General features: G+C 71.0%; 33 protein-coding genes and 1 pseudogene. 16 read left to right on the top strand and 18 right to left on the bottom strand.

Features of this window, described 5'->3' with window-relative positions; translation table 11 throughout:
- Positions 1-142: 142 nt before the first annotated feature.
- From ACFWRO_RS33855 to thyX, 3 genes are all read right to left on the bottom strand, one after another.
- Positions 143-1,828, bottom strand: coding sequence for a ribonuclease J (locus ACFWRO_RS33855; RefSeq protein WP_384517452.1), 1,686 nt, complete (start codon positions 1,826-1,828; stop codon positions 143-145).
- Between the two features lie 120 nt (positions 1,829-1,948).
- Positions 1,949-2,848 carry a 4-hydroxy-tetrahydrodipicolinate synthase gene (gene dapA, locus ACFWRO_RS33850; protein ID WP_384517449.1) on the bottom strand — a complete coding sequence of 300 codons (900 nt, stop codon included), beginning with the start codon at positions 2,846-2,848 and terminating at the stop codon, positions 1,949-1,951.
- Between the two features lie 177 nt (positions 2,849-3,025).
- The gene (gene thyX / locus ACFWRO_RS33845; RefSeq protein ID WP_384517446.1) at positions 3,026-3,766 is read right to left on the bottom strand and encodes an FAD-dependent thymidylate synthase; all 741 of its coding nucleotides are present in this window, start codon (positions 3,764-3,766) and stop codon (positions 3,026-3,028) included.
- A gap of 197 nt (positions 3,767-3,963) precedes the next feature.
- Here thyX and ACFWRO_RS33840 point away from each other — a divergent pair, with 197 nt between their 5' ends.
- Both ACFWRO_RS33840 and ACFWRO_RS33835 read left to right on the top strand, forming a co-directional pair.
- Positions 3,964-4,203, top strand: coding sequence for a hypothetical protein (locus ACFWRO_RS33840; protein WP_384517443.1), 240 nt, complete (start codon positions 3,964-3,966; stop codon positions 4,201-4,203).
- Positions 4,204-4,298: 95 nt separating this feature from the next.
- Positions 4,299-4,862, top strand: coding sequence for a hypothetical protein (locus tag ACFWRO_RS33835; protein ID WP_384517441.1), 564 nt, complete (start codon positions 4,299-4,301; stop codon positions 4,860-4,862).
- Here the strand turns inward: ACFWRO_RS33835 and ACFWRO_RS33830 are convergent.
- From ACFWRO_RS33830 to eccD, 6 genes are all read right to left on the bottom strand, one after another.
- Positions 4,852-5,304 (bottom strand): hypothetical protein, encoded by a 453-nt coding sequence (locus ACFWRO_RS33830; protein WP_384517438.1) that lies wholly within the window; start codon positions 5,302-5,304, stop codon positions 4,852-4,854. The genes ACFWRO_RS33835 and ACFWRO_RS33830 overlap by 11 nt on opposite strands.
- Positions 5,305-5,309: 5 nt before the next feature.
- On the bottom strand, positions 5,310-6,062 hold the full coding sequence (gene dapB, locus ACFWRO_RS33825; RefSeq protein ID WP_384517435.1) for a 4-hydroxy-tetrahydrodipicolinate reductase: 753 nt from the start codon (positions 6,060-6,062) through the stop codon (positions 5,310-5,312).
- A 17-nt stretch (positions 6,063-6,079) separates the two neighbouring features.
- Positions 6,080-7,459, bottom strand: coding sequence for a M16 family metallopeptidase (locus ACFWRO_RS33820; RefSeq protein ID WP_384517432.1), 1,380 nt, complete (start codon positions 7,457-7,459; stop codon positions 6,080-6,082).
- On the bottom strand, positions 7,456-9,678 hold the full coding sequence (locus ACFWRO_RS33815; RefSeq protein WP_384517430.1) for a polyribonucleotide nucleotidyltransferase: 2,223 nt from the start codon (positions 9,676-9,678) through the stop codon (positions 7,456-7,458). Before ACFWRO_RS33815 ends, ACFWRO_RS33820 begins: the two co-directional genes overlap by 4 nt.
- A gap of 281 nt (positions 9,679-9,959) precedes the next feature.
- Positions 9,960-10,250 (bottom strand): 30S ribosomal protein S15, encoded by a 291-nt coding sequence (gene rpsO, locus ACFWRO_RS33810; RefSeq protein WP_147979976.1) that lies wholly within the window; start codon positions 10,248-10,250, stop codon positions 9,960-9,962.
- 242 nt (positions 10,251-10,492) lie between these two features.
- Positions 10,493-11,968 (bottom strand): type VII secretion integral membrane protein EccD, encoded by a 1,476-nt coding sequence (eccD, locus tag ACFWRO_RS33805; RefSeq protein WP_384517426.1) that lies wholly within the window; start codon positions 11,966-11,968, stop codon positions 10,493-10,495.
- A gap of 172 nt (positions 11,969-12,140) precedes the next feature.
- Between eccD and eccCa the strand changes: the two genes are divergently transcribed.
- The 6 genes from eccCa (at position 12,141) to ACFWRO_RS33775 (ending at position 20,550) form a co-directional block, all read left to right on the top strand.
- Positions 12,141-16,094: a type VII secretion protein EccCa gene (eccCa, locus tag ACFWRO_RS33800; protein ID WP_384517423.1), complete on the top strand. Its 3,954-nt coding sequence runs from the start codon at positions 12,141-12,143 to the stop codon at positions 16,092-16,094.
- A 212-nt stretch (positions 16,095-16,306) separates the two neighbouring features.
- On the top strand, positions 16,307-16,732 hold the full coding sequence (locus ACFWRO_RS33795; RefSeq protein ID WP_384517420.1) for a hypothetical protein: 426 nt from the start codon (positions 16,307-16,309) through the stop codon (positions 16,730-16,732).
- A 10-nt stretch (positions 16,733-16,742) separates the two neighbouring features.
- Positions 16,743-18,899, top strand: coding sequence for a hypothetical protein (locus ACFWRO_RS33790; protein ID WP_384517417.1), 2,157 nt, complete (start codon positions 16,743-16,745; stop codon positions 18,897-18,899).
- Entirely contained in the window at positions 18,847-19,572 is a 726-nt protein-coding gene (locus ACFWRO_RS33785; protein WP_384517415.1) for a hypothetical protein, read from the top strand. Before ACFWRO_RS33790 ends, ACFWRO_RS33785 begins: the two co-directional genes overlap by 53 nt.
- A 113-nt stretch (positions 19,573-19,685) precedes the next feature.
- A complete protein-coding gene (locus ACFWRO_RS33780; protein ID WP_384517412.1) occupies positions 19,686-20,228 on the top strand; it encodes a hypothetical protein in 543 nt (180 codons plus the stop codon).
- 88 nt (positions 20,229-20,316) lie between these two features.
- A complete protein-coding gene (locus ACFWRO_RS33775) occupies positions 20,317-20,550 on the top strand; it encodes a DUF397 domain-containing protein (RefSeq protein WP_384517410.1) in 234 nt (77 codons plus the stop codon).
- An 82-nt stretch (positions 20,551-20,632) separates the two neighbouring features.
- Here the strand turns inward: ACFWRO_RS33775 and ACFWRO_RS33770 are convergent, their stop codons facing one another.
- The 7 genes from ACFWRO_RS33770 to eccB form a co-directional block, all read right to left on the bottom strand.
- Positions 20,633-20,941, bottom strand: coding sequence for a WXG100 family type VII secretion target (locus ACFWRO_RS33770; RefSeq protein ID WP_384517407.1), 309 nt, complete (start codon positions 20,939-20,941; stop codon positions 20,633-20,635).
- A gap of 16 nt (positions 20,942-20,957) precedes the next feature.
- The gene (locus ACFWRO_RS33765) at positions 20,958-21,284 is read right to left on the bottom strand and encodes a WXG100 family type VII secretion target (RefSeq protein ID WP_384517404.1); all 327 of its coding nucleotides are present in this window, start codon (positions 21,282-21,284) and stop codon (positions 20,958-20,960) included.
- A gap of 57 nt (positions 21,285-21,341) precedes the next feature.
- Positions 21,342-22,586 (bottom strand): S8 family serine peptidase, encoded by a 1,245-nt coding sequence (locus ACFWRO_RS33760; RefSeq protein WP_384517402.1) that lies wholly within the window; start codon positions 22,584-22,586, stop codon positions 21,342-21,344.
- 13 nt (positions 22,587-22,599) lie between these two features.
- On the bottom strand, positions 22,600-23,922 hold the full coding sequence (locus ACFWRO_RS33755) for a hypothetical protein (RefSeq protein ID WP_384517399.1): 1,323 nt from the start codon (positions 23,920-23,922) through the stop codon (positions 22,600-22,602).
- Positions 23,923-23,939: 17 nt separating this feature from the next.
- On the bottom strand, positions 23,940-24,350 hold the full coding sequence (locus tag ACFWRO_RS33750) for a hypothetical protein (RefSeq protein ID WP_384517397.1): 411 nt from the start codon (positions 24,348-24,350) through the stop codon (positions 23,940-23,942).
- 141 nt (positions 24,351-24,491) lie between these two features.
- On the bottom strand, positions 24,492-25,745 hold the full coding sequence (gene mycP, locus ACFWRO_RS33745) for a type VII secretion-associated serine protease mycosin (protein WP_384517395.1): 1,254 nt from the start codon (positions 25,743-25,745) through the stop codon (positions 24,492-24,494).
- A gap of 12 nt (positions 25,746-25,757) precedes the next feature.
- On the bottom strand, positions 25,758-27,314 hold the full coding sequence (gene eccB, locus ACFWRO_RS33740; protein WP_384517392.1) for a type VII secretion protein EccB: 1,557 nt from the start codon (positions 27,312-27,314) through the stop codon (positions 25,758-25,760).
- A gap of 192 nt (positions 27,315-27,506) precedes the next feature.
- On the opposite strand from eccB, the gene eccE reads away from it, so the two are divergent.
- From eccE to ACFWRO_RS33700, 8 genes are all read left to right on the top strand, one after another.
- The gene (eccE, locus tag ACFWRO_RS33735; RefSeq protein WP_384517457.1) at positions 27,507-28,826 is read left to right on the top strand and encodes a type VII secretion protein EccE; all 1,320 of its coding nucleotides are present in this window, start codon (positions 27,507-27,509) and stop codon (positions 28,824-28,826) included.
- On the top strand, positions 28,826-29,647 hold the full coding sequence (locus ACFWRO_RS33730; protein WP_384517389.1) for a hypothetical protein: 822 nt from the start codon (positions 28,826-28,828) through the stop codon (positions 29,645-29,647). Before eccE ends, ACFWRO_RS33730 begins: the two co-directional genes overlap by 1 nt.
- 226 nt (positions 29,648-29,873) lie before the next feature.
- Positions 29,874-33,392, top strand: coding sequence for an SCO5717 family growth-regulating ATPase (locus ACFWRO_RS33725; protein WP_384517387.1), 3,519 nt, complete (start codon positions 29,874-29,876; stop codon positions 33,390-33,392).
- Positions 33,393-33,569: 177 nt separating this feature from the next.
- Positions 33,570-35,447, top strand: coding sequence for an ABC transporter substrate-binding protein (locus ACFWRO_RS33720; protein WP_384517384.1), 1,878 nt, complete (start codon positions 33,570-33,572; stop codon positions 35,445-35,447).
- Positions 35,448-35,459: 12 nt separating this feature from the next.
- Entirely contained in the window at positions 35,460-36,524 is a 1,065-nt protein-coding gene (locus ACFWRO_RS33715; RefSeq protein ID WP_384517381.1) for an ABC transporter permease, read from the top strand.
- Entirely contained in the window at positions 36,521-37,405 is an 885-nt protein-coding gene (locus tag ACFWRO_RS33710; protein WP_384517378.1) for an ABC transporter permease, read from the top strand. Before ACFWRO_RS33715 ends, ACFWRO_RS33710 begins: the two co-directional genes overlap by 4 nt.
- Positions 37,402-38,370, top strand: coding sequence for an ABC transporter ATP-binding protein (locus tag ACFWRO_RS33705; RefSeq protein ID WP_384517375.1), 969 nt, complete (start codon positions 37,402-37,404; stop codon positions 38,368-38,370). Before ACFWRO_RS33710 ends, ACFWRO_RS33705 begins: the two co-directional genes overlap by 4 nt.
- A gap of 89 nt (positions 38,371-38,459) precedes the next feature.
- Positions 38,460-39,455 (top strand): oligopeptide/dipeptide ABC transporter ATP-binding protein, encoded by a 996-nt coding sequence (locus tag ACFWRO_RS33700; protein ID WP_384517455.1) that lies wholly within the window; start codon positions 38,460-38,462, stop codon positions 39,453-39,455.
- 28 nt (positions 39,456-39,483) lie between these two features.
- Here the strand turns inward: ACFWRO_RS33700 and ACFWRO_RS33695 are convergent, their stop codons facing one another.
- Complete coding sequence (locus ACFWRO_RS33695) at positions 39,484-40,440, bottom strand: bifunctional riboflavin kinase/FAD synthetase (protein WP_384517372.1); 957 nt, start codon at positions 40,438-40,440, stop codon at positions 39,484-39,486.
- Between the two features lie 31 nt (positions 40,441-40,471).
- Positions 40,472-42,044, bottom strand: a pseudogene (locus tag ACFWRO_RS33690) (serine protease); the annotation flags it as partial.

Here is a 42,044-nt window from a genome sequence, read left to right as displayed (position 1 = left end):
GGGGCCACCCCCCCCCCCGCGTGGGGGGGGCGCGCTGGGGGGGCGGTGTTTAACGCTGCGCGCGGCGGGGGCCCCCCCCCACACCACCCCCCCCCCCCCCGCTCTCAGTTGGCGCTGGTCAGGCCCTTGGGCCTGCCGGTGCTCAGACCTCCACGACCACCGGGAGGATCATCGGGCGCCGGCGGTAGGTGTCGGAGACCCACTTGCCGATCGAGCGGCGGATCAGCTGCTGGAGCTGGTGCGGCTCGACCACGCCGTCCTGGAACGACTTGTTCAGGGCCTGCTCCACCTTCGGGACCACCGCGTCGAACGCCGAGTCCTCGATGCCCGAGCCGCGGGCGTGGATGTTCGGGCCGCCCACGATCTTGCCGGTCGAGGAGTCCACGACCACGAAGACCGAGATGATGCCCTCCTCGCCGAGGATCCGGCGGTCCTTGAGGTGGGACTCGGTGACGTCGCCGACCGAGAGGCCGTCCACGTACACGTATCCCGCCTGGACCTTGCCGGTGATGCGGGCCTTGCCGTCGATCAGGTCGACGACGACGCCGTCCTCGGCGATGACGATGTGGTCCTTGGGGATACCCGTCATCGCGCCGAGCTCGGCGTTGGCGCGCAGGTGGCGCCATTCGCCGTGGACCGGCATCAGGTTCTTCGGGCGGCAGATGTTGTAGAAGTACAGCAGCTCGCCGGCCGAGGCGTGGCCCGAGACGTGGACCTTGGCGTTGCCCTTGTGGACGACGTCGGCGCCCCAGCGGGTCAGGCCGTTGATCACGCGGTAGACCGCGTTCTCGTTGCCCGGGATGAGGGACGACGCCAGGATCACGGTGTCGCCCTGGACGATCCGGATCTGGTGGTCGCGGTTGGCCATCCGGGACAGGGCGGCCATCGGCTCGCCCTGGGAGCCCGTACAGACCAGCACGACCTCGTCGTCCGGGAGGTCGTCGAGGGTCTTCACGTCGACGACCAGGCCGGCCGGGACGCGGAGGTAGCCCAGATCACGGGCGATGCCCATGTTGCGGACCATCGAGCGGCCGACGAAGGCCACGCGGCGGCCGTACTCGTGGGCCGCGTCGAGGATCTGCTGGATGCGGTGCACGTGGCTGGCGAAGCTGGCCACGATGATGCGCTTCTGGGCGTTCGCGAAGACGTTCCGCAGGACGTTCGAGATGTCCTTCTCCGGCGGGACGAAGCCCGGGACCTCGGCGTTCGTCGAGTCGGACAGGAGAAGGTCGATGCCCTCCTCACTGAGCCGCGCGAAGGCGTGCAGGTCGGTGAGCCGACCGTCGAGCGGCAGCTGGTCCATCTTGAAGTCGCCGGTCGCGACGGCCATGCCCGCAGGGGTGCGGATGGCGACCGCGAGAGCGTCCGGGATGGAGTGGTTGACCGCGATGAACTCGCAGTCGAAGGGGCCCAGCGCCTCCCGGTCGCCTTCCTTCACCTCAAGGGTGTAGGGGCGGATCCGGTGCTCCTGGAGCTTCGCCTCGATGAGGGCGAGGGTCAGCTTGGAGCCGATGAGCGGGATGTCCGGCTTCAGCCGGAGCAGGTACGGGACGGCGCCGATGTGGTCCTCGTGGCCGTGCGTGAGCACGATGCCCTCGACCTGGTCGAGCCGGTCCTTGATGATGGTGAAATCGGGCAGGATCAGGTCGACGCCGGGCTGCTCCTCCTCGGGGAAGAGGACGCCGCAGTCGACGATGAGCAGACGGCCGTCGAACTCGAAGACCGTCATATTGCGGCCGATCTCACCGAGCCCGCCGAGCGGAATGACGCGCAGGCCACCCTTGGGCAGCTTCGGCGGGGCGCCGAGTTCAGGATGCGGATGACTCAAAAGACTCTCCTCACCACACACGCCACGTACCGCTTGGGCACGTGGCGCGCATGACATTCGTGCACTTGCTGTTGTCGGTCGATCGTTTGTCGATCGGATATTCAGTTGTGAAGTCTGTATTTACAGCTCTACCCCGCCGGCGGCGAGATCGATCTTGAGCTGGGCGGTCTCCTCCGGGGAGAGCTCGACCAGGGGCAGGCGCAGGGGGCCGGCCGGGAGACCCTGGAGGGCGAGGGCGGCCTTGGTGGTCATGACGCCCTGGGTGCGGAACATGCCGGTGTAGATCGGCAGGAGCCGCTGGTGGATCTCGGTGGCCTTCTGGACCTCGCCGTTCAGGTGAGCGTCCAGGAGGGCCCGGAGCTCCGGGGTCACGACGTGGCCTACGACGGAGACGAAGCCGCAGGCGCCCACGGAGAGCAGCGGCAGGTTGAGCATGTCGTCGCCGGAGTACCAGGCGAGGCCCGAACGGGCGATGGCCCAGCTGGCGCGGCCGAGGTCGCCCTTGGCGTCCTTGTTGGCGACGATCCGGGGGTGCTCGGCCAGCCGGACGATCGTCTCGGTGTCGATCGGGACGCCGCTGCGGCCGGGGATGTCGTAGAGCATCACCGGGAGCTCGGTGGCGTCGGCGATGGCCGAGAAGTGGCGGTACAGGCCCTCCTGCGGGGGCTTGTTGTAGTACGGCGTGACGGCGAGCAGGCCGTGCGCGCCGTCACGTTCGGCCGTGCGGGCGAGCTCGATGGAGTGGTGGGTGTCGTTGGTGCCGATGCCGGCGACGACGTGGGCGCGGTCGCCGACCGCCTCCAGTACCGCCCGTACCAGCTCCGATTTCTCCGCGTCGCTGGTGGTCGGGGACTCGCCGGTGGTGCCGTTGATGACGAGGCCGTCGTTGCCGGCGTCCACCAGATGGGAGGCGAGTCGCTGGGCACCGTCGAGGTCGAGTGCGCCGTCAGCCGTCAGGGGCGTGACCATGGCGGTGAGGACCCGCCCGAAGGGGGTCTGCGGAGTGGAGATCGGAGCCATGGGTAACACGCTACTCGCTGCTCATCGCCCGGTGTCCCCTCGGGGGACGTGTGAAAGGAGCCCGGCACTGCCTGCTCGGGGGTTCAAGCAGTGCCGGGTCCGTTTGATCAGCCTAGATGAACTTCGTGAAACGTCGCAATACGGACACTTCGCGTGACGTGGTCGTACATCTGTGCTTTATGGGGCCACACGGCCGTTCTTGTTGAACGCGGCATGGGTCAGCGGCATGAGCTCGGCCCAGTGCCGCTCCATCTTCTCGCCGACCATCTCGATCTCCCGCTGCGGGAACGACGGCACCTTGGCCAGCTCGTGCTGGGTGCGCAAGCCCAGGAAGTGCATCAGCGAGCGCGCGTTGCACGTGGCGTACATCGAGGAGAAGAGACCGACGGGCAGGACCGCGCGGGCGACCTCGCGGGCGACGCCGGCCGCGAGCATTTCCTGGTACGCCGCGTACGCCTGAACGTACGAATCCTCCATCACGCGACCGGTCAGCTCCTGCTGGGCCTCGGTGCCCTCGACGAAGACGTACTTGCCGGGGCGGCCCTCCTGGACGAGCTTGCGGGAGGCGTCGGGGACGTAGAAGACCGGCTCCAGCTCCCTGTAGCGACCCGATTCCTCGTTGTACGACCATCCGACGCGGTGGCGCATGAACTCGCGGAAGACGAAGATCGGGGCGCTGATGAAGAAGGTCATCGAGTTGTGCTCGAAGGGGCTGCCGTGGCGGTCCCGCATCAGGTAGTTGATGAGCCCCGTGGACCGCTCCGGGTCCTTCTGCAGCTCGTCGAGCGACTGCTCCCCCGCGGTGGAGACGCGGGCCGCCCACAGCACGTCCGAGTCGGCGGCGGTGTGCTTCACCAGCTCGACGGTCACGTCGCTGCGGAAGCTGGGCTTGAGGTCTGCTGCGGGGGTGTCGCTCACCGGCGGGGTCCTTCCAAAGTGCGTCGCTCGGGCGGCGCCCACTCTACGGGGAGCCACTGACAGCGGAGCCCCTCACCTGCTCCCACACCCACCCGGACCACTTTCTTTGGCCAATTCGGGGAAATCGGGCACCGAATGGTGACTTTGCTCGTCTCTCACTGTGACACCGCACACCACAAGCCAAGGAGAGTGGCCCCATGTTTGGCCGGCGAGAGGCTGTCCCGTTCGCGTTCGTCGCAGAGGCCGACCGCTTCCGCAGTAACGTCACTCCGCCGCCGAGGGAGCGCCTCGGTGTCTCCGAGCTCGTGGGCCGTACGCTGGTCGGGCTGACCGTCGTGGCCGGTCTCGTCGGCTCGTTGCTCTTCGGGATGCCGTCCATGCAGTCCGGTGGGGCCGACGGGCACCGGCAGCAGTCCGAGGCCTCCGACGGCCGCTGAGCAGTTCGGCCCCCCTGGAGTGGCCCGGTCGAGACCACCTGGGTAGCCTCACCGGGCACAGCCCCTTCGAGCGTGCTTGTGAGTGAGGATCAGTCGTGCCCCTGCCCTTTCTGACGGCCGACCGCGCTTTTGACGCGACCGACGACGTCGCGCTGCCGTTCGACGACCACGACCAGTGGCGTCGGCCCTACCGTCCCGGCCCCTGGCGCGTGGGCGCCGCGGCGCTCGCGCTGTTGGTCGCGTCCTTCGTGCTGCTGGCCGCGGTCATCATCGCCGCGGCCGGGGCGGTGAGCGGCGCCGCCGTCACGTTCGGCCTGGCCGCCCTCCTCATCGCCTCCGCGCTGCGCATGCTGCGCGTGGGCACGTGGGTGAGCCGGCACGGCGTGCGCCGGGTCGGCTTCTTCGCCACCTCGACCGTGGCCTGGGCCCAGGTGGCGCACGCGCGCACGACGCAGCAGCCGGTGCGCTGGCTGGGGTTGCCCCGCACGGTGCAGGGCCAGGCGCTGGTTCTCGTACGGCGGGACGGTGAGCAGATCGCTCTGCTCACCGACCACAACGCCGACTTCCTCTCCCGCGTCGAGGCGTTCGACCGCGCGACCGACACGATCGAGGCGTGGAACGCCGAGTACGGCGTCGCCCCGGTGGCCGCTACGCGCTGACCGTGCGACCGGCGTGCAGCGCGATCGCGCGCTGCATCGCCTTGCGGGCGCGCGGGGTGTCGCGGGCGTCGTGATACGCGACCGCGAGCCGGAACCAGCAGCGCCAGTCCCCGGGTGAGTCCTCGGTCTCCGCGCGTCGCCTCGCGAACACCTCGTCGGCCGAGTCGCGGTCGATCCGGCCGCCGGCCGTGCGCTTCAACTCGTCCACCGGCAGGCCGCCTTCGGCCTCCAGCTCACGGGCGAGCCGCTGCGCGTTCCGCGCGAAGGCGGTGTTCTTCCAGAGGAACCAGCCGCCCACACAGGGCAGCAGGAACGCCACCGCGCCCATGCCCATCGCGGCCGGTTCGCCGGTCAGGACGAGCAGGACGCCCTCCATCGCCACCACGCCGAAGACGAGGACGAGGACGGTGGCGAGGAAGACGTACGTGATCTTTCCGCCCATGACCGTCAGCCCAGGTCCAGGAAGTGTTCCAGGCCGAAGGTAAGGCCCGGGGCGGTGACGACGCGGCGGGCGCCGAGGAGGATGCCCGGCATGAAGCTGGAGTGGTGCAGCGAGTCGTGACGGACGGTCAGGGTCTCGCCCTCGCCGCCGAGCAGCACCTCCTGGTGGGCCAGCAGGCCCGCGAGGCGCACCGCGTGGACCCGGACGCCGTCGACGTCCGCGCCGCGGGCGCCGTCCAGGGCCGTCTCCGTCGCGTCCGGCTGTGCGCCGAGGCCGGCCTCGCGGCGGGCGGCGGCGATCAGCTGGGCGGTACGGGTGGCGGTGCCGCTGGGGGCGTCGACCTTGTGCGGGTGGTGCAGCTCGACGACCTCGACGGACTCGAAGTACGGGGCCGCGATCTGGGCGAACTTCATGGTCAGCACGGCGCCGATGGAGAAGTTCGGTGCGATCAGGACGCCGGTCTCCGGGGAGGCGGCGAGCCAGGTGTTCAGCTGCGCGAGGCGCTCCTCGTTCCAGCCGGTGGTGCCGACGACCGCGTGCATGCCGTGGCGCACGCAGTAGTCGAGGTTCTCCATCACCGAGGCAGGGGTGGTCAGCTCGACCACGACCTGGGCGCCCGCGTCGGCGAGCGTCTCCAGCTTGTCGCCGCGGCCGAGCGCCGCGACCAGTTCCATGTCCTCGGCGGCCTCGACGGCCTGCACGGCCTCCGAGCCGATGCGGCCCTTGGCTCCGAGGACCGCCACGCGCAGCTTGCTCATGCTCTTGTGAACTCTCTCTAGGAGACGGATTCGTGCAGGCGTGCCGCCTGCTTGTCCTTCAGCGGCCCTATGACGGACAGCGAGGGACGCTGTCCGAGCACATCACGAGCGACCTCGCGGACCTCGTCCGGGGTGACGGACGCGATCCGGGCGAGCATGTCGTCCACCGACATCTGCGTACCCCAGCACAGCTCGCTCTTGCCGATGCGGTTCATCAGCGCGCCGGTGTCCTCAAGGCCGAGGACGGTCGAGCCCGAGAGCTGCCCGACGGCGCGGGCGATCTCGTCGTCGGTGAGCCCGTCGGAGGCCACCTTGTCGAGCTCGTCGCGGCAGAGCTTCAGCACGTCGTGGACCTGGCCCGGGCGGCAGCCCGCGTACACCCCGAAGAGGCCGCAGTCGGCGAAGCCCGAGGTGTACGAGTACACGCTGTAGGCCAGGCCGCGCTTCTCGCGGACCTCCTGGAAGAGCCGGGAGGACATGCCGCCGCCGAGGGCCGTGTTCAGCACGCCGAGCGCCCAGCGGCGCTCGTCGGTGCGGGCGAGGCCCGGCATGCCGAGGACGACGTGGGCCTGCTCGGTCTTGCGGCCGAGGACCTCGACGGCGCCCGCGGTGCGGATCACGCGCCGGCCGTCGCGCGGGGCGACGGGGACCGCGTCCGTACGGGAGAGGGCGCCGGCCTTCTCGAAGGCGCGGCGGACCTGGCGTACGACGGTGGCGTGGTCGATGTTGCCCGCGGCGGCGACGACCAGGTGGGTCGGGTCGTAGTGCTTCTTGTAGAAGCGGGCGATCCGGCCACGGTCGAGGGCGTTGATGGTGTCGACGGTGCCGAGGACCGGGCGGCCCAGCGGGGTGTCGCCGAACATGGTCTGAGCGAACAGGTCGTGCACGACGTCGCCCGGATCGTCCTCGGTCATCGCGATCTCTTCGAGGATGACACCGCGCTCGGCGTCGACGTCCTCTTCGAGGATCAGCGAGCCGGTCAGCATGTCGCAGACCACGTCGATCGCGAGCGGCAGGTCGGTGTCGAGGACCCGCGCGTAGTAGCAGGTGAACTCCTTCGCCGTGAAGGCGTTCATCTCTCCGCCGACCGCGTCGAGCGCGGAGGAGATGTCGAGGGCGCTGCGTCGCTTCGTGCCCTTGAAGAGGAGGTGCTCCAGGTAGTGCGTGGCGCCGTTGAGCGTGGGCGTCTCGTCGCGGGAGCCGACGTGCGCCCAGATGCCGAAGGTGGCGGAGCGCACGGACGGCAGGGTCTCGGTGACGATCCGCAGGCCGCCGGGGAGGGTGGTGCGGCGGACCGTGCCGATGCCGTCCCTGCCCGGGAGAAGCGTTTGGGTACGGGCGACGGCCCGCCCCTCCGAAGAGGGGCGGGCCGTCGTCACGGAACTACGGGACGTCACTGGTCGGTGTCGTCCTTCGCGTCCTCGCCGGCAGCGTCCTCGTCCGCCATGACGGGGACGAGGGAGAGCTTGCCGCGCTGGTCGATCTCGGCGATCTCGACCTGGACCTTGGCGCCGACCGCGAGCACGTCCTCGACGTTCTCCACGCGCTTGCCACCGGCGAGCTTGCGGATCTGCGAGATGTGCAGCAGACCGTCCTTGCCGGGCATCAGGGAGACGAAGGCACCGAAGGTGGTGGTCTTGACGACCGTACCCAGGTAGCGCTCGCCGACCTCCGGCATGGTCGGGTTGGCGATGCCGTTGATCGTGGCGCGGGCGGCCTCGGCCTGCGAGCCCTGGGCGGCACCGATGTAGATGGTGCCGTCGTCCTCGATCGTGATGTCGGCGCCGGTGTCCTCCTGGATCTGGTTGATCATCTTGCCCTTGGGGCCGATGACCTCACCGATCTTGTCCACCGGGATCTTGACGGTGATGATGCGCGGCGCGTTCGGGGACATCTCGTCCGGAACGTCGATCGCCTCGTTCATCACGTCGAGGATGTGCAGACGCGCGTCACGGGCCTGCTTCAGCGCGGCGGCCAGGACCGAGGCTGGGATGCCGTCGAGCTTGGTGTCGAGCTGGAGCGCGGTGACGAAGGTCTTCGTACCGGCGACCTTGAAGTCCATGTCGCCGAAGGCGTCCTCCGCACCGAGGATGTCGGTGAGGGCGACGTAGTGGGTCTTGCCGTCGATCTCCTCGGAGATCAGACCCATGGCGATACCGGCGACGGGGGCCTTCAGCGGCACACCGGCGTTCAGCAGCGACATGGTGGAGGCGCAGACCGAGCCCATGGACGTCGAGCCGTTGGAGCCGAGGGCCTCGGACACCTGACGGATCGCGTACGGGAACTCCTCGCGCGTCGGCAGCACCGGCACGATGGCGCGCTCGGCGAGCGCGCCGTGGCCGATCTCGCGGCGCTTGGGCGAGCCCACGCGGCCGGTCTCACCGACGGAGTACGGCGGGAAGTTGTAGTTGTGCATGTAGCGCTTGCGGGTCACCGGGGAGAGGGTGTCCAGCTGCTGCTCCATGCGGAGCATGTTGAGGGTGGTGACGCCCAGGATCTGGGTCTCGCCACGCTCGAAGAGCGCCGAGCCGTGCACGCGCGGGATGGCCTCGACCTCGGCGGCGAGCGTACGGATGTCCGTGATGCCGCGGCCGTCGATGCGGACCTTGTCCTTGATGATCCGCTCGCGGACCAGCTTCTTGGTCAGCGCGCGGTACGCGCCGGAGATCTCCTTCTCGCGGCCCTCGAAGGCCGGGAGGAGCTTCTCGGCGGCGAGCTCCTTGACGCGGTCGAGCTCGGTCTCGCGCTCCTGCTTGCCGGCGATGGTGAGCGCCTGCGCGAGGTCGTTCTTGACGGCGGCGGTGAGCGCCTCCAGGACGTCGTCCTGGTAGTCGAGGAAGACCGGGAACTCGCCGGTGGGCTTGGCGGCCTTGGCGGCGAGGTCCGACTGGGCCTTGCAGAGGGCCTTGATGAAGGGCTTCGCGGCCTCGAGACCGGCGGCGACGAGCTCCTCGGTCGGCGCCTCGGCGCCGCCCTTGACGAGCTCGATCGTGCGCTCGGTGGCCTCGGCCTCGACCATCATGATCGCGACGTCGCCGTCCTCCAGGACGCGACCGGCGACGACCATGTCGAAGACGGCGTCCTCGAGCTCGGTGTGCGTCGGGAACGCGACCCACTGGCCGTTGATCAGCGCGACACGGGTGCCGCCGATCGGGCCGGAGAAGGGCAGGCCGGCCAGCTGCGTGGAGCAGGAGGCGGCGTTGATGGCGACCACGTCGTAGAGGTGGTCGGGGTTGAGCGCCATGATCGTCTCGACGATCTGGATCTCGTTGCGCAGGCCCTTCTTGAAGGAGGGGCGCAGCGGGCGGTCGATCAGGCGACAGGTGAGGACGGCGTCCTCGGAGGGGCGGCCTTCCCGGCGGAAGAAGGAGCCGGGGATCTTGCCGGCCGCGTACATCCGCTCCTCGACGTCCACCGTGAGGGGGAAGAAGTCGAGCTGGTCCTTGGGCTTCTTCGACGCGGTGGTCGCGGAAAGGACCATCGTGTCGTCGTCCAGGTACGCGACGGCGGAGCCGGCGGCCTGCTTGGCCAGGCGGCCCGTCTCGAAGCGGATGGTGCGGGTGCCGAAGGAGCCGTTGTCGATGACGGCCTCGGCGTAGTGGGTCTCGTTCTCCACTAGCGGTTTCTCCTACGTGTTCGTCTTTTCGTCCGTCGGCCCGTGTGGCCGGGGACGGTGGAGGAGGAGAAGCGCGCCTTCGGATGCGGGCCGGTCTTCGATCGAAGCACCCGGGGATTCAGGGGGTCCGGGGGCCACTACCGAGGACCGGCGGCGTGCCGGCGGCTCCTCGCTCGTTATGTGTCGTTGTGCGACCAGACTAAGTGCCGGTCGGCACATCGCGCACGTACAGCAAAGGGAGCGGCCCCCTAAAAGTGGGAACCGCTCCCTTCACGGCGTACTTACTTCGCACCGCCGGCCGCGCCGCGGCGGATGCCGAGGCGGTCGACCAGGGCACGGAAGCGCTGGATGTCCTTCTTGGCCAGGTACTGCAGCAGGCGGCGACGCTGGCCGACCAGGATCAGCAGACCACGACGGGAGTGGTGGTCGTGCTTGTGCTGCTTGAGGTGCTCGGTGAGGTCCGAGATGCGGCGCGACAGCATCGCGACCTGGACCTCGGGGGAGCCGGTGTCGCCCTCCTTCTGGCCGAACTCGGCGAAAATCTGCTTCTTCGTAGCGGCGTCGAGAGACACTCGGTACTCCTCTTGGTGTTCGTGCGCCCACGAGTGCCCCTGGTCTCGTTCTCAGGGGAGCTTCCGTGACTCGGAGGCGAAGGTCCGATGAGCGCAGCTCCCAGAGAATCCGGGAGCGCGTACACAAACGGCCGTCACACAGCGTACCAGGTGACCGGAGGCGCCCTTACGGGGAGCCCGGCTGCTCTGAGCTGGAGAGCCCGCCCGATCGGAGCCGGGGGGCCGGCCCGCTCGGAGTCCGCTTATTTGCTGGTCAGGGAGCGGGCCGCCATGAAGACGTCCAGGACCGCGAGGCAGAGCGGGACGAGGGAGAGCAGGACGAAGCCCTCGGTCAGGTCGAGGAGGCGGCCCCAGAAGGGCGAGAGGCCCTTCCGCGGGATGATCAGCCCGATGGCGGTGACGAGGGCGGCGCCGGCGGCGACCGCCCCGGTGAGCCAGATCGTACGGATGTCCAGGCCGCCGCGGTCGCCGTGGATCAGCAGGTCCTTGACCAGGTCGGCCGGCGGGTTCAGGGAGAGGCCCAGGATCAGGAGCGCGATCGCGGCGAGTCCTGCCACCAGGACGCAGGCGACCTGCGAGGTGTAGCGGAAGAGCCGGGCGCGCAGCAGCATCGCGAGGCCGGCGGCGAGGGCGAGGAGCTGGCCCCACACGTTGCCGGCGAAGCCGAGGACCGCGGCGGAGCCGACCACGACGGCCGCGCAGCCGCCGACGAGGCCGAGGAGCATCTCGTGGCCGCGGCGGGCCTGGAGCGCGATCCGCTCGCCGTCGACCGCCTGGGCCTCGTCGGCGGCGCGGCCGGTCTCGGCGTGGAAGTCGTCGTCGGCGGCGCTGCGCGGGGAGGCGTAGCCGATGGGCAGCCGGGCGAAGCGGGCCGAGAGGCCGGGCAGGAAGGCGACCAGGCCGACGGCGACGGGGGCGCAGACGGCGGCGGTCCCGGTGGCGGTGGCCTCGGTGACGATCGCCAGGAAGGTGGCGATCGTGCCGACGGTGGCCAGGAAGGTGGCCGCCACGAAGGGGGCGTCGCCGCTGGGGGTGAGGGCGACGAGGGCGACGGAGGCGACCAGGACGGTCACGCAGCCGAACAGGAACTGGAGGCGCCCGGGGCCCTGGCCCGCGTCGGGGGCGGCGATGCCGGAGCCGGCGATGAGCAGCAGGGGCAGGGCGCCGAGGCCGAGGGCGATCGCGGTGGCCCGGTCGGAGTAGACCCGGGCCCGTACGCCCGCGAAGGCGGTGAGCAGGACGCCCACGGCGCCGGCGACGACACCGGGGAGGCTGTGCATGTCGTGGCGGACCGGGTCGGCGAACCAGAGCACGAAGCCCATCAGGACGAGCAGGAGCACGCCGCCGAAGAGTCCGGCGCCGCGCAGCAGGTCGTCGCTCCACAGGTGGCGGTCGCGGGTGACGGCCGAGGCGACGGCGTCGGAGACGTCGTCGAAGACGGCGGGCGGCAGCGACTGGGCGAACGGGCGGAGCGAGAGGACCTCGCCGTCGAGGACCCGCTGGGCGACGAGCGTGCGGGCGCCGTCGAGGACCGTGCCGTCGCGGCGGACCAGGTGGTAGCCGGTGGGGGTGCCGGGCGCCTGGGTCTGGCCGGTGAGCCGCAGGATCTCCGGATAGACGTCGGCGACCGCGATGTCCTCGGGGAGGGCGACGTCGATACGGCTGTCCGGCGCCACGACGGTGACGCGGCAGAAGCCGGTCGCTGCGGTCGTACTCACGTCTCTGAACCCCCTGATTCGCGGTTGCGCACGGTGCGCGCGCCACCCTACCGGGGACGGGCCGGAGTGCCTGCAAGTAGGATCGCGGTCTCGTGGGGGAGGCCGTCGCGCAGGGGCGACCGGTGCGGAACTCCCGCGGGAAGTCCGCCCGTAACGAGGGATTGATGCGCCGGTGAGCCAGATCGTCGTCAAACGCCCGCCGAGGTCCCTTCCTCCTGAAGTACCCAGTGAGGAACTGGTCCTGGAGGCTCCTCCGGAGCTTCCACGCGGGCAGCAGGAGGGCATGCTGATGCAGCTCCTGCCGATGCTCGGCATGGGTTCGTCGGTGGTCTTCTTCTTCATGCCTGGCGCCCATCCGTTCATGCGCATCATGGGCGTCCTGATGCTCGTCTCGACGGTCGGCATGGTCATCGCGCAGCTCGTGCGGTTCCGCAAGGGTACGCAGGGGCAAATGGCGGATGTCCGGCGCGACTACCTCAAATACCTCGCGCAGACCCGGCGTACGGTCCGGCGCACGGCGCGCAAGCAGCGGGACGCGCAGCTCTATCTGCACCCCTCCCCCGAGCAGCTGTGGTCCGTGGTGGCCGAGGGCTCGCGGCTGTGGGAACGCCGGGTGGGCGACAGCGACTTCGCGCAGGTACGGATCGGGCTCGGCGCCCAGCAGCTGGCGACGCCGCTCGCGGCGCCCGACACCGCGCCGGTGGACGAGCTGGAGCCGCTGTGCGCGGGCGCGATGCAGCAGTTCCTGGCCGTGCACGGCTCGTTGGACGGGCTGCCGATGGCGGTCTCGATGCGGGCCTTCTACCACGTGACGGTCTCCGGTGAGCCGGAGGCGGCCCAGGCCGCGGCGCGCGCCCTGGTCTCCCAGCTGGTGACGCTGCACTCCCCCGACGACCTGATGCTCGCGGTGGTGGCGGCCCGGGCCGCGCAGGCGCGCTGGGACTGGACGAAGTGGCTGCCGCACACCCAGGTCCCGGGCCAGGTCGACGGGGCGGGCACGCGGCGGCTGTTCGGCGACGACCTCGGTGAGCTGGAGTCGCTGGTGCGTTCGCGGCTCGAGGGGCGGCCCCGGTTCGGCCGGGACAGCCAGCCGGTCCTGGACCAGCCGCACGTGGTCGTGGTCCTCGACGGCGGGATGGTGCCGCCGGACTCGCTCTTCGCGGCGCCGGAGGGCCTGCAGGGCGTGACCATCGTCGAGGTCGTCCACGGTGAGCTGGACGAGCCGCGCGGCGGCCTGTCGGTGATCGTGCGGCCCGGGCGGCTGCGCCTGGAGTCGGGTGGCGGCTTCGCGTACGAGGGTGCGCCGGACGGGATCTCGCTGCCGGCCGCGGAGGCGCTGGCGCGGCAGCTGGCCCCACTGCGGATGGGCGGCGGCGACAACGACGAACCGCTCCTCGCGAACCTGGACTTCACGGACCTGCTGAACCTGGGCGACGCGGCGTCGGTGGACGTGGCGCGGACCTGGCGGCCGCGGTCGGTGGCCGAGAGGCTGCGGGTGCCGATCGGTGTGGGTGAGGACGGCGGGCCGATCATGCTCGACCTGAAGGAGGCGGCGCAGGAGGGCATGGGGCCGCACGGTCTGTGCGTGGGCGCGACCGGTTCCGGCAAGTCGGAGCTGCTGCGCACCCTCGTGCTCGGTCTCGCGGTGACGCACTCCTCGGAGACGCTGAACTTCGTCCTCGCGGACTTCAAAGGCGGCGCGACGTTCGCGGGCATGTCCCAGATGCCGCACGTGGCGGCCGTGATCACCAACCTGTCCGACGACCTGACGCTCGTCGACCGCATGGGCGACGCGATCCGCGGCGAGCTGCAGCGCCGCCAGGAGCTGCTGCGTTCGGCGGGCAACTACGCCAACATCCACGACTACGAGAAGGCCCGGGCGGCCGGTGCGCCGCTGGAGCCGCTGGCCTCGCTGGTCCTGGTCATCGACGAGTTCTCCGAGCTGCTGACGGCGAAGCCGGACTTCATCGACATGTTCATCCAGATCGGCCGCATCGGCCGTTCGCTGGGTGTGCATCTGCTGCTGGCCTCGCAGCGCCTGGAGGAGGGCAAGCTCCGGGGCCTCGACACGTACCTCTCGTACCGGATCGGCCTGCGGACGTTCTCGGCGGCCGAGTCGCGTACGGCGATCGGTGTGCCGGACGCGTACCACCTGCCGTCCGTGCCGGGTTCGGGCTATCTGAAGTTCGGTACGGACGAGATGACCCGGTTCAAGGCCGCGTACGTCTCGGGGACGTACCGGACGGGCGGGCCGCGCCTGGAGACCGGGCAGCTGCCGATCGAGCGGCGGCCCGCGGTCTTCACCGCGACGCCGGTGCCGGTGGTCTACGCGGCGCCCGACCCGGCGTATCTGGCGGCGCGGCGCGAGGAGGAGGACGACGCGCTCGCGGACACCGTCCTCGACGTGATCGTGCGCCGTCTGGAGGGGCAGGGCGTGCCCGCGCACCAGGTGTGGCTGCCGCCGCTGGACCAGGCGCCCTCGCTGGACCAGCTGCTTCCGGGGCTCGCGCCGACCGCGCACCGCGGTCTGACGGCGACGGAGTACACCCGTCCCGGCGGTCTGACGGTGCCGCTCGGCCTGATCGACAAGCCGTTCGAGCAGCGGCGCGAGGTGCTGTACCGGGACTTCTCCGGCGCGGCGGGCCACATGATGGTGGTCGGCGGTCCGCAGTCCGGCAAGTCGACCCTGATGCGGACGCTGATCTCGTCGTTCGCGCTGACCCACACGCCGGCCGAGGTGCAGTTCTACGCCCTCGACTTCGGTGGTGGCGGTCTGGCGTCGCTGGCCGAACTGCCGCACGTCGGCGGGGTCGCGTCCCGGCTCGACCCCGAGCGGGTCCGCCGTACGGTCGCGGAGGTCCTCGGCATCCTGAACCGTCGCGAGGAGTTCTTCCGCGCGCACTCGATCGACTCGATCGCCACCTACCGGCGCAGGCGCGCCGCGGGTGAACTGCCGGGCGAGCCCTGGGGCGACGTGTTCCTGGTCATCGACGGCTGGGGCGGGTTCCGCAACGAGTACGACATGCTGGAGGGGATCGTCTCCGACCTCGCGGCGCGCGGTCTCGGCTACGGCATCCACGTCGTCATCACCGCCGCCCGGTACATGGAGGTCCGCGCGGCGGTCAAGGACCAGATGCTGAGCCGTCTGGAGCTGCGTCTGGGTGACGTGATGGACTCCGAGTTCGACCGGAAGGTGGCGGCGAACGTCCCCACCGGCGTCCCCGGTCGCGGTCAGGTTCCGGAGAAGCTCCACTTCATGACCGCGCTGCCGCGGATCGACGGCTCCGGCTCGTCGAGCGACCTGTCGGTGGGCACGGAGAACTTCGTCGCGGCCGTACGGGGTTCCTGGACGGGCCCGGTGGCGCCGGCGGTCCGGCTGCTGCCGCACAAGCTGCCGGCCGACCAGCTGCCGAAGGGCTTCGAGTTCCCGCAGCACGGCATCGCGATCGGCATCGACGAGACGCGCCTGGAGCCCGTCTTCGTCAATTTCGAGACCGACCCGTTCTTCCTGATCTTCGGCGAGAGCGAGTCCGGCAAGACGAACCTGCTGCGGCTGATGGCCAAGCAGATCGCGGAGCGGTACTCCCCCGACGAGGCGAAGCTCGTCGTGGGCGACTACCGGCGTGCGCTGCTCGGCAGCCTGCCGGAGGAGCACCTGCTCGAGTACGCGCCGATGGCGAGCTCGATGCAGATGCACATGGAGGCGCTGGCCGGCGTCTTCGCGCGGCGCCAGCCGCCGCAGGACGTGACTCCGCAGCAGCTGCGGGACCGCAGCTGGTGGTCGGGGCCGCAGGTCTTCATCATCGTCGACGACTACGACCTGGTGGCGACGAGCGGCGGCAACCCGCTGGCCGCGCTCGCGGAGTACCTGCCGTTCGCCCGGGACACGGGCATCCGCTTCATCATCGCGCGCAACAGCGCCGGTGCCTCGCGCTCGATGTACGAGGCGTTCATGCAGCGCATCAAGGAGCTGGGCGCGCAGGGCGTGGTCCTGTCGGGCGACCCGCAGGAGGGCGACCTGCTCGGCAGCGCCCGACCGCGGCCGATGCCGCCGGGGCGTGGCTACTTCGTGGCGCGGCGGGGCGGCTCGTCGCTGGTGCAGACGGGGCGGATGCCGGAGCGATGAGAGCGAGAGGGAGCGCGAGAGGGAGCGCGAGAGGGAGCGCGAGAGGGAGCGCGGCGATGGGCTTCGGCTTCGTACGGAGAACCGTGAGGCGGCCGGTGGCGTCGTCGCCGATGGACGTGAGCACTACAACCATGAGCACGACAGCTATTGACGCTACAGCCATGAACACTTCAGCACTGCAAACATCACCCTGATCCAGCGAGGGGGAATCAATGTCGTTCAACGACGAGTGGGCCCAGGCCAAGAACACGGCGGTCGAGAACCAGTCGGCGATGCGCCTCAACCAGCTCCCCGCGGACGGGGGCAGCGGGGGCACCGGCCCCACCGATCTGGCGACCACGCCCGCGAAGAAGAAGCAGGCCGCCAACAGCATCGAGACCAACATCCAGCCGGACCTCAAGACGGCCGCCGACGCGGCCGACGAGTCCACCAGCGGCGCCGTCGCCGCGTTCAAGGGCTGGGAGACGGCCGCCGGCCTGAAGAAGGCGCACGAGCACTGGGACAGCCAGGTGAAGCGGCTGAACGCGCGCCTGGACTCGGAGAAGGGCGCGCTCCGGGGCGCGTCGTCGCTGTTCCAGAGCAACGACATCGTCACGGGGAACGGCCTCGTGACGCAGTCGAAGATCTCGGGACTCTAGGGGGATCGCGATGCCGACGTACGAAGAGATCATGCAGACCGACCTCGGCAAGCTGAGCACCGCCGCCGACGGCTGGAAGACCATGGCGGAGAAGTTCAAGAAGGTCGAGGACCTGTACGAGAAGGACGTCCAGAAGGTCGCGTCGGGCGGCCCGCTGTGGACGGGTCAGGCGCAGCAGATAGGCGCGACCAACTTCGGCATCACGCGGGGTGAGCTCGACGCCGCGCAGAAGGAAGCGAAGGCGATGGAGTCGCTGCTGCGGGACGCCCACAGCACGCTCACGGAGCTCAAGGGCCGGGTGACGACCGCCGTGAAGGAGGCGGTCGACGCGGGCATGAAGGTCTCCGAGTCCGGCTCCGCGAGCTTCGACTTCAGCAAGGTCACCGCGAAGGAGGCCTACACCATCCAGCACGACCCCGACCTGCGGTCGGTGGAGCAGTCGTACACGAAGAAGATCAACGACGCGGTCAACGCGGTCACGGAGTTCGACAAGGACGTCAAGACCGCCCTGCTGAACGCCTCGGGCGCGGACGGCACGGCGCCACTCGGCTTCAACTCCAAGCCTGTGGGCGACGTGGAGGCCGTGGAGGCGCTGGCCCTCTCGGAGAAGGTGCGCAACGGCGACGCCTCGAAGAAGGAGCTGGAGCAGTACCGCGACATCCTGGCGCAGAACGCCAAGGACAAGCACTTCAGCGAGGCGTATCTGCATGCGCTGGGCGCCAAGGACACGCTGAAGATCGCCGACGAGATGAACCTGGCGGCGAACGAGCGGGGCATCTCGGACGCGGACAAGAAGCTGTACAACTCGATCAACGCGAGCCTCGCGGACACGATCGCCTCGGGGACGAAGGACCCGAACAGCTACGCGTACCGGCCGTTCGTCGACGGTCTGAAGGCGATCGGCGACGACAACATCACGGGCAATCTCCGGCCCTCGCACGGGTACCAGCACCTGGTCACGCTCATGTCGCAGGGCAGCGCCGACTACGGCAAGGAGTTCCTGAACGAGATCGGGAACGACATGATCCGGGTCGAGAAGGACAAGGAGAACATCTGGGCGCACCACTTCGACGGCCAGCGCCCGAACCTGATGCACGACCCGGTGGACGGCCTGCTCAAGATCATGAGCAAGGACCCGTCGGACGCCGAGTACTTCCTCGACCCGAAGGCCCCCGGGAACGAGAACGACCACCTCAAGTACCTGCTCACGGACCGCAAGTGGGTCGACCCGTGGATGTCGGCGCCGGGTTACGTCGACGAGATGAAGGACCCGTTCAAGGCGACGGGGCTCGGCGCGGCGATCGAGGCTGCGGCCACGGGACACGCGCCCGGCGAGAAGCCCGGCGACGTGGGCGCGCATACGGAGGGGCAGGCGCGGGTGATGCACCACACCGTCGACTACCTCGAGTCGCAGCTGGACGAGGGCAAGTTCCCGGAGCACCTGACGAACCTCCAGAAGCCGGTGGCGCACGCCCTCGCGGACTACGTCAACGACACCCATGTGATCCTGAACGGCGAGGACGACAGGTACGGCCTCAGCAACGGCAAGGATTCCATCATCGGATCCGGCGACAACGCACACATGGCGGTGTCGCAGGGCGACCTGATCCGCGTCATGCGGGGAGTGGCCGAGGACGGTGACTCCTTCGCCCTCATCTACGAGGCGGAACGCTCGTACTCCGCCAAGCAGCTCGCCGAAGCCCCTGCGTTCAACGGTGACCCGACACACGGTCAGAGTGCCGACTGGGACCACCGGGCGAAGCATGTCGGTGGCGCGCTGGGTGCCCTCAACGGGATCGGCGCCGACGTCTACATCGACAAGAAGGACGACAAGGTCGAGTGGGCCGAGACGACCGCGGAGTACTCGGCCAACGGGGTCAACAGCATTGTCGGTGAGATCCCGTTCGCAGGCTCTGCCGCCGGCGCCATCGTGGACACCGCCAAGTACGAGTGGGTCAAGGACATCACCGACGCGGCTGAGGAACAGGCGAAGAAGGAATCGAGCGAGAACTACTCGTCCGGTAAGGACGGCACGAACGACCTTCTCGCCTCCTGGGGGAAGACGGAAGGAATTCTGAACAATGGCCCGTACAGCTCGGCGAAGGATGCTGCGAATGGCGGTTACGAGGACGGTCGCGCCGCGGCGGCGGGGCATCTGGGGAACTAGGCGCGCCAAGGCCCTCGTACGAGGGGCGGCGACGGCGGCGAGCGCGACGGTGCTGGCTCTGGCCGCGACCGCGTGCTCGTCCGGGGATTCCGGCACGCAGGTCGAGGGATTGTGCGGCCCGTCCGCCGACTCGAGCGCCGGAACGTCGCTGCGTCAGGTGTTGCGGACGGACGACTTCACGGCGCAGGTCCTCAGGTCGGACGACAATTTCGTCCGGGAATTCAAGAAGGACCTGCGGGAATGGCCGGGCGGCGAGAACTCGACGTCTCCCTCCTTCGTGTGCAAGTACGTCCCCGAAGACGGCAAGGGGCACGTCCTCCTCGACTTCGCCTGGTCCCCCGCCAACCAGCCCGGCAAGCAACGCGCTCGGGAGTCCGGTCCGTTCTACGACCTGAACGGCGCGACCGGCGAGGTCGGCGACCAGTCGTCGGGGCTCTACGTGAGCTGCGCGTTGGGCGGCGAGCTGAGTGCCCGGTCACGGAAGGCGGTGCTGCGCGCGGACCTGTCACTCACGGTCAACCGAGGCGAGACCGTGGACAAGGCCCGGGAGGCCGAACAGCTCTCGTTCCTCTACTACATGACCCGCGCGGCCACGGAGGTTCTGGGCTGCGAGAACAAGCCGCTGACGAAGGAACCCGTCGTGAAGCCCCTCACCGAGAGCAGCACCTCATGAGTCGGACGAAGCACAAGTCGCTGGGCCTCGTGTGTGGCCTTCTGCTGGTCCCGTTGGCCGGGTGTAGCAGCGGTGGTGGGGCGGATGCCGGGGCCTCCCTGAGTGTGGACCGGGTGATCGAGCTCGCCGAGGGGGTCGGGAAGGGCGGGGCCGACGCGTGCCCGATCGCCTACGACGCAGGGAAGGCGGCCGAGGCGGCGAAGATCGGCGAGGGGATCGAGACCGGCGCGGCGGGGGCCGAGGCCGGCGAGCCGGTGGCGACCGCCAAGGGCGGGAGGACAACGGATCCGCAAGAGGCGTGGGCGGGGAAGCCAGGTGGGCTCATCTCCTGCTCGTACCACGTGGGCGGTGAGGACCTGACGGTCCACACCGTCGGTACGGAAGCGGGGAGCGCGACCAACTATCTCCTGCCCACAGCACAGTACGCGGGCGGCATGTCCTTCGAGGACGTGAAGGCCTTCGGCACGAAGGCCACCGACGCGAAGCCCGGCGAGCCCGTGGCGAGCAAGGGCGGGAACGTGGTGAGCGTCCGCTTCGACTCCGGTGGCAAGGGTGACGTAGCCCTGCTGGTGACCGTCGGCGAGGACGACAAGAGCGCGCTGAAGCCCGAGCAGGTCCTGGAGCTGGCCCGGACCTTCGCCTCACAGGCGAAGTGAATCTGACGGTTCCGTCTGACAGGGAGCCGTCCGGCCCCCGATCATTGAGCTGCGACGACGTTCCACCCGCACTAAGGAGCAGAGACTGATGGGCACTCAGCAGGAGAAGGACGAGCTGTACGCGCTCGACATCAGCGACGTCGAGTGGCAGGGCGCCCCCGGCACGAGCCCCGACGAGGAGCGCGTGGAGATCGCCCACCTGCCGGGCGGGGCCGTGGCGATGCGTTCCTCCCTCGACCCCGACACCGTCCTGCGCTACACGGAGGCCGAGTGGACGGCGTTCGTCCTGGGCGCGAAGGACGGCGAGTTCGACCTGAAGTAGGTCGTGTACGCGTGTACGCGAAGGGGCCCGTTCCTGAGTGGAACGGGCCCCTTCCGCTGTGCGCGGGATGGGGTGACTGGTGTCAGAAACCCTCGGTGAACAGGCGCGACGCCTTGATGTCCGTACCGCGGTAGCTGTCCTTGCCCTGCTCGATCTGCTTGGCGACGAGCTCGAGCCGGTCCCTCATGTCCGTGGCGCGCTTCTTGTACTTGCCCTGGAGGATCACGTACTCCGCGTGGGCCTCACCGTCCCAGGTGTCGGTGACGACCCGGAGGGCGGCGTTCATCTCTTCGAGGTCCTTGATGATGTTCGAGGAGACGACCCGGAGGCGGTTCGCCATCTCCTGGACGCTCTCGTACCGGACCTTGGTGTTCTGGTCGATGCCGGACATCGTGCTCTCCTCAGGCTCAGATGTTGTTCAGCGCGGAGTTGTTGGCCTTGAGGGTCTGGAACACCTCGTAGTCGTTCGCCGCGCTCAGGTTCTTGGTCTCGTTGACCGCCGTGAGCAGCACGTTGAGCAGGCGACGGATGGTGTCGTGGTCCTCGTTGAGGAGCGACTGCGCCGTCTTGAAGCCGGCCGCACCCGCACCCGTCCAGCCCGCGTGGACCGTTTCGAGAATGTTGGCCATCTCTCGGGCCTGCTTGGAGACCTCTTCACCGGTCTGCATGATCTTGTTCTTGGCCTGGGTTACCGGATCCTCGGCAAGCCCGAACCCACCTGCGGGGCTGGTCATGTGACGCTCCTCGTTGTCGGGAAGTGCTCGTGCTCGTTGCGCGTAGCTCAGCTCTGGCTACGCTCTCCTGTTGCGTCTGCCTGCTGCCACGACGGCGCCGATGACGACGGCGACGACCGCGACGGCACTCACGGCGATGCCCCAGAGCGGGAACCCGCCCTCGTCGGGCCGGGCCGCCGACTCAGGGTTCTTCGGTTCCTGGGTCGGCCCGTTGGTGCCGCTTGCCCCCGTGCTGCCAGGAGAGGGGGAAGTCTGAGGTGCGGGCGACTGCGACGCGGCCTGCTGCTGCTTCTGGGCGGCGAGCAGCGGATTGACGTCGGGATCGCCCGGGTTGCCCTTGCCCTCGAGGAGGACCTGGGCGGGCCGGATGGAGCCGTACCCGATGTACTTGCTCGGCACCTCGCCGACATGACCGGCGGTCTCCATCATGACCCGGAGGACCTGATTGGCGGTCCAGTCGGGGTGCGCGGACCAGATCAGGGCGGCGGTGCCGGAGGCTAGGGCGGTGGCGTGGCTTGTGCCCTCGAAGGCGCAGTACTTCGTCTTGTCGTTCGTGCAGCGGCCCGGCATTTCGACACCGGGGGCGGCGAGGCCCAGGTGGGAGCCGTAGTTGGAGAACTCGGCGACCTTGCCCTTGGTGTCGAGCGCGCCGACGGCAACGACTCCGGGGATCGCTGCGGGGTACACCTGGAGGTCAAGCCCCTCGTTCCCGGACCCGGCGAAGATCAGGGCGCCCTTCTTCTGTGCGTACTCCACGGCAGCCAGCCACCCTCGGTCCTCGGCCTCATCAGCCGGGCCGCCCTGCGAAATGTTGATCACCCGCGCGCCGTTGTCCACGGCGTAGCGGATCCCCTTCAGAATCGCGCCGTTCCCAAAAAACGCAAAGTCGCCAGTCCGGACAGGAAGAATCTTCGCGTCTGGGGCGATCCCTTTGACGCCGCCATTGGCTCCACTCCCCGCAATGGCGATGGCCATGTTGGTGCCGTGGCGATCGTCGTCCCGGTTGTCGATGCGGCCAGGGCCTTCCCCCGCGTCGTAGAAGTTGTGACCGGGCAGCACCTTGCCCCGAAGCTCCGACACCGTCGAGTCCACCCCGCTGTCAAGCACGGCGACGGTGATGCCCTTCCCCGTGGCCACCTTCCACAGCCCGTCGGCCTTCATCGCGTCCAAGTACCACTGGCGCCCACGCATGTCTTCAGCCTGCGCGGTCGGCGCCGCGACGGTCCACGTCGCGACGACGGCGGTCATGGCGCCGAGCAGGCCGATGGCACGGCTGCGAAGGACACGGGCAAGCGGGGGCATGGGTGTACGACTCCTAGTCGATGACGGGCGGGACGATCTGACGCTGGCCAGGGGTCCACGTCTCCTCGTCCTCGGTCAGATAGTCGGGGCGGGAGCGGGTTGTGCGGCGTTCGTCCTCGCCCCGCTCGGACGAGGTCGGACGGACGAGTCCGGTGCCGCCAGGGGTGAACGCCCGCCCGCCGGACCCGGTGGGACTCCCGACGGTTCCACCCGGCTGCATGGCCAGCCGTCGGCCCGCCGCACCGCCCGTGTTTCCGCCCGGCGCGCCATGCATGCCGGCGCCAGGCCCGTGCATACCCGCCCCACCGCGACCGTACTGGCCGGCACGCTCCTCGCCGATGACGGGGCCCATCGGAAGCCGAGGCCCTTGGCCGGGCAGGCCCGTCCGACCGGGTACCTGCCGGCCGCCGGTGATGCCCTCCGCGCGCGGCGGGATGCCAAGGGGGCTGGGGCCCCTCAGGCCGCCGTTCGCAGGACCCGGGAGCCCCGGGTTGGCGCGAGGCGGACCGGCCGTCGGCTGGGGGCCGACCGGCGGAGCGAGGGGCGGCAACGGAGGAGTCGGCGGGCCGACCGTCGTCACCGGCGGGGTGGTGGGCGGCTGCGCAGGGACACGGGGCGGCGCCTCAGGCGTGATGGTCACAGAGTCGAGGTTTGTGTTCACCTCGTTCTCCGGGCGCTTCGTCGCTGCCGGCAGCGTCACGTCAGGGGTCGGGCGGTTCGGGGTCGCCGCATCGGGCGTGCGGGTCGACGACCGATCAGTGTGGGTGGGTCCTGAGCCGGAAGACGCCGAATTACCCGTCCCGCCTCCAGAGTCCCCTACTCCGTACGGAGTTTCGACTGTGTGGTAGTCGCCACTAAGCGGCTTGAACTCCGGCTCCCGCTCCGCCCCCATCCGCTCCCGCGTCGAGTTGTAGTACGACGACAGCCGCTCCAGTTGGTGGATGGCCTCCTGAAGCTTCGGGCCCGTCTCCGACTCGATGCGGGCCTTTTCCTTCTCCGGGTCCGCGAAGCACATGCCCGCCGGCTTCGGGACGGCCGCCTTTGCCTCGGAGAGGGCCTGGCCCGCGCGTTGCATCTCGTCCGCTACGACCTTGGTGAAGTCGCCGAGGACCAGGGTCTCGGAGACCACGCCCGAGCCCCAGGTGCGGAAGGCGTTGCCGCCCTCGCCCTCCCACTGGACGCGGCCGATGTACAGGCGGAGGTCTGTGGCGATCTCCAGGATCTTCGGTACCGCCGCCGCCAGCGCCGAGCCGGTGGTGGTGATTTCCTCCGGCTTGGCGGACGCGATCATCGCGTACAGGGCGTCCAGGGACTTCCCCTCGAACTCTCCTGCCATTGTTGCCACTCCCCCGCTTAGCTGAATCCGCCGGTGTCGCCCGTGTCCTCGCCCGTGCCCTTGCCCTTGGGCTGCTCGGGCTTGTCCTGGCCGCCCTCGCCGTGGCGCTCGCGGTACTCCTGCTGCGTCCGCTTCTGGATCGCCGCGTACCGCTCGCGCTCCTCCTCGTCCACGCCCGTGTAGCCCTTGTCGGCGATCGTGGCCGCGAGGCCCATGCCCTCGATCGTCTCGCCGAACGTCCTGGTGAGCTCTTCGAGGCGGGTGCGTACCTTTTCGTACGCGCTGTGCAGTTCCGTCGCGGCAGTGAACCCCGTGCCGTACGACGCGGCCGTGACCTTCTGCTCGCCGATCTTCGTGTGCTCGGCGGGCGAGCCCTGCAGTTCCTCGACGAGCTTCTGCATACGCGAGTAGAAGCTCTGGAGAGTCACCTCTCCGACTTCCAGACCCTTGTTGCCGCCCCCGGCCGGCCCATCCACCTCAGTGCCCCCTCGTCAGGCTCATGAACTCGTCCACCACTCTAGCCATTTGGTACGACAGTTCCAATTGCAAAGTCATATCGTTGACGCGGCTCATCCGGCCGCCTTCCGGCGCCGTCGCCGGCTGTCGCGGATCACCGTCGCCGTGCCCGCGACCACCGCCACCAGGACGACGCCCACGCCCAGGGCGTACGTGCCGATGCGCTCCGCGCGTTCCTGGGACGTCTCCGTCATCGCCAGGTGCGCCGGCTCCGGTGCCGGTGGCTTCGGTGGGGCCGGGTCGGGGATCGCGGCCGTCGGGGCCGGTTCGGGGGCGTCGGCGAGGGCCCGTACCGGGTCGACCACGCCCCAGCCCACGTGGTTGTCGCGGCCGTTGACGGACCGTACCGCCGTCTGTTCGATACGGGCCACGATCTGGGCCGGGCTCCACTTGGGGTGTTTGGCGCGCAGGAGCGCCGCCACTCCCGAGACGTACGGGGCCGAGAAGCTCGTGCCGTTGTCCACGCACTGACCGCCGCCCGGGACCGTGGAGACCATGTCGACGCCCGGCGCCGCGACGCCCACGAACGTGCCCGACTGCGAGAACTCCGCCCGCTCGTTGTTGCGGTCCGAGGACGCCACCGCGAGGACCCCCGGGAAGGCCGCCGGGTACGTGTTCTTGAGCTTGCCGTCCATGCCGTCGTTGCCCGCAGACGCGACCACCACGACGTCCTGCTCCAGGGCGCGGGCCACCGCCTTCCCCATGGCCGAGTCGGGGCTCAGGGCCTGGGTGGTGTCCTGCGAGATGTTGATGACGTCGGCGCCCTTGTCGACGGCGTGGTCGATCGCCAGGGCCATCGTGTCGGACTTGCCGCTGTTCTTCTCGTCGTTCTGGCGGATCGGGATGATCGTGGCCTCGGGGGCCAACCCGACGAAGCCCGTTCCCGACCGGGGGCGGGCGGCGATGATGCCCGCCACCTTCGTGCCGTGACCGACCTCGTCGACCGTGCCGTCCGTCTTGCCGCGCTTGTCGTCGCCCCCGCCGGGGTTGTCCTTGTCCGGCTTGAGGTAGTCCTTGCCCGCCTTGGCGTCCACCGCCGTCTTCAACTGCGGGTTGACGTCGTCGACGCCCGTGTCGATGACCGCGACCCGGACCCCCTTGCCCTTCGTGTCCTGCCAGAGCTCGTCCAGGAGCACCCGCTGGAGCGACCAGGGGATGCCCTCGATCTGCTTCTTCATCGGGAACGTGCACTCGCCGCTGCCGTCCAGGTTCACGGAGGAGGCCTGGGCGGTCGGTGTCGTCAGCAGCGTCGTCAGGGTCACCGCCGCCAGTAGGACCGCCGTCTTCCCGTACGTCTTGGTCGACATCGTCATCCGCCCCTACGAACCCTGCGGCTGGCGCGCGCTGTTGGTGTCCAGCCTCGGGCCCTTCGACAGGAACTCCGACCACGCGATCGGCACGAGGACCGGGGTCACCTTCTCGTAGCCGAGACGGGTCTGCGCCTCGCTCGGTTCCGGGCGGCCGTCCGTCGGCTGTTTGGTTCCGTCGCCGCTGCCGATGTCGGAGCGGGCGGCGTCGCTGTCCCCGTTCGCCTGGACCGCGTACCGCAGTCCGGTGTCCGTGACGAGGAAGAGCGAGCCGTCGGGCTTGGTCTGGTTGCCCTGGACCTGGGTGTAGAGCAGGCCGCTGCCGGGGGTGACGTACGTGCTGGTGCCGCCGGCCGTGATCTCGGCCGGGTACTTCGTACCGGCCCAAGTGGTGAGGGTGGTGGCGCCCTTGTCGTCGACGCTGTTGAGGACGCTGCAGATCGTGTCCCGGGCACCGGTCCCCGTCGTGGCGTTGACCTGCTGCGACTTGCGGGTCGGCCAGCGGTACTGGGTGCCGAAGGTGGTGGCGTCCGGGGTGAAGGAGGCCGCGTCGACGGTGGTCACCCGGCCGTCCATGTCGAGGGGGTCGGTCTCCGGGGCGTTGATGAGCAGCCAGGCCGTGAACTCGGAGACCGGCTGGACCTTGCCCGGCAGGACGACGTAGTGCTGCGGGCCTGAACCGGTCTGGGCGAGCAGGACCATGCCGACCCGGTCCTCGGTCTGGCTGAGGCCGCCGCCGACCCCGGCGTCCGTGCCGACGTCGCCCGGGATCTCCGGGAACGCGATGGGGCTGCCGGTGTGCAGGGTGGCCAGCCAGTCGTCGGTTACCTGCTGCGGCTCCTTGTTGAGGCCGACGAGGGCGGTGGTGAGTCCGGCGGACTCGTCGGGCGCGCCCGGGATCAGGTACTTCGTACCCCGGTGGTCGACGAGGTAGCGGGCGCTGCCCTTCTGCCCCTTGACGTACATGACCTGTCCGTCCTTGAGCTGCCCCGTGCCCTCGGTGCGGTGGAAGTCCCGCTGCGCGAAGACGAACGTGGCCTTCTGGACGCTGCTGCCCTTGCCGCCGCCCGGCTGTTCGCACACCGCCCACCGCTTCGCGGTGCCGGCGTCGCCCGGCGAGGGGAGCCGGTCCGGCGCGTACGGGATGCCGAGGATCGGGCCGCGGGGCGGCTTGCCGCCGTCAAGGACCTCGTCGGCGACCTGGATGACCGAAAAGGACTGGGGGGTGAGGAGGAGGCGCGCGGAGGCGAGGTTCAGGACCGGGTGGAGCAGGGTCTTGCTGTCCTTGCCCTTGCCGGTGGTGAGGACCACGTACCGGGTCGTCGACTGCTTGCCGACGATCACCTTGGTGCCCGGCTTGTCCCAGCCCTTGGGGGCCTTGGGGCTGAACATGCCCCAGGCGCCGAAACCGGCCAGGACGAGGGCGCCGATGATGAGCCCGGGCACGACCGCGCGCAACGGCCTCGGCGCCCCTTCCTCCGTACCGGAGGGAGAAGGTTGGAGGAATGCGGCCACCGTGCGCTTCTTCGCAAAGGTGTACGCGTTGAGCTCATCCCGCCGTGATGCCATGAGTCCCCATATTTCGTCAGGCGCAGTCTTCACCGGTGCCTTCGGGGGGCTTCACACCCGGGCTCCGGCTGTCGGACCGGCCCCCTACTATGCCTGCTGTCCCCCGGCGTCCGGGGGGCGGGTAGGGTGATCCGGCCGCCAAAGCACTGGCGTGCCAGGGTGATCGGGACGAATTTGGGGGGATTCTCCATGATGGCATCCGCGACGCGGACGCGACCGCGGTCCGCGGCGCCCGCGCCCTCCTCCCGTTCCGCCACGCCGCCCGCCGCCGGTGCGCCGTCCGCCGTCTCGCCCCGCCTTCAGGCGCGCCCGGGACACTTCGGATCATTCCGATTGCAACAACTCGTACTGATCGAGGGCGCGGCCGCCCTGCTGCTCGTGGCGTGGGTCGTCGAACCGATGCTCCTGGTCCCGGCCGGACTCCTCGCCGCGGTGCTGGTCCTGCTCGCGGTGGTGCGCCGGCACCGGCGCTCGATGCCGGAGTGGCTCGGTACGTTCCTGACGCTGCGCGCGCGTACGCGCCGGGCGGCCTCCTTCGTCGTCCCGGAGGGTACGGAGCCGGGGCTCGCCCCGGTCGTGGAGTGCGATCCGGCGCTGCGCACCTACGCGTACAGCGACCGGGACCGCCGTCCGGTCGGGATGATCGGCGACGGTACGTTCCTCACGGTCGTCGTACGGGTCGACGCGGGGGCCACGGCGCTCCGCCCGGACCGCTCGGCGCGGCCGCTGCCGGTCGCGCTCGTCCGTGACGTCCTCGACGTGGACGGGATCCGGCTCGAGTCCGCGCAGATCGTGCAGCACACCCAGCCCGCGCCCGCCCCGCATCTGCCCGCGCAGTCGATGGCGGCGCGCAACTACGGCCCGCTGCAGGCGCAGACGGGTTCTCCGGCGGTACGGGTGACCTGGGTCGCCCTGAAGCTGGACCCTGAGCTGTGCCCGGAGGCCGTCGCCGCGCGCGGTGGCGGCCTGGAGGGCGCGCAGAAGTGCGTGGTCCGGTCGGCGGACCAGCTGGCGAGCCGGCTCGCGGGCGCCGGGTTCCGGGCGACCGTGCTCACGGAGCAGGAGCTGACCGCCGCGCTCGCCACCTCGACCTGCGCGAGCCCCGCGGCGATAGCGCAGGCAGGGCGCGGCCAGGCGCAGGCGCGGCGGAGCCAGGAGACCGCGCGGACCTGGCGGGTCGACGACCGTCGGCACACGACGTACTGGGTGGGGCGCTGGCCGTCCCTCGGCGGCGCGGGCGGCCCTGGCGCGTCGATGCCGCAGCTGATCGCGCTGCTGACCTCTCTGCCCGCGCTCGCGACGACGTTCAGCCTGACGCTGAGCGGCGGCGACCGCCAGGAGGTGACGGTGACCGGGCACGTACGGATCACCGGGCGCAGCGACGAGGAGCTGGTGGCGGCGCGGCACGAACTGGAGCGTGCGGCGCGCGGGGTGAAGACGGGTCTGGTGCGGCTCGACCGCGAACAGGTGCCGGCCATGCTGGCCTCGCTGCCGCTCGGGGGTGCGCGCTGATGTCCTCTTCTTCCCAAGTGCCTGTCGGTGGTGTTGGTGACGGCGGTGGTGACGGCGGTGGTGGCGGTGCGCGTGAGCGGTCCGCCGGGAGGTCCCGTCGCGGTACGGGGCGGGGCGGACGGCCCCGGTTCGGCTTCGGGCTCATCGGGCCGCGCCGCGACCGGCACTCCGTACCGCTGGAGCAACTCGGCGCGCTGAGCGTGCCCGTCGGCGACGACGGCATGGTCATCGGCGTGGACGCCGAGGGCAGGCCCGCCGTCCTGGGCATCAACCGGCCCACTCCGTACGACGTGACGCTCATCGGCGGTCTGTGGACGGCCCAGGTGATCGCGCTGCGGGCGGCCGCGACGGGTGCGCGGGTCGCCGTGGAGACCGGCCGGGCCCAGGTCTGGACGACGCTCGCGCAGGCCGCGGGCGGGGGTCAGCCGTGCATCACGCTGCACGACGTCGGCCGCGTCCCGCCGCAGGGCGCGTCGGCCGGCAGCCCGGTGGTCGTGGTGCGGGACTGCGGTATGCGTCCGCCGCGCGGCCGGGTCGTGTCGGGGCCCTGGCAGTCGGTGGTGACGCTGCTGCCGTACCTGAGCCCCGTGGCGCCCCGCCTGCTGGAGAAATCCGCCCTTGTGGGGATCCAGCGGGTCTCGCCTGACGAGGCCACGCAGATCGGCCGGATCATGGGCCTGCCGGGCACCGAGTCGGAGGCGTTGTCCACGCTTGCCGACGGGGTGACACTGTGGTGTACGCCGGGTGACCGCCAGTTCGTCATGACCCAGGCGACAGAGGCCGAGACCGGATTGTTGGGCAGCGCGCGCCGGATGGACTGACCGGCGGGAGCCCTCAATTCCATCCGTTTTTGTATGTATTTGGAGCGCCCCGTGGCGCTGTGGAGTTCACTCTGCGGTGCACCCAGGTCACTTTGGGGGCGATACGTGACCTACGGGACAGGCGTGTGCGGGCGATCGGGCCTGCCCGCCACACACGGTTGGCGTTTAGGGTGGGAGGGCCCGCCCACGACAGCACAAGGGTGCGCGACCACACCAGGAGGCAATAGTGAACGGCGATCGGGACGAGATCCACGGGGGTTGGAATCCACCCGCCGATGATCAGTCCGACGCGGATCCCGCCGAGATGACGGGTGAGTTCACCATCGACTACACCCCTCCGGCCTGGTACACGCAGAACGCGGGGGGAAGCGGTGGTGCGGGTGGCGCGACGCCGCCGCCACAGCCGCCGAGTGGTGCGCCCGTTGCCGTCCCGGGGCTCCCGGCGGGCAGCGGCTTCGAGCCCAACGTGACCCCGCCTGCCCCGGTTCCGCCGCTTCCGCTGCCGGTGCCGCTGCCTCTGCCGGTCCCGCCCGCGCCGGGGGCGCCGGTGGCGCCGGGTGCGGTTCAGCCGACGCCTGTTGGTCCGCCTGCGGCTCCTGGTCAGCCGGTGGCCCCTGGTCAGCCTGGGCCGGTGCAGCCCGGTGCGGTGCAGCCGGGTGCCGTACAGCCCGGGCCGGTTCAGCCGGGTCCCGTTCAGCCCGGTGCCGTTCAGCCCGGTGCCGTTCAGCCTGGGCCCGTGCAGCCGGCTGCGCCTGGTCCTGTTCAGCCGAGCGCTGCCGCCGCCCCGGCTCCCGTCGCTCCGGTCGCTTCCCACGAACCTGTCGAAGCCGAGTCGTTCGGCGGCGGTGACGTGGAGAGCGGCGCGACGATGCGTTTCTCCTCCGCCGCGCTCAAGCGCGAGATGGCGGAGATCGCCGAACGCGCCGCGGCCGCTGACGCGGCGGCGCCCGGTGCGGAGCCGTCCGGAACCCCCGCGCCCGAGGACTCCGCGCCCGCCGCGCATTCGACCGCCGACGAGACGCCTCAGCCGGACAGCGGTTACGCGCTCGCGCTGCCCACCCCTCTCCCGGCCCCGGCCCCGGCGGACGAGGCTCCGCAGTCGGCCGAGCCGTCGGACGAGGACGTCCAGCCGAACGAGCCCGCGTCCGAGGCCCAGGAGCCCGAGCCGGTCGACGCGGCCGCCGTCGCGCCGCCCGCCGCCGCCGAGCCGCAGGACGCTCCCCCGGCGGCTGTGCCGCCAGTGCCCGCGGCGCCGGCGAACCCGGTCGCCCCGCAGGGCGCTGACGGGCTGCCCCCGCTGCCGCCGTCGTTCCAGCCGGCGGCTCCCCCCGCCGTACCGAACTGGCCCGCTCAGGCGCCGACCGGCGACCAGCCCGCGCCGCCGCCCCCGGCACTGCCGCAGCCCGCCGGCTGGCCGCCGCAGCCGACTGCCGTACCCCCGCAGGGCGGTTACGGCTTCCCGCAGCCCGGCCAGCAGCCCCTGCCGCAGCCGGTCGCACCTCAGGCAGCCGACGCCCCCGCACCGCAGGGCGGCTACGGCTTCCCGCAGCAGGGCCAGCCCCTGCCGCAGCCCGTCGCGCCCCAGGCCGCCGACGTCCCCGCGCCGCAGGCGGGTTACGGCTTCCCCCAGCCCGGCCAGCCCCAGCCGCAGCCCGTCGCGCCCCAGGCAGCCGACGCCCCTGCGCCGCAGGGCGGGTACGGCTTCCCCCAGCCCGGCCAGCCTCAGCCGCAGCCCGGTCTGCCGCAGCCGCTGCCCACCCCCGTGCCCCCGCAGGCACAGGGCGGCTACGGATTCCCGCAGCCCGGCCAGCAGCCCCTACCGCAGCCCATCCCGGCGCAGGCGGCCGACGCCCCCGCGCCGCAGGGGGGTTACGGCTTCCCTCAGCCGCCCGGTCTGCCGCAGCCGCTGCCCACCCCCGTGCCCCCGCAGGCACAGGGCGGCTACGGATTCCCGCAGCCCGGCCAGCAGCCCCTGCCGCAGCCGATCCCGCCGCAGGCCGCCGACGCCCCCGCGCCGCAGGGCGGTTACGGCTTCCCCCAGCCCGGCCAGCCCGGTCAGCCGCAGCCCGGCCCCGTACCGCCGCAGGCACAGGGCGGCGGTTACGGGTTCCCGCAGCAGGGCGCGGCGCCCGTGCCGCAGGCTCCGTACGACGCGCAGCAGCCTCCGCAGGAGGCAGCGCCCGTCGATCCGCGGAGTGGTGCGGGGTGGCCCACCCCCGTCGCGCACGACCAGCGTGAGCGGTCCGTGCCGGGTGCTCCGCTCGGGTACACCGCCGCCGTCGAGCTGTCCTCCGACCGGCTGCTGCGCAACAACAAGCAGAAGGCCAAGTCGAGCCGGAACCCCGGCGCCTCCGCCCGCTTCAAGCTCGGCGGCAAGCGCGAGGAGGCCGAGCGGCAGCGGAAGCTCGACCTGATCCGTACGCCCGTGCTGTCCTGCTACCGGATCGCGGTCATCTCCCTCAAGGGCGGTGTCGGCAAGACCACGACGACCACCGCGCTCGGCGCGACCCTGGCCACCGAGCGGCAGGACAAGATCCTCGCCATCGACGCCAACCCCGACGCCGGCACGCTCGGCCGCCGGGTGCGGCGCGAGACCGGGGCAACCATCCGTGACCTCGTGCAGGCGATCCCGTACCTGCACTCGTACATGGACATCCGCCGCTTCACCTCGCAGGCGCCCTCCGGTCTGGAGATCCTCGCCAACGACGTGGACCCGGCCGTCTCGACGACGTTCAACGACGAGGACTACCGGCGGGCGATCGACGTCCTGGGCAAGCAGTACCCGATCATCCTGACCGACTCCGGTACGGGTCTGCTCTACAGCGCCATGCGCGGTGTGCTCGACCTCGCCGACCAGCTGATCATCATCTCCACGCCCTCCGTCGACGGCGCCTCCAGCGCCTCGACCACGCTCGACTGGCTCTCGGCCCACGGGTACGCGGATCTGGTGCAGCGGTCGATCACGGTCATCTCCGGGGTCCGCGAGACCGGCAAGATGATCAAGGTCGACGACATCGTGCAGCACTTCGAGACACGCTGCCGCGGCGTGGTCGTCGTACCGTTCGACGAGCACCTGTCGGCCGGTGCCGAGGTCGACCTCGACATGATGCGGCCGAGGACCCGCGAGGCGTACTTCCACCTCTCGGCGATGGTGGCCGAGGACTTCGTCCGGGCGCAGCAGGTCCAGGGGCTGTGGACGGGTGACGGCGGCCAGGCCGGCGCCGTACCGCCGCACATGTCCCCTCAGGTCCCGGGCCAGGGCCAGCAGGTGCCCGGCCAGCCGATGCCCGGTCAGCCGGTCCCGGGCCAGCCCATGCCCGGTCAGCCCATGCCCGGTCAGCAGCAGCCGTACGCCCCGCAGCCCGCACCCGGTCAGCCCATGCCGGGCCAGCCGATGCCGGGTCAGGCCGCCCCCGGTCAGCCCGTGCCCGGTCAGCAGCCGTACCCGCCGCAGCAGGGTCAGCCGTACGCGCCCCAGCCGTACCCGCAGCCCCAGCAGCCGCAGCCGCAGCCGTATCCGCAGGCGCCGGGCCACCCCCAGCCCTACCCGCCGCAGCAGCACGAGCAGCCCGGCGCGCCCCAGAGCTGGCAGCAGCCTCCGGCACAGCCCCAGCCCGGGCAGCCACAGCCGCACCCTGCGCAGCCGCAGCCGCCCGTGGATCCGAACGCTCCGGTAGCGCCCCCCGGTTGGCCGCAGCAGGTTCAGCAGGCGCCTCCGCAGGCTCCGCCAGCCCCTCAGCAGTAAGGCGTCATAGGAGTAGACCAATGAGGCCCCGCACCGGCTCCCCGGTGCGGGGCCTTCTTGTATTCCCGCAGCCCACAAGGGGTTTGAGTCATCGTTGACGATGCTGTCCACCGCTGATAAACCTTCGCTTCACCAGTTGGCGCCCAAGATCCACGACGCGAGGTACGTCCTATGGTCATGGTCACGAAGGTCCCGCCCAGCCCCGCAGCCCCCCGCAGACGCGCTCCCCGACGACTCCCCCGGCTGCTCCTCGCCGCCGGTGTCACCGCCACCGCCCTCATGGCCGTACCCCAGGTCAGCGCGCAGGCGGCCCCGGCCGCCGACGGTGACGCGAAGAGCGGCGGCTCCACCCTCACCGTCGCCGTCTCGCAGAGCGTCGACTCCCTCAGCCCGTTCCTCGCCCAGAAGCTCGTCTCGACGAGCATCCACCGGTTGGCGTACGAGTACCTGACGAACTACGACGCGAAGGACTCCAAGCCGATCCCGGGGCTTGCGACCGAATGGGCGGCCTCGCCGGACAAGCTGACGTGGACGTACACGATCCGCAAGGACTCGAAGTGGTCCGACGGGAAGCCGGCCACCGCCGAGGACGCCGCCTGGACCTTCAACAAGATGCTGACGGACGAGAACGCCGCCACCGCGAACGGCAGCTTCACGGCCAACTTCAAGAAGGTCACCGCGCCCGACCCGCAGACGCTGGTCATCGAGCTGAAGAAGCCGCAGGCGACCATGACGGCGCTCGACGTGCCGATCGTGCCCAAGCACGTCTGGGAGAAGGTCGGCGACTTCTCCAAGTTCAACAACGACCAGCAGTTCCCGATCGTCGGCAACGGCCCGTTCGTCATCACGGACTTCAAGGTCGACCAGTACATCAAGATGAAGCCGAACAAGAACTTCTGGCGCGGCGCACCGAAGTTCGACGAGCTGGTGTTCAAGTACTACAAGGACGGTGACGCGGCCGTCGCCGCGCTGCAGAAGGGCGAGGTGTCCTTCGTACCGAACCTGACGCCCGCTCAGGCCGCCGCCCTGAAGTCCATGAAGAACATCAAGGTCAACGACGCCCCCGGCCGGCGCTTCTTCGCCCTGGCCACCAACCCGGGCGCGCGTTCGAAGGACGGCAAGACCTTCGGCAACGGCCACCCGGCGCTGCTCGACCCGGCCGTCCGCAAGGCGCTCTTCCTCGCCGTCGACCGGACCACGATCGTCGACAAGGTGTTCCAGGGCCACGCCGTCGAGGGCGAGGGCTACATCCCGCCCCGCTTCGACTCGTACTTCTGGAAGCCGAGCGCCCAGCAGAAGCTCGGCTACGACCCCGCCAAGGCCGCCCAGCTCCTTGACCAGGCCGGATACAAGAAGAACGGCGACGGGAAGCGGGCCGGCAAGGACGGCAAGACGCTGGACTTCCGGATCCTCTGCCACGCCACCGACCCGAACGACAAGGCGATCGGCAAGTACCTCCAGGAGTGGTGGGGCGAGCTCGGCGTCGGGCTGAAGGTCGAGTGCCTCGACAACGTCAGCGACCCGTGGACCAAGGGCGACTACGACCTCGCGTTCGACGGCTGGTCGGTCAACCCCGACCCCGACTACGTCCTGTCGATCCACACCTGCGGCACGCTCCCGGCGACCCCGAAGGACACCGGCGCCACCGACAACTTCATCTGCGACCAGCGCTTCGACACGCTCTACGCGCAGCAGGCGGTGGAGTACGACGCCGCCAAGCGGGCGGATCTGGTCAAGCAGATGCAGTCCAGGCTGTACGACACGGGGTACATGAACATCATGGCCTACCCGAACGCCCTGGAGGCGTACCGCACGGACCAGATCAAGTCCATCACGACCATGCCTGCGGCCGCAGGCAACCTCTGGGGCCAGGACGGCTACTGGAGCTGGTGGTCGGCCGCGCCGACCACCGCGACCGCCGGGTCCGAGTCGAGCTCCGGCGGCGGTTCGTCCACCGGGGTGATCGTCGGCATCGGCGCGGCCGCGGTCGCCGTGGTCGGGCTCGGGGTCTTCCTCGGCCTGCGGCGCCGCTCGACCGCCGACGACCGCGAGTAGACGAGCAGAGCCGTGACGACAGCGAGCACACCCGCCGACGTGGCGCGGACCTCACCGGTCCGCGCCACGGACGGCGCCTCCCGTACCGGTACGACGACCCTCCAGTACCTCCGCTACGTGGCCGGCAAGCTGGGCGGCGCCGCCGTCTCGCTCTTCGCCGTGCTGGTCACCAGCTTCTTCCTGTTCCGGATCATCCCCGGCGACCCGGTCAAGGCGATGACCCACGGCATCCCCACCTCGGCCGAACAGCTGGCGACCCTGCGTCGGCAGTTCGGGCTCGACCTGCCGCTGTGGCAGCAGTTCACCGACTACTGCGCGAAGGCGCTGAGCGGCGATCTCGGCACCTCGTACCAGTTCCACGCCCCGGTCGGCGATCTCATCGCGCAGAAGCTGCCGGCGACACTGCTGCTGACCGGGGTCGCCGTGGTGCTCTACTCGGCGCTCGGGCTCTGGCTCGGCACGCGGTCCGCCTGGAACCACGGCCGCCTCGGCGACAAGATCAACACCGGCGTCGCGCTGACCCTGTGGTCCGTGCCGTCGTTCTGGCTCGGTCTGCTCCTGATCATCGTCTTCTCGGTCGGCATCGGACCGATCCCGGGGCTCTTCCCGACCGGCGGCATGGAGTCGGGGACGGGCGGGACCGGCTTCGCGTACGTCCTGGACGTCGCCCACCACATGGTCCTGCCGGTGGTGACCCTGGTGGCGGTCGGGTACGCGCAAACGCTGCTCGTGATGCGCTCCTCGCTGCTCGACGAGATGGGCAGCGACTATCTGACGACCGCGCGGGCGAAGGGGCTGCGCGACGACGTCGTACGCCGCCGGCACGCCGTACCGAACGCGCTGCTGCCGACCGTGACCATGATCTTCATCAACCTGGGCCATGTGGCGGCCGGTTCGATCCTGGTGGAGACGGTGTTCTCCTGGCCGGGGCTCGGCGGGCTGTTCTACCAGGCGCTCAGCGTGCCCGATCTGCCGCTGGTCCAGGGGCTGTTCGTGGTCTTCGCCGGAGCGATGATCGTGATGAACCTGATCGCCGACCTGCTGTATCCGCTGCTCGACCCCCGGGTGGGCCGATGACGTCTCTTGTATGGGAGCGCCGGCGCGGTTCGGTCTCCCGCTTCTGGAAGCAGTACCGCACCCACCGCGCCGGTCTCTACGGCCTGGCCGGGCTCGCCGTGATCGCGCTGCTCGCCCTCGCCGCCCCGCTGATCGTCGGCGCGGACGTGCAGTCGGTGACGAACGCGCCGGGTACGGCCCTGGAGTCGCCGAGCGCCGAATTCCCGCTCGGGACAGACCAGTTCGGGCGCTCGCTGCTCGGGCTGCTGATCTGGGGCGCGCGGATCTCGCTGCTCGTCGGGCTGCTCGCGGCGGTGCTCTCGGTCGCCATCGGCACCCTCGTCGGGATCATCGCCGGGCACTACGGCGGCTGGTTCTCGACGGTCGTCATGCGGATCACCGACTGGTTCCTCGTCATGCCGACGCTCGTTCTCGCGATCGTGCTGGCGACCGTGATGTCCCGCTCGATGTGGACGGTGATCGTCGCGATCGGCGTGACCAGCTGGCCGACCACGGCCCGGCTCGTGCGCGCGCAGACGATCGCGGTGGAGTCCCGGCCCTACATCGAGCGGGCCACGGCCCTCGGCGGCGGCCACGGGCACATCATGAGCCGGCACGTGCTGCCGAACGTGATGCCGCTGGTGCTCGCGCAGACCACGCTCGGCATCTCGACGGCGATCCTCACCGAGGCGACCCTGGCCTTCCTCGGCCTCGGCGACCCGACGGTGGTCTCGTGGGGCGGCATGCTCCAGGACGCCCGGGAGGCGGGCGCGGTGTCGTCGGGCCACTGGTGGTACCTCGCTCCGCCCGGGATCGCGATCGCGCTGGTCGCGCTCGCTTTCACGCTGTGCGGGCGCGCGGTCGAGTCCGTGCTGAACCCGAAGCTGGGGGTGGGGCGATGAGCCTCCTGGAGGTACGGAACCTGAGCGTGACGTACGGCTCTGGGGCGGGCGCCGTCCCCGCCGTACGGGGCGTCGACCTCACCCTGGGCGCCGGGCAGAAGCTCGGGGTCGCGGGCGAGTCGGGGTGCGGGAAGTCGACGATGGCGCTGGCGCTGCTGCGGCTGCTGCCGCCGTCCACCCGGCTGACCGGGCAGATCATGCTCGACGGCGAGGACGTCCTCGCCATGAAATGGGGGCGGCTGCGGGCGGTGCGGTGGGCGGGGGCGTCGATCGTCTTCCAGGGCGCGATGCACTCGCTGAACGCGGTGCGGCGGATCGGCGACCAGATCGCCGAGCCGCTGTTCGTGCACGGGCGGCCGACCCCGGCGGCGGCGCGCAGGCGGGTCGGCGAGCTCCTGGAGCACGTCGGGCTTCCGGCGGGGCGCGCGGCGGCCTATCCGCACGAGCTGTCCGGCGGTCAGCGGCAGCGCGTGATGATCGCGATGGCGCTCGCCTGCGATCCGCGGCTGATCGTGGCGGACGAGCCGACGACGGCGCTCGACGTGATGATCCAGGCGCAGATCCTGCGGCTGATCGAGCGTCTGGTCGCGGACGACGACATCAGCCTGCTGATGATCAGCCACGACCTGGCGGTCCTCGCGGACACCTGCGACCGGCTCGCGGTGATGTACGCGGGACGGGTGGTGGAGGAGGGCCCGGCGCGGGCGGTGTACGACGCGGCGGAGCATCCGTACGGGCGGGCGCTGTCCTCGGCCTTCCCGAGGATCGGCGACCCGGCGTCCCGGCGGGCGCCGCGCGGCCTGCCGGGCGATCCGCCGGATCCGGCCGATCTGCCGGGCGGGTGCGCGTTCCATCCGCGCTGCCCGGTCGCGGTGGAGGACGTCTGCGGGACGCGGGACCAGGAACTGCGGGACGCGGGCGCGGGGCGCCGGGCGGCCTGCGTACATGTGGGGAGCGGCTCATGAACCCGTTGACACCGGACGGCGCACCGACGGGGGCGGGCGCTTCGGCGGCGGGAGCCTCAGTGGCGGGTGCCTCTGTCGCGGGCGCCTCAGTGGCGACCGAGGTTCCGCCGACGGCCGGTCCGCTGCTCTCGGCGAGCGGGCTGCGGGTCACCTTCCCCGGGCGGCGGGGCGCGGCGGCCGCGCGCGCGGTGGACGGGGTGGACCTGGACATCGCCCCCGGGGAGATCGTGGCCCTGGTCGGTGAGTCGGGGTGCGGCAAGACGACGCTGGCGCGCTCGCTGCTCGGGCTCGTGCCGCCGACGGGCGGCGCGGTCACCTTCGCCGGTGAGCCGCTCTCGTACACCTCGCGCGCCCTCAAGGCCTACCGCAGGCGGGCCCAGCTGGTCCTCCAGGACCCCAGCGGCTCGCTGAACCCGCGGCACACCGTGTACGACGCGGTGGCCGAGGGGCTGCGGATCCACGGGTACGAAGGGGACGAGCGGGCTGCGGTCGCGGAGGCGCTGTCGCGGGCCGGTCTGCGGCCGCCGGAGCGCTTCTTCCTGCGGTACCCGCACGAGCTGTCGGGCGGTCAGCGGCAGCGCGTCGTCATCGCGGGCGCGCTGGTCCTCCAGCCGGAGCTGATCGTCGCGGACGAGCCGGTGGCCTCGCTGGACGCGTCGGTACGGGGCGAGATCCTGGCGCTGTTGCTACGGCTCCGGGACGAACTGGGGCTCTCGGCGCTCGTCGTGACGCACGACCTGGGTCTCGCGTGGAACATCGCGGACCGGGTGGCGGTGATGTACCTGGGCCGGATCGTGGAGACGGGAACGGTGGAGTCCGTACTGACGGCGCCTCAGCACCCGTACACCCGGGCCCTGTTGTCGGTTCTGCCGGAATCCGAGGGCGCGCCGGTGATCCTGACGGGCGAGCCGCCGGACCCGGCCCGCATCCCGTCCGGCTGCCGCTTCCACGCCCGCTGCCAGGTCCTCGCCTCGGGCGAGGCGGCCTCGGTCGCGGACCGCTGCCGCACGGAGGACCTGCCGGTCCTCCCGGGCGCCGGCGCTCGGGACGTGGCCTGCCACTGGGTGCGGGAGGGGCAGAAGTAGGCGGGGGCGCCTCGCCCGGCGGGGCGCCTCAGCGCTGCGTGTCGTACGCCCCGGTGAGTTCGCGGGAGCGCTTCACGTCCCCCGCCATCGCCGCGAGCAGGTCGTCCAGGGTGTCGAACTTGAGCATGCCGCGTACGTACGCCAGGAAGTCCACGGCCACGTGCAGGCCGTACAGGTCGAGGCCCTCGCGGTCGATGGCGTACGCCTCGACGGTCCGCTCGGTGCCGTTGAACTGAGGGTTCGTGCCGACCGAGATCGCGGCGGGCATGCGCTCCCCGTCGGCGGTGAGCCAGCCGGCGTACACGCCGTCGGCCGGGATCGCGGTGTGCGGGAGGGTCTCGACGTTGGCCGTCGGGAAGCCGAGCTCGCGGCCGCGCTGCGCGCCACGGACGACGATGCCCTCGACGCGGTGCGGACGGCCGAGGATCTCGGCGGCGCCCTCCACGTCGCCCTCGGCGACGAGGCGGCGGGTGAGCGTGGAGGAGAACGGGTCGCCGCCGCCCGCCGTACCGCTCACGAAGAGGTCGATGACCTCGACCTCGTAGTCGTAGGTGGCGCCCAGCTCGGTGAGGAAGCCGACGTTGCCTGCGGCGCGGTGGCCGAAGCGGAAGTTCGGGCCCTCGATGACGGCCTTCGCGTGGAGCTTGTCGACGAGGACCTTCACGATGAAGTCCGCCGGGGACAGCTGCGAGAACTCGGCCGTGAACGGCAGGACGAGGACCGCGTCCACGCCCAGCTCCGCGATCAGTTCGGCGCGGCGGGGGTGCGGGGCGAGCAGCGGCGGGTGGCTGCCGGGCCGCACGACCTCGGAGGGGTGCGGTTCGAAGGTCACGACGACCGAGGGGACGCCCAGTTCGCGGGCGCGTTCGACGGCCCGTCCGATGATCAGCTGGTGCCCGCGGTGCACCCCGTCGTAGGAGCCGATGGTGACAACACTGCGCCCCCAGTCCTGGGGGATGTCCTCCAAGCCACGCCAGCGCTGCACTGTGACCGCTCCTCGTCCGCCTGTTCGCCGATTACGCAGGTCTAAGACTGCCATGCCCACGGCCATCGCCCCGCATCGGCATGGATCTGCCGAGCCGCTCGACCGTACGGCGGGTGCTGGGGCCGACGACGACGGCCCAGTCGCCGGGGGCGGCGGCCAGCCAGCCGGTCAGTTGGGCGGCGAACGCGGGGACCTCGCGGGCGAGCTCGACGAGCCGTCGGTCGAGACAGGTGGCGCCCTCCGGGGTACGGACGAGGAGCAGCCCGGTGCGGCGGACGAGCTCGCGGGTGCGGACCTCCGGGCGCCGTTCACAGCCGTGGGCGGCGGCCCGCAGCAGGGCGTCGAGGACGGCGAGGTCCCGTGCCTCGTACCGCTCGTGGTCGAGGAGTACGTCGAGGAGTTCGGTACGCAGAAGGCGCGAGGCGCCGGTGCCGGGCGCGGCGAGCACCGGAGCGAGGGCGCTGCGGACCTGGGCGGGGCGGCCCCGGATCAGGCCGGAGACCAGGGGGAAGAGGACGGCCCGGGCGGCGGGGCCGTCCTCGAGGCGGCGGTCGACGAAGGCGGCGGCGTGGCGGGCGCCTTCGGGGTGGCGGTCGACGTACTCGCGGACGAGGGCGGCGGCGCGGCGGGCGAGGGCGGGGGTGCTGACCTCGGCGAGCGCCCGCAGGGTGGCTCCGGCGGTATCCCCGGGGTCGTGCAGCCGCGCTTGGAGGGCGGCCAGGACGGGTTCGGGGTGGGCGGCGAGCGCGGTGGTGAGCGCCTCGGCGGGGACGCGGGGGTCGGTCAGGGCCCGGGGCAGATGGCGGGAGCGGGTGTGCGGGTCGCGGACGAGGAGGCCGAGGGCGGCGCCGTGCAGGGCGGCGTCGGCGGGGCGGGCGAGCAGGGCGAAGGCGGCGTAGCGGAGGAGTTCGCGGTCGGGTCCTGTGGTGGCGTGCGCGGCGACGAGGGCGCCGTACGCGGCGGCGGCGGCGCGGCGCGCGGGCCTGCCGTCGTCGTGGGCCCAGCGGTCGACGGCCCGGCAGAGGGCGGTCGGCTCGTCCTCGGCGAGCGCGGCGAGCAGCCCGTCCGCGAGGGGGTGGGCGGTGGCGACGAGCGCCTCGCACAGGTCGTCGACGGCGAGGTGGCGGTGGGTGTGCAGCAGGGCCTGGGCAGCGGTGGCGACGGTGGCGTGCGGTGCGGCGCCGAGGGGGCGACCGTCGCCGAACCAGCGGCAGAGCAGCGGCTGTACGCCCCGGGGCTCGGCGACGAGCCGTTCGGCGACGACGTCGAGGAACCGGGGCGCGGCGTGGGTGCCGGGCGGCTGGTCGGCGGGCACGATCCGCCGCAGCAGATCGATCCGCTCGCCCTCCCCGACCCGCAGGGCGGCCCAGAACGGGGGCCCGAAGAGCGCGGGAGGGGTGGGGGCGGCGGCTTGGGTGGTACGTCCGCTCGCCGGGGCGTCCGGCGCGTGGCGCGGCGCGGGGACCTCTTCTGATCCGGGCGGGCGTGGGGCGGTCGGCGAGGTGCCCAGGTGATCGGCCAGGTCGCGGAGGGCGGAGAGGTACGGCTTGGGGTCCGGGAGGCGGAGGAGGGTCCGGTGGAGGAGCCGGGTGGCCCACCAGGCG

Source organism: Streptomyces sp. NPDC058579, assembly GCF_042718575.1.
In the GTDB taxonomy this organism is placed as follows: Bacteria; Actinomycetota; Actinomycetes; order Streptomycetales; family Streptomycetaceae; genus Streptomyces.
The sequence above is the reverse complement of the archived record's forward strand: the minus strand, read 5'-3'. Positions and strand labels throughout refer to the sequence as shown.

Bases quoted from the DNA above. Each gene is read 5' to 3' on its own strand.
- mycP (WP_384517395.1), bottom strand. From the start codon at position 25,745: ATGTCGACCAAGACGTACGGGAAGACGGCGGTCCTACTGGCGGCGGTG.
- ACFWRO_RS33765 (WP_384517404.1), bottom strand. From the start codon at position 21,284: ATGACCAGCCCCGCAGGTGGGTTCGGGCTTGCCGAGGATCCGGTAACC.
- ACFWRO_RS33710 (WP_384517378.1), top strand. From the start codon at position 36,521: ATGACGTCTCTTGTATGGGAGCGCCGGCGCGGTTCGGTCTCCCGCTTC.
- dapB (WP_384517435.1), bottom strand. From the start codon at position 6,062: ATGAGCAAGCTGCGCGTGGCGGTCCTCGGAGCCAAGGGCCGCATCGGC.
- ACFWRO_RS33830 (WP_384517438.1), bottom strand. From the start codon at position 5,304: ATGGGCGGAAAGATCACGTACGTCTTCCTCGCCACCGTCCTCGTCCTC.
- ACFWRO_RS33790 (WP_384517417.1), top strand. From the start codon at position 16,743: ATGCCGACGTACGAAGAGATCATGCAGACCGACCTCGGCAAGCTGAGC.
- ACFWRO_RS33770 (WP_384517407.1), bottom strand. From the start codon at position 20,941: ATGTCCGGCATCGACCAGAACACCAAGGTCCGGTACGAGAGCGTCCAG.
- ACFWRO_RS33760 (WP_384517402.1), bottom strand. From the start codon at position 22,586: ATGCCCCCGCTTGCCCGTGTCCTTCGCAGCCGTGCCATCGGCCTGCTC.
- dapA (WP_384517449.1), bottom strand. From the start codon at position 2,848: ATGGCTCCGATCTCCACTCCGCAGACCCCCTTCGGGCGGGTCCTCACC.
- eccB (WP_384517392.1), bottom strand. From the start codon at position 27,314: ATGGCATCACGGCGGGATGAGCTCAACGCGTACACCTTTGCGAAGAAG.
- eccE (WP_384517457.1), top strand. From the start codon at position 27,507: ATGGCATCCGCGACGCGGACGCGACCGCGGTCCGCGGCGCCCGCGCCC.
- ACFWRO_RS33775 (WP_384517410.1), top strand. From the start codon at position 20,317: ATGGGCACTCAGCAGGAGAAGGACGAGCTGTACGCGCTCGACATCAGC.
- ACFWRO_RS33705 (WP_384517375.1), top strand. From the start codon at position 37,402: ATGAGCCTCCTGGAGGTACGGAACCTGAGCGTGACGTACGGCTCTGGG.
- ACFWRO_RS33785 (WP_384517415.1), top strand. From the start codon at position 18,847: ATGGCGGTTACGAGGACGGTCGCGCCGCGGCGGCGGGGCATCTGGGGA.
- ACFWRO_RS33840 (WP_384517443.1), top strand. From the start codon at position 3,964: ATGTTTGGCCGGCGAGAGGCTGTCCCGTTCGCGTTCGTCGCAGAGGCC.
- ACFWRO_RS33795 (WP_384517420.1), top strand. From the start codon at position 16,307: ATGTCGTTCAACGACGAGTGGGCCCAGGCCAAGAACACGGCGGTCGAG.
- ACFWRO_RS33730 (WP_384517389.1), top strand. From the start codon at position 28,826: ATGTCCTCTTCTTCCCAAGTGCCTGTCGGTGGTGTTGGTGACGGCGGT.
- ACFWRO_RS33720 (WP_384517384.1), top strand. From the start codon at position 33,570: ATGGTCACGAAGGTCCCGCCCAGCCCCGCAGCCCCCCGCAGACGCGCT.
- ACFWRO_RS33755 (WP_384517399.1), bottom strand. From the start codon at position 23,922: ATGGCAGGAGAGTTCGAGGGGAAGTCCCTGGACGCCCTGTACGCGATG.